We start from the raw sequence: 57671 nt of genomic DNA on the forward strand, positions 1-57671 counted from the left end.
AAGTTGGGTAAAACCATCGGCATAGATTGTTGGTAAACCATCAGCACCTATGCGATAGATTTTTGCTCCGCCTTCTGGGAAAGGAAAACCACTAAATTGGCTGACATAATAAGCACCATCCGGCCCTTTAGCTACGCTTGAGGGTACCGCTTGAATAGGAAACTGCAATTGCGGTGTTTCGTTTACAGATGGTACCTGCGATGGTTCGTTGGATGGAGTACCAGCAGGCGGAAAGATTGGATTAGTCAAGATGTCTTGAGGAAATGTGGTAACAGTCTGCACATTATTCCCATCAGTTTTTACACTGAGCAAGTTATTTGCACCTGCATCAACCACAACCAAGTTATTGCCATCGATTACAAAACCCAAAGGATTGCTACTTACGTCATTTCCATCGGGATTGTTAGCGAGTTCATAGCTAGCTATGTCGGCAATACTTGTCCAAGAGTTGGTATTAAAGTCGGGTGCAATGATTTTACCGAGGTCGGTGTTACCCAAATTGCGATCGCGAAAAACTGGATTAGCCCCATACCCCAGCAGAACATAAGGCTTACCTGTAGCATCAAATTTGATGTCACGCGGCCCGGCGCCTCCAGTACCATCTGGTAGTGCTAAGGAAGGAAGTCCTGTAAGTATACGTTCGGTTTTGCCATTCCCAATCTTGGTAATTGCGCCACTCGTGCCGTAACATAAAGAATCGCCCTGACCACTTGCTGGCGGAACGCAACTTCCACTTCCCCCGATTCCCGCCTCTGTGACATAGAGATTACCATCAGGGCCAAAACTTAAACCTCCTGCGTTATAAAGCCCCTCGGCGATTACCGAAAATGATGCAGCTGCCGCAGATTTGATTCCAGAAAAACCGACAACACAAAAACTCAGTAAAGTAATAGTAACTTGCTTCAGTTTCATATCTTTTATTTGTCCTTTGTCATTTGTCGTTTGTCCTTTGTCCTTTGACCAATGAATAATGACTAATGACCAATGACCAATGACCGATGACTAATGACTAATGACCAATGACCAACGACCAATGACTAATGACCAATGACTAATGACTATTAACTAACTCCTCTTTAATTTTTGGTAAGTAACTCATGCCGCGATCGAATGATTGAAAATTGCCAGCTTTTGCTTCCAGCAAACGTTTAATATTCATGCTTTCAGCCCCAAAATCTTCAATCTGAAGTTTGCCGTGGCTAACGGTTCCATCTGCTTTCCAAAATGTGATTCGATGTAGGATAAAACCAGAAGCTTCGGGATCGGCGAAAGCATAAGCGGTTGGAATCATTAATGCTACAGAGCGCTGATAATATTCGTAGTCTGGATAAAAGTATTCTTGTTCAACTAAGTAGTATTTACTCAAACTATGTACCCGCACATAAACTTTTACTTGCTGGTCATATTCATCTTTAAATTCACCTGAATTCAGTCCAATCTTGCCATTTGGTCGTAGTAGATGCGCCCACTCATCTATATTTCGTAAGTCTTTTAAGTATTCAATTCCAATTTCAATTGGGGCATCAACATAGATGGTATCAGTATCAATAAAGTAGCGCCCTTTAGCTGCTGTGGTATGACCGGCTTTACGCTCTAAATTTCCTTTGAGAGAACGACACTCGGAAGTGTGTACCGTGTGAATTCCCTGCATAATCATCTGAGTTTGCCGTTTTGGATCGACAAAGCTTAACCAGTGAAAATACACACCTTTTTCGTCTATACCAGGCTCGATATAATCTGGAGGAAAGAGCAAGACAGGGTAAACTTGAAAATATTTTTGATACTCTAATCCACAGTGCCACTCAATACCGTAGAAAAGTTTATTCTCTAATTTTTTAACGTGATAGTAGAGATTTTTGTGATAACCAGACGCACTTCCTAACCAAGTATCTTCGTCGATTTGCTCTTTCATCCGGCTATAAAGCGTCCATTCATCCAGGTTCTTTAAACTACAAAGGTAGTTAAAGGCAATTTCTGGTGAAGTTGCGATATAAGCTGATGTTGCAAACGTATTCTTTTCCATTGTTCGCTCCCCACAACTAATTAGTAACAATCAATAATTCAGAATTAAATTCTGTATTCTTATTCACGCTGCGATCGCCTTATTTGTCTTGCTCCTACCCCTTGCAATTCTGTCTTCTGCCAATCGTTTAGCAGCATCGTTAGTAGTAATTCCCTGCTGTTTAGCAATATCAAAAATTGCTAATAATGTGTTATAAATGTTATGGACTTGCTTTAAGGCTTTTTCTTCGTCATAGCCAATCATTTCGTTGTAAACATTAATTAGCCCTCCGGCATTAATTACATAATCAGGGCTGTAAAGAATTCCTTTTTTAACAAGCATTTGGCTGTGTAACTGCTCGTTCTCTAGTTGATTGTTGGCTGCACCAGCAACAATACTAGCTTTGAGAAAAGGAATTGTATGGCTATTAAGAATTGCTCCTAAAGCGCAAGGAGCAAAAACATCTACGTCAACAGAATAAATTTCGGATGGTTCTACAACAGTTGCGCCATAAAGCTGTTTGACTTCTTCTGCTTTTGCTGGGTCTATATCCGTGACAAAAAGCTGAACATCATGTTCGTGTAGGTGACGGCAGAGATTTTTACCTACATTTCCTAAACCTTGAACTGCTACTTTTAAACCATCAAGTCTTTTAGTTTGCCAGCGAAACTCGACAGCGGCTTTAATTCCTAGAAAAACTCCTAAAGATGTTATGGGAGCAGGGCCGCCGGACTTTTCTGATAGTCCAACAACATATTGAGTTTCTTGGCCGATTGTCCGCACATCATCAGGAGTAATATTTACATCTTGTCCAGTAATAAAACGTCCATTGATACTGTTGACAAAACGTCCGTAAGCTCTCAACAAATCATCCGTTTTATTTTCTGGATTAGCAATAATAACTGCTTTTCCTCCACCAGCGGGAATGTTGGCACATGCAGCTTTATATGTCATTCCCCGGCTGAGACGTAGGGCATCTTTTAAAGCAGCTTCTTCACTAACATAAGGAAACAGTCTCGTAGCTCCCATTGCTGGCCCCAAACTCGTGTCATGGATAGCAATAATCGCTTTAATTTCTGGATTTTTACCATGACAAAAAAGAACTTGTTCGTGACCCATTTCTCTAACAGTTTCAAAGAGCAGCATTTTGGTTTCTCAATATTGATTTTGGGTTGATTAGTGTGGGCTTCTAGTTTGATACTCTGAACAACGAAGGTATACCAATTCTCTAAAATTCGCCATTTGAGTTTCTCAATTAAGAATTACGAATTGGTAAATCAAACTAAGGGAAACGAAACTGGTTTAGCTGGAGTTTGAGCGGGATTTGATTTGATTCCTTGCGCTGCCAAACTCTTATTACGTCCGCCGGAGGGTGCTAGACGATCGCCATCAATGACAACATCAATCAGAAAAGGAACATTTGAAGCGATCGCTTGTTCTAATGCTGGTTCAATATCGGACTCTCTGACAACTACGATCGCTTCTGCTCCCATCCCCCGCGCAATCATGGCGAAGTTTGTTGGTGGAAGTGTTGCATCGGCACCTTTTAATCCCAAGATTTTCATCCCTTGATGGCACATGTTGTAACGTGCATCGTTAAGTACTATCCAAATCGCCGGAATTTTGTATTTCACTGCTGTGCTGATTTCGTTATTCATCAGCATTGCACCATCGCCGACAATACCCACGGCTTTGGTATTGTTCGCCAGTGCCGCACCCAACACTCCTGTGACGGCGTGTCCCATTGCTCCCACTCCGGTGCTGACTCGGTAACGATTGGCTTGGGCAAATTCTAATAAATGCGTTGACCAAGTAAATGAGTTCCCACACTCTGCCATAACTATGGCATCGCTACCCTCAACAACAATCTTTTGAATTGCTGCCATCAATACTTCTGGACGCACTGGATAGTCTACTTCTGGTGCAGGTGCGATGGCTTGGCGTTCCGGACGAGGAAAGGACAAATGTGCAAGAGGAGTATTTGGTAAGTGCTGCAACAATTCTTGGAGATAAGTTTTGATGTCAGACCGAACCCCGAAAGTTTCAACGTGTGGATAAGCTACACCCGGCACTTCTGGGTCAATATCTACGTGGATAAAGCCTCTTTGGGGAACTAGCGCCGAACTCCAAAAGGAAGTCGGTTCGCCAAGACGGGTTCCTAATACGAGTGTGTGTAGTGGAGGTTGTTCTTCCATGTAAGTCAAGACGGAAGCGTGACCGCCTAGACCGGTGACACCTACAAATTGCCGATGATCTTCAGGAAAGATGCCTTTACCGCGGGGCGAACACATGACGGCTGCTCCAGTTCTTTCAGCGAGTTGACGGATTTCGTCTGCTGCGTCACGGGCGCCGAAACCCACCCAGATGGCAAAGGGGCCAGATGATAATAACTCTACAGATTTAGCGATCGCTTCACTAGAAGGAGTTACCCCAGAACGAGAAACATCTAACTTGGGAAAGGCTAAACCTTCAACTAAGCTTGTCTGCACGGCGGTGGGAATGCTCAAATGAGCGACAAATCCCCCTGGTTGCGCTAAAGCTAGGGCTAATTTACGAAAAATCTGCGGAAGTTGAGCCGCAGATTCAATGCCGATCGCATAGTTGAATAACGCACCTGGGGTAAAAATTCCCCCACTGGGTAATGTGTAGGTACTGGTTTCTTGAATTGCCCAACGTCCGCGTTGTGGTGCGGAGGTGCAAGCCGACAGCAAAATTACCTTTGCACCTTCGCCACGAGCCGCAAATAAGCCGGTGAGGGCGTTGGTAATACCGGGGCCTGCTGTAGTAAAGACGACGCTGGGGCGATCGCTAGCAAAGTAAGCCTCTGTGGCTGCAAAGGCCGCTCCCGCTTCATGGCGGAAGTTCAACACCTGTATGTTGCTATTTGATAGGGCACCCCAAAGGCTGGCCATCGCACCGCCAGCGACACCAAAGGCGTAGTTTACTCCCAAATCCACCAACATCTGGGCGATCGCATCTGCAACTGAGAGCGTTGGCGGCGTTTCATTGTAGAAAAAAGGCTGAATTTCCCCATTCTTCTCTGATTCATCAACCTGATGGGAAACCTCAGATACAGATTCTCCATATTTGTTTGATGGAAATTCGTTGTATGGCTCACTCGCAATTGGAGAATTTGAAGCTGTATAATTTTGACTCATTGCTTTGGGGTAATTACATTAAATTTACACAAGGGCTGTTTCGTCTACAATCACAGCGCTGGAAATATTCAATACAAAGAAATCTGCATCTTTACACTTATCACCAAGCTTTGTCGATATTAGGAACGGTTGATTGCTGCTGATTGATACTTGTGAGTGGACTACCAAAAATTTTTTGCAAAATCATACAGCAATCAGGCTGTGCTTATACAAATCACAATAGATGAGATAAATACAGATGTGCAATCAAATATCTTTTGATGAGCGTGTCAAATTTTTCGCTTCTATTGCGATCGTTACGGTAGTTATTTCAGATTTAGCAGATGCAAAGATAAATAACTGATGAGATCTAATGTAATCTAGACTAATCTGCAATGAAAAATCTTTCGATTTCCATATCAAATCTTTCGCTTTTGTGGCGATAACTACAATATTTACTTATCTACTTTGGACGATTAATATCTGGCGATCGCTTATTAGTTACATCGCTACATTTACCATGAAAACTCTTTTGATTTACATCAAATCTGTTTTCGCTTATCTATCAGCTAAACCACAACAGCTTGGCGATCGCTAAACAAGTTGGTTGGAAATAAACATCACTATATCAATAAGATTAAAGTCTAAATAGATAAGTTAGAAAGCTTTTCGCGTTTTTCATTACAAAGATTTACATAGTTTAGTTTAATGAAGCTGACTTACTTCTCACTGTTTAATTCATTTATTTAAAGAAAAATCCTAACTTTTACCAGGCAAGGCTTTGAGCTAAAACAAGTTTCTAAGCAGGTAGGCATAATTAAATGTAAAATACAAAACTTTAAAATTGCGATCGACACTGGCTTTTCCTTCTGCCTGGTCACTGAGCGTAGTCGTACCCCTACGGAGAAGCAAGCTAGCAAGAGCGTCTCGTAGAGAAGTGCTACCTTCTGCCTTCTACTCAAGAAGATGTTTCAAAATTCCTCTTGCGGTAGCAAAAGGTTTTAGATCCCGCATTATCTACCCAAGATTATTATGTTGTCACTATATATAGCTTGATTCAATGGTTTGTAACAAGAAAAACATAATTTATTAACTTTTTATATTTCTTTTGAGAGATGACTAAGCGATGAGTACGGAAAATTTGAGTTTGTTTGCGATATTCATTGTTTTAGACAGTAATGACTAACCATGAAGACGGCGGGAGCATCCCATACCTAGAAGGAATGGACTTTCTCACCGCCTTTGTAAATTACTAATGTAATAAAATTAACATTTAGTCCGAGCTGGTTTGATACAAATGTATTTCTTGAGACAGATGACTAAACACATTCTTCTATAGTTAAATCCCTGAGAGGGTAAGTTAAGATAAATTAAGAAAATGAATTCATGAGTAAAAACTTGCTCATTCCAGCCCAGCTAAGCAGGGCAAATTCATTTATGTTGACAATCAAACGACTCTACACTGCTAGCGTATTTCTATAAGGTGCGACGCGTAGATTGCTATTTTGCAGGCTATGTGGAATTCAAAATTCTAAAAGCTTTCTTTATAAGTTTTTTAGCAATTTTGTAGCTTGTTTGAAGTACGATGTGGCTAGCGTATTTATGTCGTTCGGTACTAGTTAAATCTGATATTAGATAGTTTAAATATAAAATATCTTCTTAACTTAGTAGATTAAGAGTTTAGAAGTTTATCGAATAAAGCATTTTGACAAATCTTGATTGGATTTGTCAAAATCTGATGTGCATATCAAAAGCTTTTTAATTCAAACATAAATTCCAACTAGCAAGATTATTTGAGGTATCTATGGTTAAATAGTTCGCTTTTTACAGGTTTTGTTGGTATGATAAGTTTTGTAAAGTTAATTAGTAATTTTATCTAATCTGCAAAGTACTTTGATTGTCAGCAGCCTAAACTGCACTGAGTAAGGATTTAAGGAGATTGGAATTACTAGCTCATTAGCAGCGATGGTGCTGATTAATGAAAAGGAGCAAGTTAAAGATATGAATTCTGGCGATCGTACATTGACTACATCCAATACACAGTGGCCCCAAGAGCCAGAAATACAGATGAACTTTGCTCACCTCCTAATCAATAGCGCTGTAGATGCTGCCTTTTGTTTAGGAGAAAATGCACAGTTTCTTTACGTCAATGATGCTACATGTCTGATAACTGAGTATTCGCGTGAAGAACTACTTTCGATGACACTGGCTGATATAGATGTAGACTTTTTTCTACACAATTGGTCAGATATTAAATCGCAAAACTCGCTTACTTTTAAATCTCGGTATCGGACAAAGGGAGGTCGAATATTTTTAGTAGAAATATCCATTAGCTATGTCAAAGACCAAGATATGCAATTTGGCTGTGCCTTTGTTCGCGAGAAAACTGATGAAATAGTAGAATTAAGCGTGCAAAAATGGACTGACGGATTAAAGGGTACTAAAGATTATTTACAACAGGAAATTTCTGAACTTAAGGCCAAAGAACTAGAATTAGAAGCATCTCTATCTTTACTTCGCTCTACCCTCGAATCTACAGCCATTGGCATTGTTGTAGTTAACTTTGAGGGAGATATTCTGAGCTTGAATCAGAAATTTATAGATATGTGGCAGATCCCAGAGTCTTTAGTATTATCTAAAAAATGTCCTCAAAGCAAAACATTTTTTGAAAATCAACTTAAAGATCCACAAGCTTTTAATCGGCTCATTTGGGAAGTATCTAGCCAATCTGATTTCGAGAGCTATGACATTCTAGAGTTAAAAGATGGCAGAATTTTTGCACACTACTCTAAACCTCACTTGCTTGAAGGCAAAATTATTGGTAGAGTCTGGAGTATTTGGGACATTACTGAATCTAAACGAACAGAAGAAGCATTGAGGCTCAATGCGGCTAGATTTCGGACTCTAGCAGAAACAACAGATGCTAGCACCTTCTTAATTCAAGGTACCCGGCTTTGCTACATAAATCCAGCAGTAGAGCAACTTACTGGCTACACAAAAGAAGAACTATTAACAGGCTTTGATTTGCGCCGACTAATTAAAAGTAAAAAACGCAGACAAATACGTAACCAAGATGAAGCAGGGAAATTTGAATATCAAGAGATGAATATTCTCACAAAAAACGGTACTGAACGCTGGCTAGCTTGTGCAGTTGCAACGCTGGATGGAGTGCTGGATTTTGGTGGGAAACCAGTTGAAATGATTGCAGGTATTGATATTACTGATTACAAGTATGCACAATTAAACCTGAATCAAGCTTTAGAAAAAGCAAAACAATTAAGCGAACTTAGAGCTAGCTTTCTTTCTATGGTCTGCCATCAATTCCGCAATCCATTGAATGTTGTTTCATTTTCTAATAGTTTACTCAAGGAAGAAGTAGACAAACGTACACAGAAGAAAATACAACCGCTACTGGATCACATTCAAAAAGCTACTGAAGAACTTGGCCAAATGTTAGATGATATTCTGTTTTTCTCTAAGGCAGAATCAGCGAAACTAAATTTTGATCCGAAACCGCTCGATCTAGTTCAATTTTGTGATGATTTAGTTGCACAAATGCAGATGAGTGTCAGCCAAGTTCAGATAAATTTCGTTAGTCAAGATAATTCTTTAATAGCTTGTATAGATAAGAAACTATTAGAACCAATTTTGAAGAATTTGCTCGATAATGCAATTAAGTATTCTCGCTCAAATCCAGCAGTTGAATTGAAGCTATCGTGCAATAATGAGAAAGTAATTTTCCATGTAAAAGATACAGGTATTGGGATTTCGCTAGGGGATCGAGAACGGCTATTTGAGCCATTTTTCCGAGGTAGTAATGTCGATAATATACCTGGTACTGGGCTAGGGCTATCGATTCTTAAAACTCTTGTAGACTTACATCAAGGTCAAGTTTTTGTAGAAAGCGAAGTTGGTGTGGGTAGTACTTTTACTGTGATGTTGCCACTAATAAAATCAAAGTCCATCAATTATAGGTTATAAGTGTTGAATAAAAATAATTATTATTCAAAAAGGTAATTAATCTCATTTATTTTTACAGATTCAGGAAAGAGCCTAGCAATTATCGATCGCAAACAGTTTTGGTGAGAGGAAATGATGTACCAATCGTCAAAAAAAATTCTCGTTATTGAAGATGATAACGTTACACGCAATCTTTATTTAAAAGGTCTGAACGCTAAAGGTTTTGATACGATAGGTGCTGATAATGGCTTTGCTGGTATTCAAAAAGCACAAGAATATATACCGGATTTAATTATTTGCGATATAACGATGCCCGATATGGATGGTTATAGCGTTCTCACTGCGCTACACCAAGATCCCGTGACAGCGATTATTCCCTTGATTTTTTTAACTGGTAGTAGCACCAAAGCAGATGTTCGCAAAGCTATGGAATTGGGGGCAGATGATTATCTTACCAAACCTTCTACACTAGATGAATTGCTCAGAGCGATCGCTAGCCGACTGCAAAAGCAAGCTAATCTCCAATACTGGTGTGCAGTTCAATTGGAGAAACCTGCAAAATCAGTATTTGTAGAGGATAATATTACAGCGATCGCTGAAGATGCAAGTATTGGCGTTGCAGAAAACTCTTGTCAAGAAAGCATTATGTTTGGGAAATCAATTTTTCCTAACATTCCCCAATTAAAAGAAGTTTTCGACTTCATCGAAGCCCACTATCATCAAGGAATTACTTTGTGTGATGTAGCTGAGGCGGTTGGTTACTCACCGGCTTACTTAACTAATCGAGTAGCAAGGCAGACAGGAGAAACTGTTAACTCTTGGATTGTTAAACGTCGTATGGCTGGAGCGCGTTTCTTACTCCAAAATAATAATCAGACCATAGAGAAAATTGCCAAAACCTTGGGCTATCAAGATGTATCTCATTTCTCCCGCCAGTTTCGCCAACATCATGGCTTACCTCCCCAGGCTTGGCGCAAAGAACATCAGGGTGTATCAGAAAAAGAGTTGAAGGTCTTTGAAACGGTTACTCATTAAAATTTGGTGAAGTTTCAATCCATCATTATTTAATTATGGGTATGAAACTCTCGCCAGTTCCCTGTTTCCTCTTGGCCATACTTAGGTTAATGGTTTTTCAACATCTTCGTGTGTTTGTGTTGCAGCTTGTTCTAGTCGTGCAGACATCATTTGTTTTTGCTGTTCTTGCAACCAAGCTTCAAACAGTTCATTCAGTAGGCGGGCTTTCATACCTTCATCCAATTGTGCGGGGATAAATTTTTCTAGCCGCAAAATCACAAACCATTCAGCGATGCGGGTAGGGGGTAATATTTGACCTGGTTGACTGCTAGAGAGCATTTGCACCATCACTGGATGCAGTGCATTGAGTTCTACTGGGCCTACTAAACCGCCAGTTTGGGCTTCAGGACCGAGTGAGTATTCCCGTGCCAAGTCAGCAAAAGAGTTTTCTTTTGCTTGAATGCGAAAGTAAAGTTCTTGAGCAATTCCCACATCCTGGGTTCGCAGTAGCGAATAAATTACTTTGTCGAGTTTTGACTTGGACTGAAAAAAGTAAGCCTCCAGTTTATTGCCCCAAGTGGCTTGCTTAAATTTTTCAATTTTCAGCTTTCTAGTAGTAACCGCTTCTAATTGTTCGTAACTCAGACCCTGACGTGCCATCCAAGCTTGGATGTCTTCTTCATTTTTCAACTGTTTTTCAGCGTAAAACTGCTGTTTAGCTTGGGCTACTTCTTCAGGTGTCAGATTTATTGCCACATCGGCTGAGCGCGAGCTTTGCTCAATCGCCTCATCCACAATCAATTCCCGCTGCAATTGTGGCAGCATTTGGTAACTAGCTAGTAAAGAAATCAGTTCGCTAGCTGCAATTTTACGATTACCGATTTGGAGCGCTTCAGTCATTAGCTTTAATTTATTTCAAAGAATATCTTGTTTGTCAAAGAAGCTATGCTGTAGCCGATTCACTGGAAACTTTTGCCTGAGTCCCACTAAGCCAGGTACGCTAACTTCAATTTCAGAATAATTAAATAGTAGTTTGCTAACATACTTTAAAATATACAATTTCTATAAGTTTTTATCAAAGATTGTACGTAAAAACTACCAGATTCTAAACAAGAGGTTAAAATGCATCTGGAAATTTTTAGATTTTGTTAAGACTCAGAACTTACGCACTCAGATCCCCCAACCCCCTTTTCAAGGTGGCTTTAGGCTTTCCCCCCCCTTTTGAAGGGGGGTTAGGGGGGATCGGACTTTCAGGCTTCAGTGCGTAAGTCCTAAAGACTTATTAAAAATTTTCACGAATTAAAAAAGGCAGTATTCGATGTACTGCCTTTTTCAATGAGGAATTTACGCATCTCGCAGCCAAAGAATCGAATGTCTACAACGACTCTAAGTAGCTCAGAAGGTCTGCCATTTCTTGGGCGCTAGGCTGGAACTTTGGCATTGGGGGCGTGTCGCCACTAATGACTTGGTGAATCAGTCCATACCGAGACTTGTGCTTCGATACAGCTTGCAAACTAGGCCCCACTCGCCCATCTGCTTCCAAGCCATGACAACCAGCACAATTAATTTGAAAGATAGCGTGTCCTTGAATTGGGTTTCCTGTTAGGGATAAAACACTCTTGACATAAGGATCGGAGGCTTGAACCAAGTGAACGCCAAAAAAGCCCAAGGGCACTGCTAACAGAATGCCCAGCGCCAATAAAATGATGCGCTGAATCAAAATTTCGGGTTTGGTAATCTGATTATCCAAAAGGTTTGCTGTAAAAGTTTAGGTGTGCTAAAAAGTTTTCATTTCCTACACATAGCTTAAAAGTTCTTGATGGTGTCTGCAAGCACACCAAGACAATTTTAATATGACCAGTCGTCCTAAAAGCCTCTAGGGCAGAGGATTCATACCAAATTTGGTAAAATCAAAAACGGGAAACAAATATTGAACATTTGCAAAGAGGAAACTTACAGTGGTTGAACCCCTACTCTCAGGTATTGTCCTTGGTCTAGTTTTCGTCACCCTCGGCGGACTATTTTACGCTGCCTATAAGCAATACAAACGCCCCAACCAGCTGGGAGGCTGATAAAGTAGGGGCTGGTGACTGGGGCATGGGGCATGGGGCATGGGGCATGGGGCATGGGGAAAGGGAAAAGGGTATGGTTCGACAAGCTCACCAACCGGGGAAAAGGGGAAAGATTAAATTTATTCCTTTTCCCTTTTCCCTTTAACCTTTTCCCCTGCCTCCCCTACCTCCCCTGCTCCCCCTGCTCCCTCATTTCCCCCGTCCGCCTGACTCCGAATTCTGTAAAAAGTAAGTGATGTGTTGCCGTAAACTTTCTGGCGGCAAATTTCCCAAGTGGGAATCTCTGGCGATGTCCAATCTTGTGAAGCGTGTTCAACTGCGATTTCGCCGTTAGGATCTAAAAGTTGATGTTGGGCGATCGCGACTAAAACTGGCTCATACAATCCACTGGCATAAGGTGGATCGAAGTAGATGCGATCGAATTGTTTGCCTGATAACGTTTTTAACTGCCCAATAATATCTCCCCGCAGTACCCGAAATTCTTGTTCGGCACTAGCTACCTGCTGCCAATTTTGACCGATTGTGGCACAGGCTCGGCTCGATTTTTCGATTCCCACTACTAAGGCGGCTCCTCTACACAAAGCCTCTGCGCCCATTGAACCAGTACCAGCACACAAATCTAGCCAGTGGCAACCTGCAATTTTCCCTTGCCAAATATTAAAGACTGCTTCCCTTACTCTAGCACTAGTAGGTCTAGTCTCTTTCCCTGGTAAAGTTTTTAGCTGGCGATTACCGTAAATTCTCAGACTCATTGCTCATTGGGCATTGGGCATCGGGCATTGGACATTATATTGATGGTCAATGGCCATTTTCATTTATTCACAAATGACTAATGACTAATGACTAATGACTAATGACAAAAATTAATTATGCAGGAATTTTTTCCCGTACTTGAGCAACAAAATTAGACAAGATTTGCAATCCAATATTAGAAGATTTTTCGGGGTGAAATTGGACAGCCATCAGGTTTTCGCGGGCGATGGCAGCTGTTACGGTTTGAGTACCGTGGGTAACGGTTGCTGCACGAATTTGCTCTTCTATAGGATCGACATAGTAGGAATGAACAAAATACACCCAAGGATTTGACGGCAAATGCTCCCACAAAAGACTTTTTGGCTGAGTCACTTGCAGTTGATTCCAACCCATATGAGGAATAGTAATATCTGGTTCGGGACGAAACCGCCGTACTTTTCCTTTGATAATTCCCAGTCCTGGTTGGATACCTTCTGCACTTGATTCAAAGAGAATTTGCAGTCCCAAACAGATGCCCAAAAAAGGTTTGCCAGATGCGATCGCATCTTTGATCGGTTGTTCTAAACCACGCGATCTTAAATGTTGTACTGCGGGATCGAATGCTCCCACTCCCGGCAAAACTATTGCATCTGCTTGTTCTAATTCCTTTGGAGAATAAGTAACATTAGGAGTTGCCCCGGCTTTTTCCAAACCTTTGCAGACTGAGTGCAAATTTCCCATCTCGTAGTCTACGACCGCAATCACTGGCATCTACCTGCTCCTTGTAAAATTATTATGGAGGGTTTTTCTATTCTAAATAATATTCCTATTGTAAATAATATTTGTTATGCAGAAAAGAATTCTATTAACTTCTTTTGACACTTGGCTGAGCGATCAACAATCAAATTCATCTGATGATTTATTAATAGAAGTTACGAAACTTCAGTTGATTTCCCATGATTTAACTTTCTTGCGGTCGTTACCCGTAGATGTGCAACAGGCCAGTTCCCTGGTAATTGAAAAAATCAATGCAATCCAACCTGATTACATCATCTGTTGTGGCATGGCTGCCAGTCGCACAAAATTAAGTGTAGAATTAACCGCCACTTCTGGTGAAAGTGTTTTGCACACAGATGTTGATTTAGAAAAATTAGTCGCCGAAGCAGCGGCAATTGACATTAGCCACGACTGCGGTAAATTTGTTTGCGAAGGTCTTTACTATTGCGTCCTAGACTACTTAAAGCAAAATAAACTACCAATGCGTTGTATCTTTGTTCACGTTCCGGTTCTAAATCCAGAAAATTTGAGTGGCATTGTTGCCGATTTCTTATTAATTATTAACAATCTGGCACTTTCATCAAGTTGTTAGTGTCTGTATGTTCAAAGTTTTACCTAAGTATATGTTGCCGTTTTTACTGATTTCTCCCATAGCCCAATCCACACCTGTTACACCACCGCCTCAAGAAGTGGTGCAATCACAGCAAGTGCGTCCTTTACCAGGTAAGTTGGATGCGGTGCCAACTTTTAACAGCAATAGTCCAGAATTGGTATTAAAAGAAGGAATTTTACTTTCAACTTTTCCATCAAAAGACAAAAAATTTCCCACAGCGCATCTGAATTTTCCCTTTCGAGGACGATTTGATATTTTTGCTCACCATGTAGCGAGAGCTGAACCACCAGAAAATTTACGTTCTCTTTATCTGGGGATAATTTTGCATAACCCTACTTCGCAGCCGGTGAAAGTAAATATTTTGCAGGCGGCGAGTTATTTAAGCCAACCCGATGCACCATTTATTGAGTTACCATCCTTTACCCAAAATCCTTTAGGAAAAATTTTTGCCGGCCCTGGCGATCGCGTGATGACTGATATATTAAGAGGACAACGACAAAATATTTTCCCTGCCCAAATTGAAATTCCACCAGGGCAAAGTCGGATGTTACTAAATTTACCAATTCCGGTGCAGGGATTGACGCCGCCTCTCAATGGTCGGTCTACTTTGATACGGTTGCAAAGTAGTAACACCGTTTATGCAGCTAGCCTAGCCATGTTCGCCCCGACAAATCCTGATGGTAGCGAACGTGCCCCTACTTTGGAAGAATGGGAAAATTTACTAAATAATGGTGATTTGTCCACCCCACGGGATAAAATCCCCACTCCTTTAGAAGAAACTGACAAACCAATAATTTACGGGCGCGTTGCTGGAGTGGTTGCTGGTACCCAATGGCGAGCCTTATTAGTAGATAATCCTAAAGCTAGGTATTTAACTATTCCCCAACCCGGTCAAATGTTTTCCTATGCCCTGAGTACCCTGCATCGTGGTACCTTAGGAACTAATCAAATTCAAAGTGCTAAGATGCTGGTGCGCTATCCTGACACTGCATATCGCGCACATGGTAACTATGGAATTCAATATAGTCTGAAGTTGCCGTTATATAACAATACTCAAAGTCCTCAAACTGTGAGTGTATCGATACAAACTCCGCTGAAAGAAGACCGGTTAGTTCAGCCAGGGTTACACTTTTTGAGTACGCCAGCGCGTCAAGTCTTCTTTCGAGGGACAGTAAGGATACGTTATAAAGACGAGCAAAATCAGCCAAAAACAGAGTTTGTCCATTTAGTACAAAAGCGGGGTCAACCAGGAGAACCCTTAGTTTCATTAAATATGAAAGCTGGCGATCGCTCTTTAGTAGAAGTAGACTTCCTCTATCCACCCGATGCTACGCCACCCCAAGTGTTGACAGTTTCAACTCAGGGTGGAAATCGGTAATGATTAAAAGGGAATATAGCGGTTCCCAATCACATGAGGTACAGAAATTTGTAGGGGCGCATAGCTATGCATACGTGTCAACTTAACGTGAAACCCTGATGAAAATGTAATGAGCGAGTTCTACTCACTTCCCATCAAGATCCGCGTTACCCCACCCCGGCTTTGCTGACACAAAACCTCCCCTCCCCTTGCTAAGGGGAAGGGATTGAGGGGTGGGGTAAACGGCTGTGGAACAAAGCTTTGGGCTTAAGTTGACATCAATGATAGCTATGCGCCCCTACCTTGTACCTCACGCTTATCGAGAAAGGCAATAGACAAGATGCCATAAGTTTTTTTGATAGACTTTTTCACCCCAAGTCTGTGTATTTAGGGTGAACACTTATTCGGCTCAATGCGTTGCAATAGAAATAGCAGACTATAGCAGGCAATAATATAAAGCTATGGCAACGGATCGAACAACCAATCAAGAAACTAAGTTAAATTCGCTCCATAACCTTGTTGGAATCTCGATCTTATTGGTAGAAGATGAACCAGAGATTGAAGATTTGCTCACCTTCATTTTGGAAACAGCTGGTGCAGAGGTGATTGCTTTACCCGATGCAGAACAAGCGTTGGCTTTAGTCGAAACCCTTCATCCCGATATTTTGCTGTGCAATATGAGATTGCCTGGCCATGATGGAAATTGGTTAATTGAGCAAATTAGAGTACATCCTTGCCAATTTATAAGAGAGTTGCCTGCGATCGCCGTTACTTCTTATACACGGGAAGTCTCAAAGCATAAGGCTTTGAATGCTGGTTTCGATCGATTTATAGTCAAGTTTGAGAATCCAGAAGAAATTGTAGATCAAATTGTTCAGCTTATATATTCTGAACTTTAAATACATAGTAAGTCGGCAAGAAAAATTCGATGTAGATGAAAAAATATAAATTTGATGTAGGGTGTGTTGTCACGCAGTGCAACGCACCTTGAAATTGTTGCTCCCTGAATTCTGACTCCTAAATTCTGCTTTATGCTAACTTCTTTGAAAACCCTTGCCTGACTTTTGTTGCCCCTTACTCTTAGGCTTAGATTTATTCACTTCTCCTAATGCTTCTTGAAATAAGTTGTGCAGATGTATGGGTACGCTAGCAATTTCTGGTAACTCTGGCTCAATAGGTTTGTTGAATTCTTGCAAAAGAGGGTTTAAGTCACTTTCAAGCCGAAAATCTGGACGTTGCAAAAATGCTTGCAACACACTTTCTAATTGAGTTGGATATTGTTGCGCTAATCGATGCCAAATAAAGGCATTAATACTTTTATCTTCAAGATAGAAACGAATTAGTTTTTCAGCCCCTTCAACACTTTGCCAATCTTGTGCTGATAAAATGGTTTGTACCTTAGTATATGTTGGTAAAAACATTTGCCCCCAACGAGGATGAGAAAGAGCCGTGACGTGTTCTGCTTTCTTGAGTTCAGGCGGTAAATCAACTTTGGGCATTACCATTTTGCTATTGCCCTTTTTGTTGTCAAATATCTGAGAAACTGCGTTGGAATCAGCACCCAATTCTGCTGCTGCTGCTTTGATTTCTTCATCGTCAATACCAGCTTCTTCTGCCACTTCTGCCAGAGATTTAGAAGTATCGATCCCGGCTGCTGCCAAGCTTTTCTCAGTAATTATTTCTTGGAATTCTGCTATTTTTTTATTCAGTTGATAACCGGGTAATGTAATCTCATCAGTACCAAAAAATTCGATAAACTGTTGATGATACTGGGCTACCGATTCCCAAGCTTCCTCTAGCAATTCGGGAGCATCGCTGTAAAGATTACTTTTATAGTTCTCTTTAAAATTGCCAATTGCTACAGCAAGTTTTGGTTTACCCAATTTACCCATGAGTGTGTAAGGGCCAGAAAATATCCAATAGTTATTGGTAACAGGAGAAATCCGAGTTAGTAAAATTTCTCCAACTTTTAAACGAGATATTGCCTGTAATGTTTGAGGATTGTTTGCCTTGACAATGTAGTGTTTATCTGTTAGCCAGTTGGTTAATTCAAAGCCATCAGGTAGGATGTTAGTAATGGCAAATAAGCCAATAAAACTACGATGCCAACTGTCGATCAAGCTGCGATCGCTCTGGTCTAAATCTGGATGACTTTCGAGAAACAACTCTAATGGTGAGCGTTCGCCGACTTTTCCTTCTGTGATAAACCTATCGACGATTAAGTCCTGCTGCGTACTATCGCCACTTCCACGGCGCAACTGCTCGGCTGCGTAAGTTTCCAGTGCTTGTGCGAGTTCGCCTTCTGCGTCAAGGACGAAATCAACTAAGGCTTGTTTTAATTCGTGCGATCGTTCTAATATGGCATCCACAAGTTAATCTCTCGGTGCAACAGATGTAGATTATAGCCTTTAATAAAATTGGAACATCTAGCAATAGCTAGATTTATGAACAAGAATTCAGAAGTCACAAGTCAGAATTCAGGATAAATTGCGGCCGAATTTGGTGAATTTAACTTAAAATTCGATCCTCCCTAACCCTCCTTAAAAAGGAGGGAACTAAGCCCTCCTTTTCCCCGTTTTGCAACTACTTGAGGCGGCTGGTATGTGGTTTTTAACTGCCGATTTTACTTGATGTTTTGATTGACACGGAACAGGTTGGTTGGATCGTACTTTTTCTTGATCGCCAGCAGACGCTCGTAATTGTCGCGGTAAGTAGCTTGGACTCGCTCTTGACCCTCCTCCATCATAAAATTAACGTAGGCTCCGCCACAGGAATAAGGATGCAATGCATTCCAATATTCTTTTGCCCAAGCGGTTATCTTGTCTGCGTTTGCGGGATCTGGATCGATGCCAGCCACGATCGCTGACCACTTGGCGTCACGGTAACTGAAAGCGGTATCATTTTTGCCGACTCGATGTGCTGCGCCATCAATAGGATATAAGTGCATAGTTGAAAGCAATGTTGGGATCTGCGAACCATGTTTGAGATGTAGGGCGATCGCTTCATCGCTCAACTCGTTAACAAAATCGCCCTTCCAATACCACTGCAACCCTGATGGCATCAATCCATCGAACATACTTTGCAAAGCAGGATAGGGTATTGAACCAATGTGTTCAAATGCTGGAGCAAGGTCGCGAATCGGTCGGAATGCTTCTTCTACTTCCTCCGGCGCTCCAGTGTAGCACCAAATAATCCCGCACATTGTCTTAGTATGCAGTTCTTCTGGGAAAGGCGGCCCTGGTGGTACTTTCAGCAAAGCCAAGAAGCCATACATATCTTCCGGCTGATTGATAATGAACTCCCGATACCACTGCATGACCTCGGCAGCTCGATCCAAGTGCCACAACGTCGGCCCAGCATAGACAGTGTTAACTGGATGCGCTTTGAACAAAAATGAAGTGACAACGCCAAAGTTACCTCCACCGCCACGAATCGCCCAAAATAGATCCTCATTCTCTTGGGCACTGGCGGTAACAAAACGACCGTCTGCCAGCACTAAGTCTGCTTCTAGAAGATTGTCAATGGTCAGACCATACTTGCGAGTCAGATAGCCATGTCCGCCACCCAATGTCAACCCAGCAACGCCAGTAGAAGAGATAATCCCACTGGGCACAGCTAGACCAAATGCATGAGTTGTACTATCCACATCTCCCCAGGTACAGCCACCTTCAACCCGCACTGTACGCGCTACAGGATCGACGCGAATGCCTCTCATAGGTGAGAGATCGATAACCAAGCCGCCATCGCAAATTCCCAAACCCGCACCATTGTGGCCGCCGCCTCGAACCGCAAGCAGCAGATTGTGTTCGCGGGCAAAATTTACAGATGCTATGATATCCGCCACATTTACACAACGTGCAATCAGACGGGGGTGTTTGTCAATCATGCCATTGTAGACCTTACGGGCATTGTCATAGCCCGCATCGGCAGGGCCCAACAACTCACCCCGCAAGCTTGCCTTGAATGCTTCTACTGCTTCTTCAAGAACGGTTTCTTCGCGTGCGATCGAGTTAACCATAATTTTCCTCCTGAGCTACATTTCATTAGTTGAATGTTAATTTGGCAAATGTTGAGCAATATACGATTGCAAACATAAAGCTATGCAGTTGAGTTAAGAAAATTTATCTGTTCGGGCAGGGGAAGCAGGGAAAAAAGGCTTAACCTAAGCGTATTGAGATCTGAAGACTAGCTTTTTCAAATATTTACTAGTAGGATTTTAGAGCTATTTGAAGTTGAAAAAGTTTGCAGAATGTTAATAGTTTTGAACTAAAAATACTGCTACTAATTATGAATTAGCCTTACTGACTGCGTTTCCAGATGCGTGGCTTTATTCTTCATCTTTACTTTGGTAAAGTTTAGTTGCACGCTCGATATATTAATATTTGCAAATGGCGATCGCTTATTTAGCGATCGAATTAGCTATGACTATCAATAGGTCAAGATAAAAATATATTTAGAGACTGCAATAATAACTAATCATCCAAACTTGATATAAGTCACACTATAAAAAATTGTCCCTCTGCGAGTCGGAGAGGGACAGATTTGAGCTTTAGTTCAAGATAGGGAGAAGTTCGCCGAATTCAGGTTAATATGCGTTACTAAACCTTATTGATTAAACACCAACAGGAGTAGGTGCAGCGAATTTTGCATATCGCTGGATGTAAAATTCTTTAGGGTTAGCGATCGCTTTTACAGACTCGCGCTCTTTGAGGGCGTGCTTCCATTGTTTCAGACGCGTGAATTCTGCGGGTAAACTAAAACCACGATACTCCTTGAGTGCGCCCCAGCGTTCAAACCAGGGAAAATAGGTCAAATCTACCAAACTGATGGACTCACCAAACCAGTAGGGGCCTTCACCAGATAGTTTTCCTAGACCTTCGTTTTCAATAAATTCCAAGTGTTTGTATAATTGCTGCTTAGCTTCTTCTTGTTTTTGGACATCTGAACTTCGCAGCAGGTCAGAAAAAGCAGAAACAAACCTGGTATTAGCAAAATCAATCCAGATGCGAGCCTGCGCCCTAGCAATAGGATCGCTGGGTAACAGCGGTGGATTAGGAAATACCTCATCTAGATACTCGTTAATGATTGCTGACTCCCAAACTCGCTCATCATTATGAGTAATAGCCGGTACCTTGCCATAGGGCGAAACCTTCGTAAAGCCCTCCGGCCGATTCTGCAAATCAATCTCAATCAAATCGAAATCAATGCCTTTCTCTTGAAGTACCAAGCGGGTACGGTGAGCATAAGGACAAACAACTGCACTGTATAGTTTGATTTCAGCCATTTTAAGTTCCTTCGTAGATAAAATTTTGACGGAGATGAGGGGGATGGGGAGGTGGGGAGGTGGGGAGATGGGGAGGTGGGGAGATGGGGAGGTGGGGAGATGGGGAGGTGGGGAGATGGGGAGATGGGGAGGTGGCCAGATGCGGTTCGCCTTTGCGGAAATTGAGCGAAGCCCAGATTCACCGACCGAGAGAAAGTAATTCTTCTTTCCCCCCATCCCCCCATCTCCCCATCTCCCGACTTCCCCACCTCCCCAGTTCCCAATACCCTTAAAGCCAGGGTATTTCTTCTGGTGCATAACGGAAGGCGCGGAAAACTGTATTTTGTTCTCCACGACTGACAGGCGATTTCTCACCTGGAATATTCCGAGAAGCAAAATGTGGGTTGATGTATTCCCAAACAATTTCTCCTGTAGTTGTCACCTCGAATATCCGGCCATAGGCACCTTCTGTAATTAAGGTATTGCCATTTGCTAAACGTTGCGCTCCTGATATGTAGGAACTAAAGAAATTTTGGGGAGGGCTATCGGTATATTCCCAAACTATCTGTTTCGTTTGACGGTTGACTTCAATCACGCGGGAGAAATTGAGAGCGATGTGACGGCGATGTGCGCCATTATCGAAAATCAAGATATTACCGTTAGCTAATTCGTTGGGAAAATGCTGCTGTGCTAGTACGTCATCTCCTAGCGTCCAGATGATTTTTCCGGTTTGGCGATCGATAATGACAACTGTAGATATATTACGAAAGCTGACAATAATGTTGCCGTCGGCTAGTTCGCCTACAGTATTTCCGTGAGTCCATTCGTGTCGATGATCCTGGGGAGTAATCGTAAATTTATCTGGGTCGAGATGTTCCCAGGCGTGCCAAGTCCAAACAATTTCACCAGCTGGAGTTACTTCATAAAGCACATCAGCATACATATCACCATTCGGTTCTGTACCTGGTACGCCGCCTTTAATCTGGGGAACCAAAGGCTGGGGTATTTTTTCAATAGCTAGGATAATTGTGTTGCCATTAGCTAACCTACGTCCGTCGTGATGGTGGTCTGGATGCTTATATTCCCAGATAATATTCCCCTTGGGATCTGCTTCTAAAACAACGCCGCTTTTGAATGCAGCCCACAAAGCAAAACGTAGTGGTTCCTCTGCTGGAGTCTTACCGTTATAAAACAGATTGCCATTAGGCAAGAGATAACCATATAACCCTGGCGGATATGGCAGATTCCACTGGTGTACTACTTCTCCTTCCAGATTCAACAGATAAACTTCACCTTGACCGGTCAGAGGCGTAAAAAGTGTGTATCCTTTGAAGGCTTTTTCAGGGTTGTAAGCTTTTAAACCTGTACCCCGACGACGAATAGTATTTTGGTCAACCAACGTTGCTGTAAAAGTCATGTCCTACCTGGTAAATGTCTAGTTAAACTATCTTTGCAGAGTAGTCATTGGTCATTGGTCATTTGTCATTAATTTTTCTCCGCGTCCCCGCGTCCCCCCATCTCCCTATCTCCGCACCCTTACGGCGCTGGGTTGGGAGACTGTGCGTGAACTTTATCTAACTCTTCCAAAATGTTTTTGTCCAGAACTACATGAACGCTTTCGAGATTTTCTTTGAGTTGTTCGAGTGTTGTGGCACCAATAATTGTGCTAGCTACAAACCAACGACTCCGCACAAATGCTAAAGCTAGATGTGCTGGACTCAGTTGATAGCGCTTGGCAATGTCCACATAAGCTTTTACTGTTTCGCTTACTTTTGGTTTCAGATACCGCTGACCAAAGTTTTCAAACAAAGTTACTCTTGCTTTCTCTGGTTTGCCGTTTAAATATTTGCCAGTGAGGAAGCCAAACGCCAAAGGACTATAAGCAAGTAACCCAATTTCTTCGTAGTAAACTGCTTCTGCTAAGTGTCCGTCAAATACTCGATTGAGTAAATTGTAAGCATTTTGAATCGAAACAACTTTGGGCAATCCTAACTGTTTGGCAATGTTACTAAACTGGGTGACTCCCCAAGGAGTTTCATTACTCAAACCGATATAGCGAATTTTACCTGCTTTAATGACATCGCGGAAAACTTCTAGCTGTTCGGCGATGGGAACTGTTTCGCCTACTTGAGTAGGATCGAAAACTGTTTGTCCGAATCGTGGCACGTAGCGATCAGGCCAGTGAATTTGGTACAAATCTATATAGTCTGTTTGTAATCTTTTGAGGCTATCATCTACAGCTTGTTTGATATTATCGCGGTCAATTGCTTTGGCTCCTCCGCGTACCCATTTAAAGCCTCTACCAGGCCCGGCAATTTTAGTAGCGACAATAATTTTATCTCTTTGTTGATGCTTTAACCATTCGCCGATGTAAGTTTCAGTTAATCCATAAGTTTCACCACTTGTAGGTACTGGATACATCTCAGCCGCATCAATAAAATTGATTCCTTCACCAATAGAATAATCTAGCTGTTGGTGGGCTTCTTCAATAGTATTTTGCTGTCCATAGGTCATAGTGCCCAGACAAATTTCAGAAACTTTTAAATCACTATTGCCAAGTTGGTTGTACTTCATATCCTTGTATCAATTTTCAATTCAACGCAAGAGTTTTTTGATATTTTATCTTAAAAAGATTATTCCATAATTATGGTGTTTTTAATAGATGTTTGACGCAATAATTTTTCTAGTTTTGGTAGTTTTATATAAAAAACAATCGAGCCAAAAATACAGCATATTGCTCCAAATATTAAAGCAAATTTCGCATTGGATATACTTGCTAATCCACCTATGAATAAATTCCCAAAAGGTATTACTCCCATGACAAACATATTATAGAGGCTCATAATTCGACCTCTTTTTTCATCTTCTGATATTGTTTGTAAAACAGCATTGCTTGATGAGTATTCTAAGATATAACCACAACCAACTATTGTAATGGTCATTAAAGAAAACCAAAAATTATTTGAGAGCGAAAAAGTAATTAGTGCTATGCCAAATATAACAGGTGCGATCGCAGTAATTTTTTCAAGTCCTATTGCACTTGTTCGATAACTCAAATAAATACCACCACATAATGCTCCAAATCCCGATGCTCCTGTCAACCAACCGAGGGTGCTAGAATCTCCATGCAGAATTTCAACAGCAAAAACAGGCATAATTCTGAGATACGGCATTCCCATAAAACTGAACAATGCTATCAATAGCAAAATGTACCGAATAGGCAAAAATTCATAAGCATAAGTAAAGCCTTCTTTTAAATCCTGCCAGATATTATGCTGATGATTTTTTTGCAAAATTAGTGGCTTGTCAAACCGAATTGCTAGCAAAGCAAAAATCACGGCAATATAACTAATACTATCAATTAAAAAACAGTGACCAGGGGAAAGATTCGCAATTATTATACCTGCGATCGCTGGCGCTACAATCCTTGAACCACTAAGTAAAGAAGAATGTAAAGCCGTTGCATTGGCGATATCTTCTTTTTTTTTAATTATGTCCACTATGAAGGCGTAGCGAGTAGGTGTTTCAATACTAGCAATTAAACCTTGTAATATACTTGCACCGATAATATGCCATATATTAATTACTCCTGTTAAGGCGAGTACTGCTAAAATTAGCGAAACAATCATCATTGTAAATTGAGCAGTAATTAAAATAGTACGTCGATTAGACCTTTCTATCCAAACACCCGCTAAAGGACTAACTATCAAATGAGGAAATTGGCTGATAAAGCCAAGCAATCCTAACAAAGCTACTGAGTTTGTTAGAGAGTAAACTAACCATGCGGTAGTAGTTTCTGCCATAAAACTACCAATCATAGATGTCATTTGCCCGCTAAAAAATAGACGGAAATTTCTGGATTCAAAAGACTGTAAAGTTTGCATTATGCTAATTTTGAGTAGATGTCGATCGCAAAATTTTTCTCATACAGATCTTTTGTCTAAAAATAACGCTATTCTGCCAATCAGCCAATATAAAAAACTCCGCAAAATCTTTATCCGTTAAACTCCGCTAAAGCAATGCACAGTAAGTATTAAAACAATATACCTGTTCATTCTTACGTAGATAGATCGGATAAGTAAGCCAAATTGGAGCAATAAAAAGTCCAAAAATGTAATACAAAATACTTGCTTTTATCAAGTTTTCGTAGATATGGACTTTTTTAGCCTCAGTGCATACTACGATAAATCAGTCCAATTACAGTAGTATATCAGAAAGTCTTAAGATTCTTCTAAATTAAGCCTTAATAAATGTTTATGTTTATAGATGCTACTGCGGCATTAGCACAGCAAGCTAGTGGTCTATCGGATTAATTCTGCTGGGTTGTGGATGTTCAGATCCCCGACTTCTTAAATAAGTCGAGGATATTTTATAGGAATTGCTATAAAATATACTAAGAATAAATACAGAGAAAAGCCAAGTAATTCTCTGTCAGCACTCATTTTTTGATATACAGGAGCGCATTATGGAATATCTTGCTTATTCCCACATGTTTATTGCTCAAGAAGAAGCATCTAGAAACATTGAATATAAACTTCCTCAACCTGAATTTAGTTGGCAAAAACCTCTGAAATCTTCTGTGGTTATTACTAAAAAAAAGGTATCCACAAACAGCAAATACAATTATTTTAAGTCTAAATTCAATTGGAAAAAACTTCTTAAATCTTCCGCTTGGTTAGCTTTAGCTGGTGTTGGTGTATTACTTATTGCTGTCAGCCAAATTCAAATAGCTTCGGCAGCATATGTCAGAACTAACGGCAGTTGTCTACGTATTCGGACAGGCCCAAGCGTTAACTATTCTTATGTAGACTGTGTAAAAAATGGAGCGCCACTTCCAGCAATTGAAGGATATGAAAACGGTTTTGCTAGGCTTTCTACAGGTAGATATGTTTTTGCCCGATGGGTTGGCGATAAACCTAATAGTCCCACTACCAGTAGACCTGGTGGGGTTGGTGGTTCATTTATTCTCACCCCTGGTTCCAGAGGTCAGCTTGTCAGAGACGTTCAAACAGCTTTAGGTAACCTGAGAATTGATGGAATTTACGGCCCAGAAACTGTTCGTCAAGTACGAAACTTTCAAGCAAGTAAAGGTTTACTTGTAGATGGTGTCGTAGGCCCCGAAACGAGATTAGCCTTGGGTATTTAATGAACTATTCCACGTCTAGCTCACATATCTAAATCTCATAAAATTCTTGTGGGGTGGGCCGAAAAGCCCGCCTTAATTATGCAATTAATATGTCAAGGAGCTTAATGTTTGGGGAACTAGAAATCTCTGCCATGAATTCAAAATTTAAAATTCACCCATTCAGAAAGCTAAATTCGATCTGGGTTTCTAGGCTTATAAGTAAATAGACATAATTAAATGTAAAATACAAAATTTTAAAGCCGCGATCGAAACTAGCTTTTCCCTTCTGCCTCCTGCCTTCTGCCTCTCGGTATATTATCCTCGCATAAATTAGCATTCTCATATAGCACATTATGGAGGTAACGCACTATACAAGAGTGCTTTAGTTGCTTGACAGCATTGAAGAATGCACCCTAATAAATTAAAAACTGAGAATTTTATTTAATTTAGGCTACTAAATTGATATTGATAATCAAAGACCCAAATAATTTTGGACAATCTGCAAGATGCGTTCTGCTGCATGACCGTCGCCAAAAGGATTAATAGCATTTGCCATTGCTTGATATGCAGCTCGATCGCTGAGTAATTCGCTAGCAGCTGCAAAAATATTTGCACTCTCAGTTCCCACAAGTTTGGCGGTACCGGCTGTAACAGCCTCTGGTCTTTCTGTGGTGTCTCTTAAAACCAGTACTGGTTTTCCTAAGCTGGGGGCTTCTTCCTGCAATCCACCAGAATCAGTCAGTAAAAGGTGCGATCGCCCAATTGCTCCCACCAGTTCACCATAATCGAGAGGTTCTGTCAAGAAAATTCGCGGATGATTTCCTAAAAGTTGTTGTAATGGTACTCGCACCGTTGGATTGCGGTGTAATGGTAACAGCAATGCTGTATCGGGAAACTTGTCTAAAATTTGTAAAAATCCAGCAGCGATCGCTTCTAGTGGTTCTCCCCAATTCTCCCGACGATGCACCGTTGCTAACAAAACACGATATGAATTCCAATCTAAGCCTGGTACATTACAGCTAACTTGGGTTGCTGCAACATTCAACAAAGCATCAATTACAGTGTTCCCAGTCAAGTGAATTTCACCTAAAACACCAGAACGCTGCAAATTTTCTACAGCCCAAGGAGTGGGTGCAAAGTGCAGCTGAGTAATTTGAGAAATTAACCGCCGATTAGCTTCTTCTGGATAAGGATTGAATATATCATCAGTTCTCAACCCTGCTTCTACGTGACCAACAGGAATTTTTTGATAAAAAGCTGCTAAAGCTGCGGCAAAAGCCGTGGTAGTATCTCCCTGCACCACCACTAAATCGGGTTTTTTCTGCTGGAATAATGCTTCTAAACCTTGTAAACTGCGACAAGTAATATCATTTAAAGATTGCCGAGCTTGCATAATTTCCAAGTCATAATCTGCTTTGATATTAAACAGTTCCATGACCTGCTCAACCATTTCCCGATGTTGTCCAGTTAAAATTACTTGGGACTCAAAATCTGAACATTTTTGGAAAACTTGAATCACCGGAGCTAGTTTAATCGCTTCCGGACGAGTACCCAAAATAATGCAAACTTGCTTTCGATTAGTCATTTGTCCGTTGTAACTTGTCAAAGGCTATGGTCAACGGTCTAGGCTTATTAGTCAATAGTTAAGTGCCAATCATCACAAAAATCATATATATCAAAGTACAAATTATAAAAAACCTCAAAAAACTTGGTTTAACCAGGGAAATGCAATAAACAACATGAGACAGACAAGGGAGACAAGCGTCAATAATTTTTATTAAAAATGAAAAAACCCGGCTTAACCGGGCAGACGCACTGTTTGTCGAATTCAATTCTAATGACTAGAAATGACTAGATTTTAATCTCACAGGTTAAAGGGCAAGATGCGTAAACAGTAGTCTGCGCTTGGTCTGCCTCTCCATGCAGCCAGCTTAACCATTTAACATCGCTAGGATGAACTCCTTTAGCAGTTAGCACACCCGCAGCAAATACAACAGCCATAACATTGAACATCACTAAAGCGCCTGCAACCAGCAAAACAGCACTAACAGGCATTACAGATTGCAAAACAATCGACAACAGACATCCGACCGTAGCCATCAAAACAACTAATGGAAAGCCGACAACCAGCAAACATACTGCCAATGTGAAAGTCCATATTAAAAAGCTTTTAACCATCATCAAGGAGTAGGTCTTTCCTAGATTAGAGCTCTGAGCCGAAACCATGACTTTTCCTCCCAAAAATACACAGCAAGTTTTAATTTTCAGTTTTTTTACGCTTTTTGCGAATAAACTGAATCATTTAGTGAAGTTCAGTATATAAAACCTAATCAGGAAAATGAGCATTTTTTTACTAAACTTTACAGTTAATTTTTTGTAATTATGAATGTAAAGTCAAGTTGTTTTTTATTCAAAAAGCTTGCTTACTGCATCTGTCTTCAGGAGTAGAAGGTAAAAGGCATCAGCTTTCAAGTTCGATCCCCAGAGCATCATTCCGACTCAGCTTAACATTTCTTATAATAACAAGCACTTCTTCTCATAATTGGAAGATTCGCTGAATTCACGAACTGCTAATGTTTGTGTTGTTAACTGCTAGCAATTAAACTCGATACTTGCGATGGATTTCTCATTTAATAGCAATACAATATTTACTTTCTAGCTTTTGAGTGCTGTATAGAACTTTTTTACTTTAGAGTATTTACTGAGGTAGTGTGTAGCCTTGCATGTGTTAAACCAGTTTAGATAGGCTAAATAGTTTTTATAAAACTTCTGAGTAGTCAAATTGCCGATAAAAAAGATACAAGTCGAGGTGGATGAAATGTATTGACCGTGGTTCTAGAGTTTCAATCGCCTTGCATTGCCTTTAGGGCTTGTACGCCAGCGTGTTTGAGAACTCATCTCAGAAAGTTACTTGACTTCTCACTAATTCAACTTCTGAACTGCCAAATGTGAAGATATATGACAGAATCACAGTCTCCATTAAATTCTAACTCTGCTGCTGGTCGTAACATGCCACCAGCGCCACCAGCACCACCACCACCACCACCGGGTATGAGTACGCAGCGCCAAATGACACAAACATTGGATATGAGTGCTAACTCTCCTGCTGCTAACTCTGCGCCAGTATCAGGCCATCGTCCGGGTACACCACCACCAATACCTAGTTCAGCTCGCCCTAAAAGTAGCCCTCCCGGACTGACTTTAGCACAGATCATCAGGGAAGCTTACGATCAGGGGTATTCCGATATTCACCTGGGTGTAGGCGAAGTACCCCGTTTCCGCAACCGAGGAGAAATTCAATCAACAGAATATCCAGAAACGGATAAAGAGGCTTTGATGAGTTGGTTGAGGGAGGTAATGACGGAGGCAGAGATTCAACGCTTTGAAGAACATCTAGAATTTGACGGAGCAACTCAGTACGAATTTGCACGCGTGCGGATTAACGTCTTTGGTTCCCTCAAAGGCCCTGCAATGGTGTTGCGGTTGATTCCGTTGAAAATCTTAACTATGGAACAGTTGAGATTACCTCCAGTTTTTCGGGATATTTGTCATCATCACAAAGGCTTAATTTTGGTAACCGGGCCGACTGGTTCTGGTAAGTCCACAACAATGGCAGCGATGATTGACTACATCAATAAAGAGATGGCTAAGCATATCATCACTATTGAAGACCCCATAGAATTTGTCCACCAAAGCCGCAAATCCTTAGTCAAACAGCGGGAAGTCGGAATGCACACCCGGAAATTTGACAACGCTTTGAAAGCAGCCTTACGGGAAGACCCAGATTTGATTCTGGTGGGGGAAATGCGGGATAAAGAAACAGTCAACACTGCCCTCAAAGCTGCTCAAACTGGTCACTTGGTAATGGGAACGTTGCACACCAATAGTGCTGTAAAAACTATTGAGCGGATACTCAACCTCTACTCCGGTGAAGAACAGGATGCAATGCGCGTGGCAATTTCTGAGTCTTTAGTGGCTGTAATTGCTCAAGGTTTGTGCCGTACAACAGACGGGAAGCGGGCTGCTTTCCACGATATCTTGATTAACACTGAGGCAATCAAGGAATGGATCAAAGATGGTAAGTATGATGAAATTACCGAATTGATGAAACAAGCCAGCTTTGACGGCATGATCACAATGAATCAGTCCTTGCTCAATCTTTATCAAGACGGTCGCATTACCGAAGAAATTGCCTTAGAAATGTCACCAACTCCTAACGAAATGGCTCAATTTCTCCGAGGTCGGGTTTAGTGGGGAGGTAAGGGGGCAGGGAGCAGGGGGCAGGGGAGACAAGGAAGTGTGGGGAGTGTGGGGAGAGAGGGGGGAAAGATTTCTTCCCCATTCTCCCACACCTCCCACATTTCCCACACCTCCCACATTTCCCACACTTCCCACACCTCCCACACCTCCCACACCTCCCACACCCCCTGCTTCCCTCGTTCCCAAATATCTTTGTCTTCCTGGTTGCGGTTATCGCTAAGGTAAAAGGTAAAAGAGTAAGTTTTTTAGTTTTTACTTTTTAGTTCCTTAGCCTCCTGTGAATAACTTGAAGACAAACAAACTATCTATACCCCAGTTGTTCAAAGGCATTGCGCTATTTACACCTGGAGGAGATTTAATTTACTGCATCGACCCTAGCAAGCAAGGTCGATGGCATTTGCATTTGTGTTCTGCTTTGCAAGAAATTCTAGATTTACCAGAGCCACCGCACTTTTTAGTGCCTTGTTATACTGCCACTATTGACCATTGGTTAGATCCGCGTACTCAACAAGTGCGGACTTTTGCCGAGGCTTATCCGGCTGTGATGAAATATCAACCTTTGCTGAATGCCATTTTTGGTACAGAGGAGTTAGTATGGCAAGCAGCTCCTTGGCAAGAAGGGTTGTGCGATCGCATGGTACTATCAACTTATCGTTCCTCATTCCCGCAGCTTTGGGAAGATCGCGATCTAATTGTACGTTTAGATCTTTCTGAACCTGTGCCAAAATACCACCAGCCAGTAATAGCACAAAAAGAGCAATTAACGACACAAGGCTATGTCCTGCGCTTATTTGTTGCAGGGCATAGCGGAACTACCGAACGCATCCTTCAAAATCTACACGAATTGTTAGAGCGATCGCTCGGACACCCTTATACTTTAAAAGTGATTGACGTTTTAACTCATCCAGAACAAGCAGAAATTAATCAGGTTTCTGCTACTCCTACTCTCGTTAAGGTTTGGCCTCACCCAATTCGCCGAATCGTTGGAGACTTGGATCGTGTAGACAAAATTTTACAGATGTTAGCTACTAAATAAAAAGTTTAAGTTTTATTAACAATTTTAACGTCTTAGATGAAAGTGTTGAGTCTTGAGCTAGGAATGTGCCCTTTCTTTTATCCCTCATCTGGTTAGCTTCCTTATTTCCTAGCCCCCACTCCTGTCTTTTTGAAAGTAAGCAGCTTCACAATTAGACTAATTTTTTTGCTGAGTGCGCGGATGGGTAGGTGTTTATAAACAGGCAGCAGCAAAAATGCCTTAATTGCTTTGTGTGTAAGGACTTGGCGTCAGTAGCACCTTAAACTCATTCGCGCACCTTACTGGGCTTAGCTTTCAGCGATTTACATCTACTAAAATTACAACTTCTTGTGTTATGATTACCCCATCCGCGCGACAGAACCTTGAAAACCAAATATCACAGTGCTTTCAGCCAACAGCAATTGCAATTAATCAAAATCCCTATTAGGGATTGAAACCTTCAGCCGCAGCAGCTTCAGGAGTTAACACAAAATTGCAATTAATCAAAATCCCTATTAGGGATTGAAACGAAAATAGCGGATAAATCCTGCTTCAACCAAGATTGCAATTAATCAAAATCCCTATTAGGGATTGAAACTTTTTAATGGTATTTCTGAGGGACAGCTTTGCCAATTTAAAATTGCAATTAATCAAAATCCCTATTAGGGATTGAAACGTTGGCGCCGACCAGTGCTATTCCCTCAATGACAATGTGATTGCAATTAATCAAAATCCCTATTAGGGATTGAAACTTCAAAGTCTGGCGATTGCCACACCAACATTACCATTGCAATTAATCAAAATCCCTATTAGGGATTGAAACGCTTTACCTATTTCTCCTCCTGCTCCCCTTGCTGATTGCAATTAATCAAAATCCCTATTAGGGATTGAAACGATTATTTAAATGTTCCTGAATGCATTTATCACGATTATTGCAATTAATCAAAATCCCTATTAGGGATTGAAACAACAGCCATTGTTCTTTGAGTGGTGGCATTAGCAAATTGCAATTAATCAAAATCCCTATTAGGGATTGAAACTCTTTTCAAGTCTGCTTAAGGTGGGGTATAGGCTACCAAAATTGCAATTAATCAAAATCCCTATTAGGGATTGAAACAAGCCGATTGTTGAGGAGTTAACCGCTAACTACAGAGATTGCAATTAATCAAAATCCCTATTAGGGATTGAAACGAGAGCCATTAAGCCAGCCTTGAATCGCGCCTTGCTTAACGCCATTGCAATTAATCAAAATCCCTATTAGGGATTGAAACCAATTTTATATCTGTCCGTGCCTACCGCATGAATATTGCAATTAATCAAAATCCCTATTAGGGATTGAAACCTTACAAGCCTGTTACCAAGCTTAAAAGTGCGATATTGCAATTAATCAAAATCCCTATTAGGGATTGAAACAGCCAGACGTATTCAAGACGAAAGCTACCGCATTATTGAAGATTGCAATTAATCAAAATCCCTATTAGGGATTGAAACAGATCCACAAGGATTAATGAATCAGGTGATTTGTAAATTGCAATTAATCAAAATCCCTATTAGGGATTGAAACGATTTTCTACTTCCAGTGTCTGCAAAGATTGTAGATTGCAATTAATCAAAATCCCTATTAGGGATTGAAACCCAAGTACCGAAACTATCAAAAATAGTCGGCATTATTGCAATTAATCAAAATCCCTATTAGGGATTGAAACACTTTTAGATGTCACTCTAGATGACATATTTTGATGATTGCAATTAATCAAAATCCCTATTAGGGATTGAAACATAAATATCTTCGCCTCTCCAGTCCCCGCGTCACTCTAATTGCAATTAATCAAAATCCCTATTAGGGATTGAAACAAGTAATGACGAATCTGACTTGTACCCGCGAAATTACAATTAATCAAAATACCTATTAATAATTGAAACGGAAGCGATCGCCAGATATTGATATTAGTTAGCAATAGGTGGAGCCAGTGCTACACGCGGAATACCGCCACCACCAACGCTATTTGCACTATTGTTCTCAACAATATAAAGTGATTGAAATAATCTCATCAATTCCTCATAAAACTTACCATTTTTATCCTTTAAATCATAGCCATATATTTGATGAAACTCTTCGTTAACTCCTTGCTCAACTGCAATATCATGAGAGTTCCATCCTGAATCATCAACTACATAAGCACCATAATCTTGTAGTGCATGAAAGATTTTTTTAGCTGCGGGTGTTTGCAAGTTGAGAGTATATGTCCTTACTTTTGGCGGAATGGCTAATAAAGTTCCTTGCACAAGAGCAGGGTTTTTACCACCATAAACTTGAGCTGCATAATTGTCAGCGCGATTTGCTGGCCAACGATACCCAGGAATAGAATTTGTGTAGTAAAGATATTTTTTAGCCCACAGCAGAACTTTTAAAGCATGGCGAATCGGTTGATTATTAGTAAGTTCACCTTTGCGAATAGAACCACCAATAGAAGAAAGTCCAGAACCAAAATGTGCGCCGCCTATTCCATCTCCATAAATATTTATATCAGGATAGTAACGCCAACCATAGACTGAACCTCCTTTTTGACAACGAGTCAAAGGTTCAAGCTGCACTAAAGTTTTACCATCTGGCATCAAAAAGGCTGAAACATTGTTAGGTGTATGGTATGGATATGTTGTGGCATCTGCAATAATTAAAGTATCTGGTATTGGTAAATGAATATTCATTGATTGAGTGCCTGTACAGCGTCCTTGACCCCAAGTACCAGGAGCATAAACTGGACGTAATGGATGGTTAGGATTAATCTTGTAAAAGTACTCGCGATCGATGCCGATATTCTCTGCCTTTTCAATATTTGCGCTAATGTAACGCGCATTTGAACCAATAGGCATATTCCAAGGCGATTTAGATGAAAAAGGCCACAAAAACTTGTCTCGCGTTACGATTTGACTGGAAGTAGGTGAATAGTGAAGGCTGAGAATAACTACAATACTTATGACAATAACAAGTAAACGTAGTTGCTGCTTGCGGTTGACCAGAATTACAAAAATGCTCATCCAATACCTTCGCTAAAAACAGAGTATTAAAAGATAGGGACTCCGTAGTAATATTTCATTAATCCAAATTTTTGCCAAGCCTATTGCTAACGATGGTATTCATCCTGTTTCTATAAGTCTTGAATCCTAGTAAATTATATATTTAGCAGTATTTTGTTACATCTTCACCACATTCATCTGCTAAAAACGTCAAACATTTGAAACGAAGACCAACTATTTCTTCATAAAGAGGATTTAACTTGCACAAAGGTGGAATGCGAAAAAGTATCCGTCCTAAAAATGTCACAGTTCTCTCAAATGGACAATGAGAAGGAATGATTTTACATAACAGTCTGGCAAGTTTATCATTATGTATTTCTAGAATTTCAAGCTGATATCGTAGCTGGTTGAATAATTTGTTATTCGATTGAGTTTTTGCTGATAAGTTCATCATAGAAATTTCCTTCAATCAATCTGTTACCCCTATCAAATTACTACTATTTTTCAGGAAAAACATAGTAGAATTACGAGATTATTTTTTTAATTTTTCAACCTCAATTATGAATACAGTAAAATTGCTGAGGAAGCAAAACAGCTAATCAGTTCTGGCTAATAGCGGCATAAACATAAGTCAGTACATGTACGGTGTGTAATTGTCGTGTTTTAAAACTGCATTCAGTTCGATCACATAACCATAAACTCACAATTAGCTTATTAATCATGAGTATTAGCTATATCGGCTTTGCTGACTACTGATAAAATTTTCATGAAATTCTGATACAAATACTTTCTTAGAGAACATTCCCCTGCCTCTAATAGCCCTCAATACGATTCGGTTAAGTTCTGTTCTAATCTTTTGAAGATCCCCCCAGTCCCCTTAAAAAAGAGGATTCTAATTTCGTGAACGTGTCTGCAATTGGCTTTTAATGAAGATTCCCCCAACCCCCCTTAAAAAGGCTTGCTCGTAACCCTCTTTTACCCCTATTAAAAGATGCAAGCACTAACATTTACTGAATCTGCCTTAAAAAGGCTTGCTCGTAACCCTCTTTTACCCCCTTTTTAAGGGGGTCGCCGCAGGCGGGGGATCTTAACCGAACCCTATTGTCATAGCCCTTTGAAGTGTGAACCAAGCAAAACTAAACGCAACTAGCCATTTTGCTAGGTAGAATTCTCTCCATTTTTCCGATGCTATCTGTAAATCTAAAACGGCACGATAGAAGCATCACAAAATATTGCTGGAGAGTTTTATGTCTTCATTGCTGGCACTGTCTAACAGTTTAGCCGACACAGTAGAACAAGCGGGGAGTGCTGTGGTTGCTGTCAACGCGGGTAAACGCATTTCTCCTAGTGGGATTCATTGGCGCAACGGTATTATTATTACTTCGGATGAGTCACTTGGGCGTTATGAAGAAATTTCCATCACTCTATCAGATGGAATGACTCGACCAGTTTCTTTCCTCGGCCATGACCCTAGCACTGATATAGCTGTATTTCAACTCGAAAATCATCAACTTCCTGTGGTACAAATTGGCGATGCGACAAATCTCAAAGTAGGGCATTTGGTACTGGGACTGGCAAGGGGTAGCCAAGGTGACTTACGGGCAGCAATGGGAGCAGTAAGTGTAGTTACTGGTGCGTGGCGGAGTATGAGCGGTGGTAATATTGACCAATTCATCCGCCCGGATATCACTTTTTATCCTGGTTTTGCAGGGGGGCCCCTGGTAGATGCGGCTGGTTATATAGTTGGGATGAATACATCGGGGCGACGCGGTACAGTTTTAACTATCCCTGCGGTTACAATCGATCGCGTGGTTAATCAATTACTGACTAAAGGGCATATTTCACGAGGCTATTTGGGTGTGGGAATGCAGCCTGTACGCTTGCCTAGCAACCTGAAAACTGCCTTAAATTTACCTACAGCAACGGGGGTAATTGTTGTTAATGTCGAACCCTCTGGCCCTGCTGATAATGCTGGTTTGTTGCTAGGGGATGTGTTAGTCAAATTTGATGGTATTGCCGTGAGCGATACAGATGATGTACTAGCACTACTAAATAATAGCGATCGCATTGGTAAACTCATCAACGTGCAGTTTGTTCGAGGTGGCGCATTAGTTGATTTAGACATCCTGATTGGCGAACGCCCTGTTGATTAGGGACTTCCAAATGTTGAGGGCAGGGGAGCATACTTCTCTACGAGAGGCTGCGCCAACGGCTGCGCGGAAATCGAGCGAAGTCGAGATTCAGTAACCAGGGAGCAAGGGGAAGAAAAGTCGTGTTGAATCCAAAAATTTGGATTATTTATTTTTGGAGTTCCCTTAAGTAATTACCGCAAAATACAGGCAATTATGATTACGCAATTCAATGATGAACTGTCAGCAGTAGCCACTAAACTCCGTCAAAGCACAGTCAAAGTTAAAACCAGTGCTACAGCAGTGGGCTCTGGTGTTATCTGGCAAGCTGACGGGCTGATTATTACTAATGCCCATGTAGCAACTAGCAACCGGGCAACTGTGGAATTATCCGATGGTAGGGTATTTGCAGCAGTGCGATCGCACTTTGACCCCCAGCAAGATTTAGCAGCACTGAAAATTAACGCCACGGATTTAAATACTGCAACTATCGGCGATTCAGATAAGTTACGGGTTGGAGAACTAGTCTTGGGGGTGGGAAATCCTTTAGCTGATACTGGTGCAGTCACAATGGGGATTGTTCACGGTAATCATCCACGCACTGTAATGGCAGATTTACAGTTGTACCCTGGGAATTCTGGCGGCCCGTTGGCTGACTGTCTCGGCCGAGTGGTTGGGATTAACACGATGATTGTCAACAATTTGGCTGTGGCGATTCCTAGCAATACTGTCAACCGCCTTTTACAGGGCAGTCATCGTCTGCAATTAGGAGTGACGCTGCAACCAGTGGTTTTAGGCAGACGCACTCTAGGTTTGCTAGTGTTATCAATACTTCCTGACAGTGTAGCGAAAAATGTGGGGTTACAAATTGGTGATGTATTAGTTGGAGTTTCTGGACGGACTTTTACTCGACCTGATGACTTGGCTAAATATCTACATCAAAGTGACAAGTCTATCGCATTACAACTCCTGCGAAATGGTCAGCAATTGGTAGTTTACATCACCAGACAAACTGCTGTGGAGGCTACATGATTCGGGTGATGGTGGTTGCTGCTTCTTCCGTGATGCGGGCAGGTTTATCAGCGGTAGTAAGTAGCAATCCGCAACTGACAGTGGTGGCCAGTGCATCTGACTTGGATGTGGTGTCTAAAGAAATTGAGCAATTACAACCGGATGTAGTTTTGCTCGATTTAGGCAGCAATCCAGAATCAATTTGGTCAAAATTGCAGTTAATTCAAGAACAACAAATTATAGCGATCGCTGAGGATATTGATGGTATTGACCTAGAGGCAGCATTTCGTTTGGGTATTCAAGGTATATTATCTAGTACCAGCACAGAGGCGGAAATTATTGCAGGTGTTGAGGCAGTCGCTTCTGGTTTGGTAGTGCTGCACCCTGATGTTTTGCAATTGCTACCGATGCGCGAAAAAACAGTACCTAACCCCGTGCAAACTTTGACGCATCGGGAAATGGAGGTTTTAGGGATGCTGGGTTATGGGTTGGGGAATAAAGCGATCGCCAAACGCCTACAAATTTCCGAACATACGGTGAAATTTCATGTTTCATCAATTTTTCAAAAGCTTGGTGTTTCTACCCGCGTTGAGGCTGTGACGGCTGGCGTGCGTTTAGGTTTGATTATGTTGTAAAACTTGCATTGCGAATGTTTAGTCAACAATCAACGTGAAATCACATCACTAATAGCTAACTATAGGTAGAAGAAAATATCAAGACTTTTTTTTATTATCAGCGATGCCGATAATTAAGCAAATATCATGAATGCAGGTATATCCGCACTATGGGACAAAATCCAGGAAATGATTAACGGATTCATTGTCTTATTGCCGAATATCGTGCTGGCATTGATTGTCTTTACAATCTTCTTTTTTATTGCTAGGGCAATTAAGAAACTGGTGAAACGCTTAACACGCGATCGCCATCAAGCTCGGAATTTAGGACTAGTTCTAGGACGCTTGGCGCAAGGTACAATCCTATTATTAGGACTATTTATTGGTTTATCAATTATCATTCCGACATTCCGAGCAGGGGATTTGGTACAACTACTAGGAATTAGCGGGGTAGCAATCGGTTTTGCTTTTCGAGATATCTTGCAAAATTTCTTAGCTGGCATTCTTATCCTTTTGACAGAGCCGTTCCGAATTAACGATCAAATAGTTTTTAAAGACTTTGAGGGGACTGTAGAAAATATTGAAACACGAGCGACAACAATTAAAACTTACGATGGCCGCCGCATTGTAATTCCTAACTCAGAATTGTTCGCCAACTCAGTGACAGTTAACACTGCCTTTGAAAGTCGCCGACTACAGTATGATGTCGGTATCGGCTACGGTGATGATATCGACCGAGCCAAAGAGTTAATGCTCCAAGCAATACAAAGCTTACCAGAAGTACTTAAAGACCCTGCCCCTGATGCGCTGGTCATGGAACTCGCTGAAAGTAACGTCAACATCCGCGTTCGCTGGTGGATTAAACCGCCACGACGTGCTGATGACCTCGCCTCACGGGACAAAGTGCTGTCTGCAATTAAGAAAACATTAGTCGAAAACGGTATCGATTTACCCTTCCCCACACAGCAAATTTTGTTTCACGACCAAACAGAAGAAACAGATGGAAACCGCTCCCGACAGCGTGAAGGTTGGCCCTCTGGCAGAGGTGAAGTACCAAAACCCCGCAGTGTCAGCAATTCTTATCGGTTACTTACCCAAGCACAAAAGCAAAGAGATGATAGAGCAGATGGCAATAAATAATTGTAGTTGGGCTAAGGCAGGGGGAAAAAGGCTTTTGGGATTTTTACACAGATGCGGCAATCATAAGTGATTAGCTGGACTGATATCAGTAGACCTCTTGCAAAAGTAACTTTTGCAAGAGGGGGGAAAGGGAAAAGGTTAAAGGGAAAAGGGTTTTTATGAGCCGCTTTCCCCTGGTTGGTGAGCTTGTCGAACCATACCCCTTACCCTTTTCCCCACTTCTGCGAGAAGTCTAGTCTATGTTTTTAGTGTTTCTAATTATAGGACTGGAGAAATTAGTTGAACAGCCGATGCACCAAGATTTAGATTGCTGACAACTAATCTACGGTTTCAATCAAATAATTCGTTGCTCCAGAGATTAGCTCTAGCCCCTCTGGGAGATGCGCTTCTGGAAGATTACCACCAAAAGTAGAAAGGCTCCGCGGAGTACGAGTTGCCACCAAGGAGTGATGGTTCCCTCAAGATTCAAAAGATTGTACATCATTCCTAGTAAAAGTACGCCGACCAGCGTCGGGAAAACGCTTCCCTGACCTCCTGCGAGAAACGTTCCTCCCATCACGGTCGCGGCGATCGCATCTGTTTCCCAGCCAAAGGCAGCTACAGGCTGACCCGCCCCTAGACGACCTGCGAGAATAACACCAGCCAGCCCTGACAACAAACCGCTAAACGTGTAAACTGCTAGCTTTACTCGGTTTGGGTTGACGCCCATCAGCCGGGATGCCTCCTCGTTATTGCCAATAGCGAATATGTGCAACCCTAATTGGCTTCTGTGCAGCATAAACCAAGCTGCAAAATATAACAGTGCGACTATCAGCACGGGGACAGGAATAAAACCGATGAACCCCCTACCCAACCAAACAAACCCCGATGCTGCTGATGATACGGCGATCGACCTCTCTTGGGTGATGCTCAATGCCAGTCCGCGGGCGGCGCTGGCAGTGAATAACGTCACAACGAATGGCTGGAGCCGCGCACGAGACACGAGAAGACCATTGACCATACCTAGTAAGGTGGTGCTGGCAATGCCGCTGGCGATCGCCGCGAAGCTTCCTTGTCCGGCCAGCATTGCTGCCACAACACCGCCGAGAGCAACCAAGGAACCCACCGACAAATCGATTCCTCCACTGATGATTACGACAGTCATGCCCAGCGCCACGATGGCAAGCATACTATTCTGTCGCATGATGTTCATCAGATTAATAGGTGTCAGGAAGGTTTGATAGCGAAACGATGCGAAAATAACCAAACTCAGGAGTATGAGCAGCAGGCCTTGGGAGGTGACGAACTTGGCGAGATGCTTCAACAGCCGCAGACTTGTAAGCGCAAAAGACCTTGTGACAGCCATGATGCGTTACACCTCCTGAGGACGCTGCAAAAAAATCGCGAACAGAATGATTACGGATTTCAAAACTAATGACCAGGTGAAGGGAATCAGGAGCATATTGAAACTTGTGGAAATCACCTGCATGAGCAACGCTCCGACAACAGTGCCCAGGACATTTGCACGGCCGCCGGAAAAGGGCGTACCGCCAACAACAACAGCGGCGATCGCATCAAATTCCGCGTTGACGCCAACCTTGCTCGGATCGCCCATGCCAAGCCTCGCTGTCTCCACGAGTCCGGCAAATCCAGCAAGCAAGGCGCTAATCAGATAAACTATATATTTCACACGCTCTGCACGGATACCCGCCAGCCGCGCGGCCTCTTCGTTGCCACCCACAGCAACGAGCTGATGCCCGAACAGCGTAGAGCGGATACAGAAGAAAGCTCCTACAATGACAACTGCGGCGATCGCCACCTGAATTGGTATAAAACCGAGATAGCCCTTTCCCAGCGCCTCAAATGTTGGATGGACGAAGGGAACGAGCTTGCCGTCACCGACAACCTGAGCGATGCCGCGCCACATAATCAAAGCCGCCAAGGTGACGATCAAAGCATCAAGCTTCAGACGTGAAATTAGAAAGCCATTGACAAAACCAACCAACAGAGCAGCACTCAGGGCAAAGGAAACGGCAATAGCCATGCCATACTTAATCAGCAATGCCACAATCACTGAAACCAATGCCATAGTCGAGCCGACCGTGAGGTCGATGCCACGGGAGGCGATGACAAAGGTCATCCCTACGGCAACTAACATTGTTGTCGATACTTGCAGCAACATATTTAATGTGTTGCTCACTGTTGCGAAACGCTCAGTGAAGATGGCGTTCGCAACATAAACAATTAAGAGTGCTGCAAATGCACCGAAGTTAGGGTTCCATAGAGTTCCCCAACGCAGATGGAGCTTCTTGATATTCATTGTTGATTCTGCTCTGTTTTTAACTATCTACCGACAGCTTCCTGAGGATCTGCATTTTCCGCCATTGCGTGCAAAATTGCCTTTATGGTCTTGTGTTCGCCACTAAGTTCCGCAATCGATCGCCCTTCACGCAGAACTACTACACGCTGCGAGCCTTCAACTAGCTCTTCGAGTTCCGATGAAATCATCAGAATCCCCAGTCCTTGCTTTGCTAGTTCGGCGATCGCCTGCTGGATCTCGCGCTTTGCACCAACGTCGATTCCGCGAGTCGGCTCATCGAGGAGAAGAAGTTTTGTATTTTTGCACAGCCATCGTGCCAAAAGTACTTTCTGCTGATTGCCGCCCGATAGTTCGTGGATTTTCTGCTCGGCGCTGGCTGCCTTGATGCCAAGACGCTGCATGAAACGGTTGACAAGCTCGCTCTGTCGTTTCTTGGAAACGATACCCCATTGGGTAAGGGACGGTAGCGCGGCAAGTGTGAGGTTTTCCCGCACCGAAAGCTCCGGGATGATGCCATCTGCCTTACGATCCTCTGAAAGGAAAGCTATCCCGGTGTCAATAGCATCATGAGGATCGCACACAGACAAAAGATTACCTTCGAGTTTTACAGTTCCACCATCAAGTGGTTCGGCTCCAAACAGGACGCGTGCCGTTTCGCTGCGCCCAGAACCGAGCAAACCTGCAAGCCCGACGATTTCGCCATGCCGCATTTCAATGGAAACACCATTGAGCCGTTTTTTATATTTGAGAGCTTCCGCCTGGAGCAGCACTGGCTGAGGCAAGGTGTTTTGAGATTGTTCTGCAAATGCCGTGACTCCTTTGCTCACTTCTTCAGGCTGGCGGCCTAACATGTGGCAAACAAGTTCCAGACGATTGAGCGCAGTCAGCGATCGCGTGATGATATTGCGCCCATCCCGCAGTACCGTCACGCGATCGCACACAGCGTAAAGTTCTTCAAAACGGTGGCTGATGTAGACAATGGATGTCCCTTGGGACTTGAGCCAACGCATGACATCAAAAAGCACGCAGACCTCAGTTTCTGTCAGGGAACTTGTGGGTTCATCGAGGATCAGTACCCGCGCACCAAAAGATATAGCGCGGGCGATCGCCACCATCTGGCGATGGGCAATATTGAGGGAACCAACCGCTGAGTGGGGGTCGATATCCAACCCCAGGCGCTCTAGGATTTCGGCTGCTCCAGCATTCATCGCTCGTCTATCGATAATGCCGAAGCGATGCGGCTCTCTGCCCAGAAAAATATTCTCAGCAACGGTTCGGAAACCCACCAGTTGGATCTCCTGGTAAACGGCTACGATACCTGCCGCCTGGGCTTCGGTGGGATTCTGGAAGGCAACACTTTTCTGGTCATACTCCATAACACCGGAGTCCCGTCGATAAGCCCCAGTCATAATCTTAATCAGCGTCGATTTCCCAGCACCATTTTCTCCCACCAGTGCATGGATCTCGCCTGCCTTCAGTTCAAAATCTACCCCCCACAGCGCTGGCACACCAGAAAAACTTTTTTTTATACCCGTCATGTACAGGATAGTTCGAGTCGCCTGATTCATCGGCTTTACCTAATTTCTGTCTTCATTGCCGATAGTGGAGATCCTTCACTTCGCACCACAGTAATCTTGTCTATCGTGCAGGCTCAGGATAGTTCCAGGTTATCTTTTCTTTATTTTAGGGCGGGAATTATCCTAATTCGTAATTCGTAATTAACCTGTGTAATTACAAATTAAAAATTACGAATTGCTATTAGTATGCTTCATCTACGAAATCCTTGGCATTGGTCGCATCGAAGAGTCTGTCCTTGAGAATGATTCTAGGAGGGATTTTTTTGCCAGCAAAATACTCCTCCATTGTGAGGAAAACAAGCGGGCCAAAACGGGGGTTTGATTCGACACTCACACCAAGCTCACCACGGATAATTGCTTGGAGTGCGGTTTTCTGACCGTCAATTGAACCGACCATTACATCCTTACCAGGCTTCATACCTGCGGATTTGAGAGCCTGGATAGCACCTAAAGCCATTTCGTCGTTGTGAGCGTACACGGCGGTAATTTCGGAACCCTTGGCTTGGATGATGTTTTCCATGACACGCTGGGCGGCAGCCCGCGAAAAATCTGCTGTCTGTGTAGCAACGATCTTCATGTTGGGATAAGTGGCGATCGCGTCACGAAACCCCTTAGCGCGATCGATTGCCACCGATGAACCCGCTGTTCCGGTGAGTTCCACGATGGACGCTTTGCCATCGGTTGCTTGGGCCAGCCATTCACCAACGCGACGACCTTGGGCGATAAAGTCCGACCCAAGAAAGCTGACGAAATGTTCGCCTGGTTTTCCCGCCGCTTCACGGTCGATTAGAAAAACCGGTATTTTTGCCGCTCTCGCTGCTTCCAAGGCGGGGGTAAGACCTTCATACTCACGTGGTGCAAGAAATATAACATCAACTTGTCGTGCAATTAGATCCTCAATGTCGGAAAATTGCTTGGATGTTTGCCCCTGAGCATCTGTCATCAGAAAATCATAAGTTTTCTTACGCTTGGCGGCCTCTTCCTTAATGCTGTTTGTTTCGGCAATGCGCCACGGGCCAATGTTCTCAGTCTGCGAAAATCCGACAATTTCTTTGGTTTTCTCCCGCGTACAGCTAGACACCGAGAAAGCCGCAACAGTAATCATCACATAGGCGGTAAATACCACCAACTTTGGCATATAAGCTCGGATACTTGAGCATCCAAAACAGGTTTTATTGTTCATAACCCCATCGTGTCTGAACGCTACATCGAGCTTATCTCGAAATAAAGACTATTTCGAGGAGTAGAAATAGTTCATAAGCTATTAGACTTCTTGCAGAAGTCGGGAAAAGGGGGAAAGGTTTGGTATTTTCGCTTTTCCCACAAATGTGCTTTTTGCGAGTTATACGACATCGGAGTCAGAAAATAAATATTTTATTAAATCTTCCTTAACTGTCTTAACTGTCTTAACTGTCCTTGTGTTTTTATTGTGATTCATGAAATATTACTAAAAACCAATTAAGGTGTAAAAAATGAAACTATTTACCTCTTTGAAAAATCTTGTTGCATACTCCCTAGTATTGCTAATTACAGTTTGCAGTTTATTGTTAGCACCACCTAGCGTTGCTGCTTCTGTAGATGTTGCAGCTACACAGTATCTTGCCGATGCCACCACGCAAACCCAAACAATTACACCCGAAATAATTGATGATGCAATCGCTGATTACAGAAGCTTGAAGGGAAAAATTTCCAAAAATCAAGACCTAGAAATAGATGATATCAAAGATATTTTAGAAGTTATTAACGTAGAAATTAATGCTCTGGTACAAGGCAAGAAAGATTTGTTAGCAGTTGATTCAGCTGCACCAACTCAAGATATTGATGACTCAATCGCTGATTACAGAAGCTTAAAGGGAAAAATTTCCAAAAATCAAGACCTAGAAATAGATGAAATTAAGGGAATTTTAAAACTTCTTAACACAAGAATTAATGGTCTAGTGGAACTCAAGAAAGCTTAGTGAATAACTAAGTAATTGAGGCGGCATAGATACCTATCTAGGTCTGAGTTTATAGGGTGCGTTAAGAGCAGGTAAATTTGGTTGAATTAATATCAGCAATACACGCTCTTAACTCACTTAACTTGATGGAATTCACTTGACTCAATTTTATTGATTGACACTTTAAATATATCCTGAAAATACTTTCACTCTCACCAAAACCACTGCTAACAATTAGCTTTTTTCTATTTTATAAACATTCCAAATATTCTATGGCCAAATTTTCATAGGTTAAAATTATATAGGCTAAATTTTTCATTACTCTGGCGATCGCTCAAAGATTTATCCACCAGCTAGTTGAATTTTACTAATTTTGCCTGTAGGCTTTGGGTGTCATACCTGTGATTTGGCGAAACTGTTTACTCAAATGGCTGTGGCTGTTGAAGCCGCACACTAAAGCAATTTCGATAATCGAGCGATCGCTTTTTTTCAACAACTGTTTTGCGCGTTCGATTCGTTGCCCAAGCAAATATTGGTAGGGAGCAATGCCCATAGCTTGTTTGAACAGATGGCTGAAATGAAACTGACTCATGTTTAGCAATTGGGCTAAATCTGCAAGCTTAATGTCTCGCTCCAGATGTGCGTCAATGTACTCTAAGACTTGAAGCAGTTGGCGATCGGGTAAACCACCGTTGTAAACAGCAAGCCGGGGTTTGATAGCAGAATATTGTCTGAGCAAATGCACAGCCAAGACATTTGTTAGCGATTCAATGTAAAGCCTTTCGCCTAAATTTTCTTGTTTGAGCTCAGACAAGAGCATCATAGCGATGGATTCAATGTGGCGATCGCGAGTCCGAAATTCCCTGACTAATTCTAGCCGTTCGGGATTTGTATCGATGGTTTCTCTAGCAACACTCTCGATGAAACCAGATGCAATGCGAATCTGCAAGTAATGGTCTTCTAGATCCCAACGGGCAAAAAATGGCGTTTTTGCAGGGGTTATGGAAATGTCGCCTTTACCGTACAACCCTGTATAAGTTTTGCCTCCTTGAATTTGCAGCGAAGGTACTGGACGGGGTGCAAGAGACAGACAAATTGCATGTTCATCGCTGTAATAACTTCTTCCCTCGCCTGCGGGGTGTTGGAATTCCTCCACCAAAATATTTTCCCAACCCTGGTTTTGGCTAGACAGGATAGGCAAGCAGGTTGTTTGAGTCTGACAGCCCGTTGGAATTTTCATAATAAAAACAAAGAATTTATCTTTATAATTTTCTTAGCTAAACCTATTGCATTAATTTAGCCATTTTACTATTTTATGTTTAACTGGATCGAACATTATTAGTCTTAATTGTTATTATTGATAATTAGTTTATATAAATGTAGGTTTTATAAATACATTATAATTTTTCAATTTTATTATAATTTGGTCAAATATTATAATTTTCCACTAGATAATTAATTTTATTCTACAGCAAATCCTGATAATTTACGCATCTTTGGTGTATGAAAACCAATCACAATATCTTGTTTGGGCACACCCATTTCCATCAATTCTAAAGCAATATCAACTTCAGTTGTATTTTGCTGAATCCAGATTTTCTCATTTTTGATATCAAGATGCATTATTGGCCCATAAATTCGCTTTTGATTATTCCATCCGAGACTAATAATTTGGTAATGGTCATGTTCGGTATCAAAAATCTGTTCCACTTCAACATCACCATAGCTCGGTTTATACTGGAGATATTTACTTAATATTTGTTTAACTTTTTTTCGATATTCATTTAATTTATCCATTGCTCTATTTCCTCAGTCTCTACGTTATAAATAATCAATTTCAGAAAGTTTTCAGTGACTACAGTTTGAATAAAACGTAAGTTAAAGAATTGATTATAAATTGCTAATGGCACTGTTAAGTATAAAATTCTATTTGGCTCTTCAACACGTAAGGCAGTACGATAATTAATGAACTGTCCTAGTGCCATATGAAATTCTGAAATTTTTGATGCGCTGACAAAATTTTTGATTTCAACTGGTATTTTTTCTCCGGCTTTCTCAGCAGCTATAAGTTTCTCTGTGCCTAAATCAATCTGAATATCAACTCCACCACACCGAATATTTAGCGGATCGTCTGTAATTACCCAACCATCTTTTTATAATGCAGACTTCACAATATTGTGGAATAAATCACGAGCCATAGTTTCACAGTGAAGGCACTATAACCTGAAAAGTTGTCAATATTACAGTAGTGTAAAAACTAGTAAATCGCTTAAACACAGATTTCCAGTTGCTATTGACTCCTGCTTACATTATGTATTTAAGTACATTATAAAAGACTTCCAGCGATTAGCCTAAAAATCGACAGCAAGATTTTGATAATTGCACAAAAATCAGATAGTTGGGTATGGGTGATTTATCTAAGCTGGAATTGTCACTGAGTAAAAAGAACTATGGCACATCTATTGCATATTGATTCTAGTCCTCGTGGTGAGCGTTCCCACTCTCGCAAACTTACACAAGAATTCGTTGTAGCTTGGAAACAGTCTCATCCAACTGATACCATAACTTACCGAGATATTGGACGAAACCCAGTTCCCCATATAGATGAACCTTGGATTGCTGCTGCTTTTACACCACCAGAACAACACACTCCTCAATTAAAAGAGGCGATTCGCATCAGTGATTTGCTAGTGGATGAATTTTTAGCTGCCGATTTCTACGTCATTGGCGTTCCCATGTACAATTTCACCATTCCCAGCACCCTCAAGGCGTATATCGATCAAATTGTGCGGATAGGACGAACTGTTGCTTATGAACCAGAAGATACTGAGAATCCTTATAAACCTTTGGTATTGAATAAGAAAATGTGGATTATTACCGCACGTGGCGCTTCTGGCTTTGAACCTGGCGAACGCTACGGAACGATGAATCATCAAGACCCTTATTTAAGAACAGTTTTTGGTTTTATAGGCATCACTGATATCAGCTTTATCCATGTTGAAAATGACGAGTTAGGCGGTACAAGTTTGGCGGAGTCCATCGCAAAAGCTCGTGCGAAAATTACAGAACTAGTTGCAGCATAGTTTCATTGTGAGGGAAGTGGAGAGATAGGTGAGATTGTAAAAAAGCTTCCTAACCTTCCTACACTCCCTGAATTTTTAAACAGCAACCAGATTGTTTAGCTGCAATTCGCACTGTTGAAATAGATAATTGACAGCACCAAATAATTTATCTAACTCTTGAATAGAGTAAAATGTGATATTTCTAGTAAATACTTGAGCGTTGAGCTTGGCAAATTGCCAGCGATCGCCATTAGAAACAATACCAAAGATAGTGATTGTCAATTCATCATTTAATATCTGTGCAGCAATCATTTCTGCCAGACATTGTGCCCAGCCAGCTTCAAAATTATCTTGCTTTGCCTCGACTAAAATCAAGTATGGCTTGTCAAATACGACTTTACCTAAAGGAGAACGTTGAGCCAAAATATATTCAGGAAATCCTGATAAATGTTCATCATAATTTAATGAATGATGACTCCATAAAGTAAACTTGCTACTGTATTTCTTCCAAACTTCCTTCAAAACTGGATAAATCAAATTTTCGCAAATAGCAAACTCTGAATTATCCACTACTCCTTCACTCATTACTATTTCTAAGTCTTCTCGAAAGTAATCAGGAATCCTAAATTCAGCTTCTTTGATAAAATTTGATTCAGTATAAGTAATTAAAAACTTTTTGAGAACTTCACTGATAGTTTTGTAACTACTAAAAGCCATATTTCCATCCTGAAGAAGATTTATACGATCGCTCAAATTACAGTTTAACGATAATTAAATACCCAGATGCATCGCTGATTACCGTTATACACCACTTATAAGTAGGTCAACTTAATTAAACATAAAACAATAGTAGGGTGCGTTGTCGCAAAGCGCAACGCACCTTAGTTGATATAGTAGAGTCTATCGCATTAGCCTACGTAGCAACGCTTAATGCACCGAAATACATGATGCCCTGCGGCTAATCTTTACTCTCTCAAAGTCCCAAACCCTTGCCCCCAGCGTAACATACCCTACCTTAATACTTACTTTAAAAATAGGCTTTAAAAAACCCGGTTTCGATATGAAAACCGGGTTTTTAGATAATTGTTAATTTATCTTTGGGCAGTACAACAGGGCAATAGAGGCTTATTTACAACATCTTTAATGTCTACAGAATTTAACAAATCTTCCCAGTATTTCTGGACTTCGGGATCGTTAGGACGCTGGCGGCGTAAATTAGCTAAAGTTCTTAGAGAATCTTCCCAAAATCCAGCTGTGGCAAATAAAACTGCACGATCCAAATCTGTGTTTGGTTCTTTGAGTTGCAGGGCTAGATTTTCATCTTGCGATCGCACTATTGTACCTTCTGTATATGAATCTTTATCGCGGTTAGCAAGATCGCAAATCATTGAGAAAGTCCAACTATATTCTTTGCCGATTTGTAGAGATGATTTATTAGCAGGTACAGTTACACTCACAATACCGTTTTGTCCAGCAGGCTTGAACGTTTCTTTATACAACGGGTCACTGCTGTTATCATCCTGCAAAACAAATTCTAGTGCTTCTGGTTTTGTAGAAGTTTGAGGAATATAGAAATAGAACGTAGGATGTTCTGCTGTAGTTCGTTGAGCTTCTTTATCTGTTGGTGTCAAAGGAATGATAGATTGTCCAATTTCAACGCAACTCCCCCGCGTTCCTGCTGACCTGACTCTACCGGGTTTGCCTGGAACAAAGGCAATACGATTTCTAGCACTGCCGCGTTGAATATAACTGGTAACATTTCTAATTGCCGCAGTAGCATATTTATCTCCAGGACGTAGGCGTTCTGCTTGCTGAAAATATCCTAAAGCTTTTCGATAATTTCTTCGTTTGGTTTCGCTATAACCAAGTTGCATATATTGGGTATAAGCAGCTCTGTTTTGTGCCAGTTGATAAACCGACTCTGTTGCTAAAACCTGAGTCATGCTGAGAGGTTCTAGGGGTAAAAATGCTAAAGCGGCAAGCACATAACTTGCCCAAAATTTATGTTTCATTATGTCTATATCCACTTGTAGTACATTTCTGGGATTTATATAATACAATAGCGTAAGTATGACAGTGGCAAGGCTTTATATGTGCTACTTTGTGGTCAGGTTAAAGTAGCTTTGTTAAGGAATTTTAAATTGCGAAGAATTTAGAATTCAGAATTAATAAGATTTAAAATCCAAAATTGTTTGACTTGTGAATTATTACGTTAATGTTGCAAAATCAGCAGTTTAGATTATTGCAAAGCTTCAAATGCTGCCTGCCAGCTTTTAGTAGTTTTACCGCTATTACTGTAATTATTCAGAGTTACAAAGTATAAAATTGCAAACTTGGTAGTAAATTTAACCATTCTTTCAGCATCATCAAAAAAGCCATTCTCAATATTCATTTTTACTTATAAGGTGACTTGGCGATAGGGCGCAGGAAAGAAACCTCGTCGGCTGCACTGAATTTTCGCCTCTGTAATTATGGTATCTAAAAGTGCGTAGAAGCTCTGGTTATTGTCCCCAGACATCGCCTCATCGATATTGTTTGCTAGCATTTGCCCGATAATTATTGCCAAGTATATGTATAATTTTTGATTTTAAATCACTGATATCCAATACTGTTCGATAAGCGATCGCCAAAATTGTAAACAAAAATTCAGCGAAGTTTGAGATTTGCAAAAATAAAACGAAAATTGCAATCTTTAGCAAAACTTCAACTGTTAAGTGTAAAAAATTATTAAGAAAAATTCCGAACTCAGGATTCACAATTCAGTATGAATTGAAGTCCAAATGCATGATGAATATTGGTTTAAAACCTTGCTCCTAGCGGACAAAAGCAATATTAAATATTTTTTCGTGATTAAAACTTTATCCCTTTATAGATAGAGTATTCTGAATTCTGAATTCTGAATTCTGTATTCTGAATTCTGGCTCCTGTTTTATTTTTTGTTGACACCAAGTTGTGAAAGTGACGATCGCGATGGTAAACTTCCAAACGAAATCTCATCTCTTTGGGCGGGAAAGAACACTGATAGATTTGTTACACCAACGGGTGGAAAACCAGCCGCATCAGGAAGCTTACATTTTTCTTCAAGATGGTGAAATAGAAACTCAGCGTCTAAGTTACCAGGAATTGGAAGATCGAGTAAAGGCGATCGCAGCTCATCTGGTATCTCTCTGCTCCCCAGGAGATCGAGCCTTGCTACTTTATCCCCCTGGATTAGACTTTATCGCAGGCTTTTTCGCCTGTCTCTATGCTGGAATTATTGCTGTACCCGCCTATCCACCCAAACGCAATCAAAAACTATCAAGATTGCAAGGGATTATTCGAGATGCTGAAGCTACTTTGTTATTAACCACCGCAGATATGTTCCAATCGATCGAGCAATATGGAACAAACGAACCGACATTTAAAAACTTGCATTGGGTTTTAACTGACAAAATAGTAACCTCTACGGATGACTTCAGACCTGTAGCGGTGGAATCCAATACTTTAGCATTGCTACAATACACCTCCGGTTCAACTGGTAGTCCTAAGGGAGTCATGGTTTCTCACGGCAATTTGCTCCACAACTGCACTGCCATCCTGCAATTCTTAGAAAAAAGCCCTGATGTTCCCGATGTTGGATTTTCTTGGTTACCGCCATACCACGATATGGGATTAATCGGATGCATACTGCAACCTGTGTCTGGCGGATTTCCTTTAATTATCATGCCACCGATGGCATTTTTACAAAAGCCAATACGTTGGCTAAAAGCAATCTCAAAATATAAGGTAACTGTGAGTGCAGGGCCTAACTTTGCCTACGATCTCTGCGTGCAGAATATGAGACCAGAGGAATTAGAAAATCTGGATTTGAGCAGTTGGCAACTTGCCCTCAATGGTGCCGAACCAATTCGCGCCGAAACTCTAGAGTCTTTTACCAAGCAATTTTCGCCCTACGGTTTTCGCCTTAATAGTTTCCAACCTTGCTATGGTATGGCAGAGACAACGTTGTTAGTTACTGGAGTCAAGAAAGCCGAAGTACCAAAGATTAAGGTTTGCGACGCCAAGGCTTTAGAGCAAAACCAAGTAGTTACCGACAACACCAGCAAAAATGACAGGAAATTAGTTAGTTGCGGTCATCCTTGGTTTAATCAAACAGTAGCCATTGTCAATCCAGTTTCCTTAACTGAGTGCGAATCAGGACAAATAGGAGAAATCTGGGTTGCTGGCGAGAGTGTAGCTCAAGGGTATTGGAACCAAGCCAAGGAAACTGAGAAAACATTTCATGCCTATCTAGCCGATACAGGAGAGGGGCCGTTTTTGCGAACCGGAGATTTAGGATTTTGGGAGAATGAAGCAGGGTTATTTGTTACGGGTCGTCTGAAAGATTTATTAGTGATTCGAGGACGAAATCATTATCCCCAAGACATTGAACAAACAGTAGAAACTAGTCACCCAGCGTTAGCTTATCACAGTAGTGCCGCCTTTACTGTTGAGATGGATGGAGGCGATGTCTGCCTTGAAAAGTTTGAAGCGGAGGTTTCCTCAGATCCACGCCAGTTGCTTTCCGACGCAGAGCGACAGGAACGCACTGGCTCAACTTTTCGCTACGACGGGCTACGCCTACGCTTAATTGTTGTTTGTGAAGTGAAGCGAACTTTTTTGCGAAATTTGGATACTCAGGAAGTTGTCAAAAAGATTCGCCAATTTGTGTTACAAGAACATGATTTACAAGTTTATCGAGTTTTATTAATCAAACCCGGAACCCTGCCGAAAACCTCCAGTGGCAAGATTCAACGCTTCGCTTGTCGTGAGAATTTTTTGTCGGGTAATTTGTCAATTGTCAACTCAGAATCGACAGATATTCCCCAACGTATTCATTTAAACAAATATGCCCAGCAGTATAATGTCGAGTCAATTCAAAATTGGATATCTCAATGGTTAGCTGCAAAATTGAATATTCCCGTAGAATCTATTGAGCAAAAAGAATCTTTTGAAACATTAGGTTTAGATTCTCTGCAAGTAGCGAAGTTTATCCAAGATCTAGAGGCTTGGTCTGGGTATTTACTCAACATTTCTACATTGCAAACATTTGGGGCGATCGCCACTTTAGCAGAATATTTAGCGAAAGAACTTACCAAACAAAACCAACAGACTTTAACTCAAATTCCACCAGAATACTATCAATTTGAATCCTTTCCCGAATACACACAATTCCAGCAAAGATTAACCCACATTCAAGCTTTAGAAATTCCCAATCCTTATTTTCAAACCCAGGAATCTCTAACTAGAGATTGCACTCAAATTCAGGGACGTACACTGATTAATTTTTCAACTTACAATTATTTGGGCTTATCAGGAGATCCGGTAGTTTCCGCAGCAGCTAAAGACGCCATCGATCGCTACGGTACATCGGTCGGTGCCAGCCGTTTGGCATCCGGCGAACGTCTTCTGCATCGAGAATTAGAACAAGAAATTGCAGATTTAATTGGCACAGAAGACTGCATTGTTTATGTCAGCGGTCATGCAACTAATGTTACTACCATTGGACATTTGTTTCATCCCCAGGATTTAATTTTTTACGATGCCCTCAGCCACAATAGTATTTTGCAAGGGTGCGCTTTATCTGGTGCAAAAGCCATACCTTTTCCTCATAACGATTGGCAAGCTTTAGATGAAATGCTGCAAGACCAGCGTCAACATTATCGCCGAGTTTTGATTGTGATTGAAGGCATTTACAGCATGGATGGCGATATCCCAGATTTACCCCGATTTATCGAACTCAAGCAACGGCACAAAGCTTTACTCATGGTAGACGAAGCCCATTCCATTGGCGTACTGGGCGAACAAGGACGCGGTATTGCTGAGTTTTTTGGCATACAACCAACCGATGTAGACTTGTGGATGGGAACCCTCAGTAAAGCTTTTGCCAGTTGTGGGGGATATATTGCCGGGTCTGTTGCCTTGGTGAGTTATTTAAAATACACTGCGCCTGGTTTTGTTTACAGTGTGGGATTATCCCCAGCAAATACCGCCGCGGCCTTAGCAGCTTTGCGTTTACTCAAGGCTGAACCGACAAGAGTCAAAACATTACAACAGCGATCGCAGTACTTTTTAAAACTTGCTCAAGCTCAGGGTTGGAATACAGCCACAAGCCAAAATTCTCCAATAATTCCCATTGTGGTGGGAAATTCCTTAACCTGCATTCAGCTTTCGCATTTGCTGTTTCAAGCAGGGATCAACGTTCAACCGATGATTTATCCAGCCGTGGCTAATCATGCTGCACGCTTGCGATTTTTTATTAGTTGTCTGCACACAGAAGAACAGATTAACACAGCGATCGCAGCCTTAGCGATGGCATTTAACCAAGTACCCCACACAATAGAGGGTACTGAAGATGTATGAAGATGCGATTATTACTGATGGCTAATGTAAAGACTATGCAAAGATGTGTCTTGTAAACAAAGATATCTCAGTAAATACATTAATATATGGTTATTGCTCGGTTATTTAGGTATTCTGTCTGTTCTGTCTTTTGAAGATAGACATTTATGGTTAATTACCCACAAAAAGGGTATAAAAATCTTTTTCATGCTCAAAAGTCAAGTCTTCTTATTTTCAATGTATTGGGATTTAGGCGCTGGCAAAACAAAATATCAAGGGTGGTTTTTAGACATTATTAAACCTTGTTTTTTGATGTTTGTTCGTGATTTCTACCGAACAAAAATGATTCAAAAGCTTGAAATAATCCGTTGTCTTAAATCCACACGTTGATTAATTTGTACAGTGCTTAAGACCTAGATAATCTCAGATTCTTGGATAAATGCTGCATAAAACCCAATACAGTTGAGATAAGCCTGTTTTTTCTTCACCCTGTTCCCTGTCAAGAGTTCCCTGTTCCTTTGCCTCGACAGAAGAAGTTTCTGTATTGACATAAAACCCAACTAAAAGGTGAATATTTCATAAATATTCTGTTTCTCAACATTGACCTAAATATGCTGAAAACGTCAAATTGAGGCTAATTTTTGTGCGCGAAAGCAAAAACAGCAACTTGAAAACTGAAGTTCCTGAAAAAATCCATCAAGATAGGTAAAAGTTATGGCAAATATCATTGGAACCATAGGTGATGATACGTTAGTAGGCACCTTGAACGACGACACGATTAACGGTCTAGGGGGGAACGATATCATTACAGGCAAAGGGGGCTACGACCTCTTAACTGGTGGCGGTGGCAAAGATATATTTGTTTTCAACAAAGGTGACGGCATAGATACAATCACTGATTTCGGTGGAGTAGGTAAAGGCACAAATCCTTCAGCAGCTGTGGTTGCCAAAGTTGATACCATCAAATTCGTTGGCGCTGGGTTGACTGCCAAAAATATGCTCCTGACTCAAAATGGCACAAATTTGCAAATTGGGTTTGAAGGGTACTCTTTTTCCACAACAGCAATTATCCTGAACAACTTTGCCTTGGAAAACCTAGATAACCTCAGCAAATCTACCGGAGCTACCGTAAACGTCGGAAATATCCTGTTTGATGGGCAAAATAACATTACTGACAGCTTTGATGTCTTCGATGCCAACTCTACCCGAACCACCATCTTCAACAAGAATACAGTTACCTTCCTCAATGACCTAAACAACAATGTCAACGGCTTTGACAACTCAGATGATGTCATCAATGGTCAAGGGGGTAATGACATTATTGACGGTAAGAGTGGCGATGACTTTTTGAGGGGTGGTGAAGGCAATGATACTCTCATTGGTGGCGCTGGAAATGACACCCTCGCTTATGACTATAATTACTACACGACATTTGATGTTTCCACAACAACTAAGAACTTACTCTTGGGAGGCGATGGCAATGATGTTCTCATTGGCGATGCGGGAGACACCTTGAACGGTGGCAACGGGGATGACACATTCTATGCTTATTTTGGTCGTTATGGTCAAGCGGAAGATGTATTGATAACTGGTGGCAGCGGCAAGGATAAATTTGTTTTGGAGTTTGGTTATGTTGGCTATACTGCGATTACTATCGCCAATTTTGGTGGCATTGGTAAAGGCTCAAAGCCATCAACTGCGACCCTCGCCTCTTTGGATACCTTGCAATTTCCAGACGATTCAGATTCTATATTCACTGCCAAAAATCTCTTATTGACTCAAAATGGTCAAAACTTAGAAATAAGTTTTGAAAAAGCGTTGAATTCCAAAATCATCCTGCAAAACTTTGCCCTGGAAAACCTAGACAATTTAGCCCAAGTCGGCAATATTCTGTTTAGCGGGCAAACTAGTATTACGGACAGCTTTGATGTCTTCGATGCTAACTCTACTCAAAGCACGGTCTTTAAAAAAAACACAGTCACCTTCCTCAACGACCTAAACAACAATGTCAAAGGTTTTGACAACTCAGATGATGTTATTAATGGTCAGGGAGGTAATGACATCATTGACGGCAAGAGTGGCAACGACACTTTGAGAGGGGGTGCGGGGAATGATACTCTCATTGGTGGTACTGGTGCCGATGTTTTATCCGATTCAATAGGCAATAACCTACTCTCCGGGGGCAATGGGAATGATTCCCTCTCTACCTCTGGTCAATTGCAATCCTTCGGCTTCTTTGGATATTATTTCGGTGGCTTGGCGTCTGGCAATAACACTCTCAACGGTGGCCTTGGTAATGATGTCGTGCGGGCTGACTATTCATCAGGTAATAATTTGCTTGATGGTGGCGATGGGAATGATACTCTTAGTGCCTCTGGCTACTTTGAATATGAGAACTTCTCAGTTGCCGCCTCTGGTAACAATACCCTCAACGGTGGTGTTGGTAACGATTCCTTGCTTGCTGACTTTTCATCAGGCGATAATCTGCTCAATGGTGGTAATGGCAATGATACTCTGTCTGCCTCATCTGACGGATTACCTTTTGAGTACGACTTTTCTGTCTTAGGAAATAACACCCTCAATGGAGGCGCTGGCGACGACACCATAAAGATTGACTATTCAAAAGGTGATAATCTACTTGATGGTGGCGATGGCAATGATACTCTTAGTGCCTTTTTTGCTTCAGGAAATAACACCCTCGATGGTGGCGATGGCAATGATACTCTTAGTGCCTTTTTTGCCTCAGGAAATAACACTCTCAAAGGTGGTAATGGCAATGACATTCTCACAGGTGGCAGCAGTGACGACACCCTTTATGGAGGGAATGGGAAAGATACCTTTGCTTTCAATAGTGTCAATGATGGCGTTGATACTATTTATGACTTCAACGTGACTAATGATGTGATTCAGGTTTCGGCTGTTAATTTTAGTGGCGGATTGTCAATACCTTCACTCCAAGCTAATCAGTTTACCATCGGAACATCTGCAACTACTACCACTGAGCGATTTATCTACAACGATATTACCGGTGCATTGTTCTTCGACCAAGACGGTAGTGCATCTGGGTTTACTCAGATACAATTTGCTTTAGTTACTGCTGGATTGTCGCTAACCAACAATAATTTTGTAGTTGTTTAATCGAAATTAGCGTGCCATCACTAAGCAATCCAATAGATTGTAAAGGAGTAAAGTACAGA

46 protein-coding genes, 2 pseudogenes and 1 CRISPR repeat array (1 of these 49 running past the window's edge) are annotated in these 57671 nt (G+C 41.5%); of the genes and pseudogenes, 19 read left to right on the forward strand and 29 right to left on the reverse strand.

From position 1 onward, the window contains the following. The 4 genes from NSTC745_RS17815 to scyA all read right to left on the reverse strand — a co-directional run. A protein-coding gene (locus NSTC745_RS17815; protein WP_445638331.1) for a ScyD/ScyE family protein crosses the window boundary here: on the reverse strand, window positions 1-912 show its 5' portion. The gene continues 387 nt to the left of window position 1, outside the view; the window shows 912 of its 1299 coding nt (coding positions 1-912); its start codon is at window positions 910-912; its stop codon lies beyond the left edge, outside the window. A gap of 139 nt (window positions 913-1051) precedes the next feature. Then, window positions 1052-2023 (reverse strand): scytonemin biosynthesis cyclase/decarboxylase ScyC, encoded by a 972-nt coding sequence (gene scyC / locus NSTC745_RS17820; protein WP_445638332.1) that lies wholly within the window; start codon window positions 2021-2023, stop codon window positions 1052-1054. Between the two features lie 63 nt (window positions 2024-2086). Further along, complete coding sequence (gene scyB, locus NSTC745_RS17825; protein ID WP_445638333.1) at window positions 2087-3148, reverse strand: tryptophan dehydrogenase ScyB; 1062 nt, start codon at window positions 3146-3148, stop codon at window positions 2087-2089. A 131-nt stretch (window positions 3149-3279) separates the two neighbouring features. Then, on the reverse strand, window positions 3280-5160 hold the full coding sequence (gene scyA / locus NSTC745_RS17830; protein ID WP_445638334.1) for a scytonemin biosynthesis protein ScyA: 1881 nt from the start codon (window positions 5158-5160) through the stop codon (window positions 3280-3282). 415 nt (window positions 5161-5575) lie between these two features. On the opposite strand from scyA, the gene NSTC745_RS17835 reads away from it, so the two are divergent. From NSTC745_RS17835 to NSTC745_RS17845, 3 genes are all read left to right on the forward strand, one after another. Further along, window positions 5576-5737 carry a hypothetical protein gene (locus NSTC745_RS17835; RefSeq protein WP_445638335.1) on the forward strand — a complete coding sequence of 54 codons (162 nt, stop codon included), beginning with the start codon at window positions 5576-5578 and terminating at the stop codon, window positions 5735-5737. 1367 nt (window positions 5738-7104) lie between these two features. Next, entirely contained in the window at window positions 7105-9120 is a 2016-nt protein-coding gene (locus NSTC745_RS17840; protein WP_445638336.1) for a scytonemin biosynthesis sensor histidine kinase, read from the forward strand. A 111-nt stretch (window positions 9121-9231) separates the two neighbouring features. After that, on the forward strand, window positions 9232-10134 hold the full coding sequence (locus NSTC745_RS17845) for a response regulator transcription factor (protein ID WP_445638337.1): 903 nt from the start codon (window positions 9232-9234) through the stop codon (window positions 10132-10134). Window positions 10135-10215: 81 nt separating this feature from the next. Here NSTC745_RS17845 and NSTC745_RS17850 read toward each other — a convergent pair whose 3' ends face one another. Further along, the gene (locus NSTC745_RS17850) at window positions 10216-11013 is read right to left on the reverse strand and encodes a peptidylprolyl isomerase (protein WP_445638338.1); all 798 of its coding nucleotides are present in this window, start codon (window positions 11011-11013) and stop codon (window positions 10216-10218) included. A gap of 475 nt (window positions 11014-11488) precedes the next feature. Further along, complete coding sequence (locus NSTC745_RS17855) at window positions 11489-11863, reverse strand: c-type cytochrome (RefSeq protein WP_445638339.1); 375 nt, start codon at window positions 11861-11863, stop codon at window positions 11489-11491. Window positions 11864-12071: 208 nt separating this feature from the next. Here NSTC745_RS17855 and petG point away from each other — a divergent pair, with 208 nt between their 5' ends. Next, window positions 12072-12185: a cytochrome b6-f complex subunit V gene (gene petG, locus NSTC745_RS17860; RefSeq protein WP_073643994.1), complete on the forward strand. Its 114-nt coding sequence runs from the start codon at window positions 12072-12074 to the stop codon at window positions 12183-12185. 119 nt (window positions 12186-12304) lie between these two features. Here petG and rsmD read toward each other — a convergent pair whose 3' ends face one another. Then, a complete protein-coding gene (gene rsmD, locus NSTC745_RS17865) occupies window positions 12305-12937 on the reverse strand; it encodes a 16S rRNA (guanine(966)-N(2))-methyltransferase RsmD (protein ID WP_445638340.1) in 633 nt (210 codons plus the stop codon). A 115-nt stretch (window positions 12938-13052) separates the two neighbouring features. Next, window positions 13053-13688 (reverse strand): imidazole glycerol phosphate synthase subunit HisH, encoded by a 636-nt coding sequence (gene hisH, locus NSTC745_RS17870; protein WP_096538548.1) that lies wholly within the window; start codon window positions 13686-13688, stop codon window positions 13053-13055. Window positions 13689-13764: 76 nt separating this feature from the next. On the opposite strand from hisH, the gene NSTC745_RS17875 reads away from it, so the two are divergent. The 3 genes from NSTC745_RS17875 (at window position 13765) to NSTC745_RS17885 (ending at window position 16563) form a co-directional block, all read left to right on the forward strand. Continuing rightward, window positions 13765-14286 (forward strand): pyroglutamyl-peptidase I family protein, encoded by a 522-nt coding sequence (locus NSTC745_RS17875; protein ID WP_445638341.1) that lies wholly within the window; start codon window positions 13765-13767, stop codon window positions 14284-14286. Window positions 14287-14317: 31 nt separating this feature from the next. Further along, window positions 14318-15685, forward strand: coding sequence for a DUF3370 domain-containing protein (locus NSTC745_RS17880; protein WP_445638635.1), 1368 nt, complete (start codon window positions 14318-14320; stop codon window positions 15683-15685). A gap of 440 nt (window positions 15686-16125) precedes the next feature. Next, window positions 16126-16563: a response regulator gene (locus NSTC745_RS17885; RefSeq protein ID WP_445638342.1), complete on the forward strand. Its 438-nt coding sequence runs from the start codon at window positions 16126-16128 to the stop codon at window positions 16561-16563. A 135-nt stretch (window positions 16564-16698) separates the two neighbouring features. On the opposite strand, the gene NSTC745_RS17890 is transcribed toward NSTC745_RS17885, so the two are convergent. The 6 genes from NSTC745_RS17890 to NSTC745_RS17915 form a co-directional block, all read right to left on the reverse strand. Further along, window positions 16699-18033, reverse strand: coding sequence for a hypothetical protein (locus NSTC745_RS17890; protein WP_445638343.1), 1335 nt, complete (start codon window positions 18031-18033; stop codon window positions 16699-16701). A 254-nt stretch (window positions 18034-18287) separates the two neighbouring features. Then, a complete protein-coding gene (locus NSTC745_RS17895) occupies window positions 18288-19682 on the reverse strand; it encodes an FAD-binding oxidoreductase (protein ID WP_445638344.1) in 1395 nt (464 codons plus the stop codon). Between the two features lie 594 nt (window positions 19683-20276). After that, the gene (locus NSTC745_RS17900; protein WP_445638345.1) at window positions 20277-20948 is read right to left on the reverse strand and encodes a glutathione S-transferase family protein; all 672 of its coding nucleotides are present in this window, start codon (window positions 20946-20948) and stop codon (window positions 20277-20279) included. A gap of 268 nt (window positions 20949-21216) precedes the next feature. Further along, a complete protein-coding gene (locus NSTC745_RS17905; protein ID WP_445638346.1) occupies window positions 21217-22344 on the reverse strand; it encodes an aryl-sulfate sulfotransferase in 1128 nt (375 codons plus the stop codon). A gap of 119 nt (window positions 22345-22463) precedes the next feature. Then, window positions 22464-23501 (reverse strand): NADP(H)-dependent aldo-keto reductase, encoded by a 1038-nt coding sequence (locus NSTC745_RS17910; protein ID WP_445638347.1) that lies wholly within the window; start codon window positions 23499-23501, stop codon window positions 22464-22466. Window positions 23502-23560: 59 nt separating this feature from the next. After that, window positions 23561-24811: an MFS transporter gene (locus tag NSTC745_RS17915; RefSeq protein WP_445638348.1), complete on the reverse strand. Its 1251-nt coding sequence runs from the start codon at window positions 24809-24811 to the stop codon at window positions 23561-23563. Between the two features lie 581 nt (window positions 24812-25392). Here NSTC745_RS17915 and NSTC745_RS17920 point away from each other — a divergent pair. Next, the gene (locus NSTC745_RS17920; RefSeq protein WP_445638349.1) at window positions 25393-26073 is read left to right on the forward strand and encodes a peptidoglycan-binding protein; all 681 of its coding nucleotides are present in this window, start codon (window positions 25393-25395) and stop codon (window positions 26071-26073) included. Window positions 26074-26524: 451 nt separating this feature from the next. Here NSTC745_RS17920 and wecB read toward each other — a convergent pair whose 3' ends face one another. Both wecB and NSTC745_RS17930 read right to left on the reverse strand, forming a co-directional pair. Further along, window positions 26525-27637 (reverse strand): non-hydrolyzing UDP-N-acetylglucosamine 2-epimerase, encoded by a 1113-nt coding sequence (gene wecB / locus NSTC745_RS17925; RefSeq protein ID WP_445638350.1) that lies wholly within the window; start codon window positions 27635-27637, stop codon window positions 26525-26527. Between the two features lie 266 nt (window positions 27638-27903). After that, entirely contained in the window at window positions 27904-28278 is a 375-nt protein-coding gene (locus tag NSTC745_RS17930) for a hypothetical protein (RefSeq protein WP_096541869.1), read from the reverse strand. Window positions 28279-29010: 732 nt separating this feature from the next. On the opposite strand from NSTC745_RS17930, the gene NSTC745_RS17935 reads away from it, so the two are divergent. The 3 genes from NSTC745_RS17935 to NSTC745_RS17945 all read left to right on the forward strand — a co-directional run bounded on the left by NSTC745_RS17935 (window position 29011) and on the right by NSTC745_RS17945 (window position 31348). Further along, on the forward strand, window positions 29011-30303 hold the full coding sequence (locus NSTC745_RS17935) for a type IV pilus twitching motility protein PilT (RefSeq protein ID WP_445638351.1): 1293 nt from the start codon (window positions 29011-29013) through the stop codon (window positions 30301-30303). A gap of 46 nt (window positions 30304-30349) precedes the next feature. After that, complete coding sequence (locus NSTC745_RS17940) at window positions 30350-30532, forward strand: hypothetical protein (RefSeq protein WP_445638352.1); 183 nt, start codon at window positions 30350-30352, stop codon at window positions 30530-30532. Between the two features lie 66 nt (window positions 30533-30598). Next, window positions 30599-31348, forward strand: coding sequence for a circadian clock KaiB family protein (locus tag NSTC745_RS17945; protein ID WP_445638636.1), 750 nt, complete (start codon window positions 30599-30601; stop codon window positions 31346-31348). A gap of 400 nt (window positions 31349-31748) precedes the next feature. Continuing rightward, a CRISPR array of direct repeats spans window positions 31749-33250; the repeat unit is 37 nt; unit sequence ATTGCAATTAATCAAAATCCCTATTAGGGATTGAAAC. 24 nt (window positions 33251-33274) lie between these two features. On the opposite strand, the gene NSTC745_RS17950 is transcribed toward NSTC745_RS17945, so the two are convergent. Further along, window positions 33275-34366: a hypothetical protein gene (locus NSTC745_RS17950; protein ID WP_445638353.1), complete on the reverse strand. Its 1092-nt coding sequence runs from the start codon at window positions 34364-34366 to the stop codon at window positions 33275-33277. A gap of 142 nt (window positions 34367-34508) precedes the next feature. Continuing rightward, on the reverse strand, window positions 34509-34796 hold the full coding sequence (locus NSTC745_RS17955; protein WP_096542518.1) for a Mo-dependent nitrogenase C-terminal domain-containing protein: 288 nt from the start codon (window positions 34794-34796) through the stop codon (window positions 34509-34511). A gap of 796 nt (window positions 34797-35592) precedes the next feature. On the opposite strand from NSTC745_RS17955, the gene NSTC745_RS17960 reads away from it, so the two are divergent. The 4 genes from NSTC745_RS17960 to NSTC745_RS17975 all read left to right on the forward strand — a co-directional run bounded on the left by NSTC745_RS17960 (window position 35593) and on the right by NSTC745_RS17975 (window position 39239). After that, window positions 35593-36498: a S1C family serine protease gene (locus NSTC745_RS17960; protein ID WP_445638354.1), complete on the forward strand. Its 906-nt coding sequence runs from the start codon at window positions 35593-35595 to the stop codon at window positions 36496-36498. 192 nt (window positions 36499-36690) lie between these two features. Next, window positions 36691-37506, forward strand: coding sequence for a S1C family serine protease (locus tag NSTC745_RS17965; protein ID WP_445638355.1), 816 nt, complete (start codon window positions 36691-36693; stop codon window positions 37504-37506). After that, window positions 37503-38120, forward strand: a complete 618-nt coding sequence (locus tag NSTC745_RS17970) for a response regulator transcription factor (protein WP_445638356.1) — start codon at window positions 37503-37505, stop codon at window positions 38118-38120. Before NSTC745_RS17965 ends, NSTC745_RS17970 begins: the two co-directional genes overlap by 4 nt. A gap of 126 nt (window positions 38121-38246) precedes the next feature. Continuing rightward, entirely contained in the window at window positions 38247-39239 is a 993-nt protein-coding gene (locus NSTC745_RS17975) for a mechanosensitive ion channel family protein (protein ID WP_445638357.1), read from the forward strand. A 364-nt stretch (window positions 39240-39603) separates the two neighbouring features. On the opposite strand, the gene NSTC745_RS17980 is transcribed toward NSTC745_RS17975, so the two are convergent. The 4 genes from NSTC745_RS17980 to NSTC745_RS17995 all read right to left on the reverse strand — a co-directional run bounded on the left by NSTC745_RS17980 (window position 39604) and on the right by NSTC745_RS17995 (window position 44298). Continuing rightward, window positions 39604-40584 carry an ABC transporter permease gene (locus NSTC745_RS17980; RefSeq protein WP_445638358.1) on the reverse strand — a complete coding sequence of 327 codons (981 nt, stop codon included), beginning with the start codon at window positions 40582-40584 and terminating at the stop codon, window positions 39604-39606. 6 nt (window positions 40585-40590) lie between these two features. Continuing rightward, entirely contained in the window at window positions 40591-41538 is a 948-nt protein-coding gene (locus NSTC745_RS17985; RefSeq protein ID WP_445638359.1) for an ABC transporter permease, read from the reverse strand. Between the two features lie 23 nt (window positions 41539-41561). Beyond that, window positions 41562-43106, reverse strand: a complete 1545-nt coding sequence (locus NSTC745_RS17990; protein WP_445638360.1) for a sugar ABC transporter ATP-binding protein — start codon at window positions 43104-43106, stop codon at window positions 41562-41564. Window positions 43107-43296: 190 nt separating this feature from the next. Next, complete coding sequence (locus NSTC745_RS17995) at window positions 43297-44298, reverse strand: ABC transporter substrate-binding protein (RefSeq protein ID WP_445638361.1); 1002 nt, start codon at window positions 44296-44298, stop codon at window positions 43297-43299. Window positions 44299-44587: 289 nt separating this feature from the next. Here NSTC745_RS17995 and NSTC745_RS18000 point away from each other — a divergent pair, with 289 nt between their 5' ends. Continuing rightward, a complete protein-coding gene (locus NSTC745_RS18000) occupies window positions 44588-45073 on the forward strand; it encodes an NAD(P)H-quinone oxidoreductase subunit 4 (RefSeq protein ID WP_445638362.1) in 486 nt (161 codons plus the stop codon). Between the two features lie 346 nt (window positions 45074-45419). Here NSTC745_RS18000 and NSTC745_RS18005 read toward each other — a convergent pair whose 3' ends face one another. The 3 genes and pseudogenes from NSTC745_RS18005 to NSTC745_RS18015 all read right to left on the reverse strand — a co-directional run bounded on the left by NSTC745_RS18005 (window position 45420) and on the right by NSTC745_RS18015 (window position 47250). Beyond that, the gene (locus NSTC745_RS18005) at window positions 45420-46292 is read right to left on the reverse strand and encodes a helix-turn-helix domain-containing protein (protein WP_445638363.1); all 873 of its coding nucleotides are present in this window, start codon (window positions 46290-46292) and stop codon (window positions 45420-45422) included. 221 nt (window positions 46293-46513) lie between these two features. Beyond that, window positions 46514-46849, reverse strand: coding sequence for a XisI protein (locus NSTC745_RS18010; RefSeq protein WP_445638364.1), 336 nt, complete (start codon window positions 46847-46849; stop codon window positions 46514-46516). After that, a pseudogene (locus NSTC745_RS18015) lies at window positions 46837-47250 on the reverse strand (element excision factor XisH family protein). The gene NSTC745_RS18010 and the pseudogene NSTC745_RS18015 overlap by 13 nt, the downstream one beginning before the upstream one ends. 252 nt (window positions 47251-47502) lie before the next feature. Between NSTC745_RS18015 and NSTC745_RS18020 the strand changes: the two are divergent. Beyond that, window positions 47503-48135, forward strand: coding sequence for an FMN-dependent NADH-azoreductase (locus tag NSTC745_RS18020; protein ID WP_445638365.1), 633 nt, complete (start codon window positions 47503-47505; stop codon window positions 48133-48135). A 75-nt stretch (window positions 48136-48210) separates the two neighbouring features. On the opposite strand, the gene NSTC745_RS18025 is transcribed toward NSTC745_RS18020, so the two are convergent. From NSTC745_RS18025 to NSTC745_RS18040, 4 genes are all read right to left on the reverse strand, one after another. Next, window positions 48211-48831, reverse strand: coding sequence for a hypothetical protein (locus NSTC745_RS18025; RefSeq protein ID WP_445638366.1), 621 nt, complete (start codon window positions 48829-48831; stop codon window positions 48211-48213). A 374-nt stretch (window positions 48832-49205) separates the two neighbouring features. Continuing rightward, the gene (locus tag NSTC745_RS18030; protein ID WP_445638367.1) at window positions 49206-50126 is read right to left on the reverse strand and encodes a DUF928 domain-containing protein; all 921 of its coding nucleotides are present in this window, start codon (window positions 50124-50126) and stop codon (window positions 49206-49208) included. A 227-nt stretch (window positions 50127-50353) separates the two neighbouring features. Then, window positions 50354-50506 carry a DUF5995 family protein gene (locus tag NSTC745_RS18035; protein ID WP_445638368.1) on the reverse strand — a complete coding sequence of 51 codons (153 nt, stop codon included), beginning with the start codon at window positions 50504-50506 and terminating at the stop codon, window positions 50354-50356. A 6-nt stretch (window positions 50507-50512) separates the two neighbouring features. After that, a complete protein-coding gene (locus NSTC745_RS18040; protein ID WP_445638369.1) occupies window positions 50513-50659 on the reverse strand; it encodes a hypothetical protein in 147 nt (48 codons plus the stop codon). A 425-nt stretch (window positions 50660-51084) separates the two neighbouring features. Here NSTC745_RS18040 and NSTC745_RS18045 point away from each other — a divergent pair, with 425 nt between their 5' ends. Together NSTC745_RS18045 and NSTC745_RS18050 are read left to right on the forward strand one after the other, a co-directional pair. After that, on the forward strand, window positions 51085-54495 hold the full coding sequence (locus NSTC745_RS18045) for an aminotransferase class I/II-fold pyridoxal phosphate-dependent enzyme (RefSeq protein ID WP_445638370.1): 3411 nt from the start codon (window positions 51085-51087) through the stop codon (window positions 54493-54495). 693 nt (window positions 54496-55188) lie between these two features. Then, window positions 55189-57612 (forward strand): annotated as a pseudogene (locus NSTC745_RS18050) (beta strand repeat-containing protein); the annotation flags it as partial. Between the last annotated feature and the right edge of the window lie 59 nt (window positions 57613-57671).

Source organism: Nostoc sp. DSM 114161 (genome assembly GCF_052692665.1).

Excerpts from the sequence above, each read along its gene's own strand:
- scyC (WP_445638332.1), bottom strand. The coding sequence starts at position 2,023 with ATGGAAAAGAATACGTTTGCAACATCAGCTTATATCGCAACTTCACCA.
- scyB (WP_445638333.1), bottom strand. The coding sequence starts at position 3,148 with ATGCTGCTCTTTGAAACTGTTAGAGAAATGGGTCACGAACAAGTTCTT.
- scyA (WP_445638334.1), bottom strand. The coding sequence starts at position 5,160 with ATGAGTCAAAATTATACAGCTTCAAATTCTCCAATTGCGAGTGAGCCA.
- NSTC745_RS17840 (WP_445638336.1), top strand. The coding sequence starts at position 7,105 with ATGGTGCTGATTAATGAAAAGGAGCAAGTTAAAGATATGAATTCTGGC.
- NSTC745_RS17845 (WP_445638337.1), top strand. The coding sequence starts at position 9,232 with ATGATGTACCAATCGTCAAAAAAAATTCTCGTTATTGAAGATGATAAC.
- NSTC745_RS17850 (WP_445638338.1), bottom strand. The coding sequence starts at position 11,013 with ATGACTGAAGCGCTCCAAATCGGTAATCGTAAAATTGCAGCTAGCGAA.
- rsmD (WP_445638340.1), bottom strand. The coding sequence starts at position 12,937 with ATGAGTCTGAGAATTTACGGTAATCGCCAGCTAAAAACTTTACCAGGG.
- hisH (WP_096538548.1), bottom strand. The coding sequence starts at position 13,688 with ATGCCAGTGATTGCGGTCGTAGACTACGAGATGGGAAATTTGCACTCA.
- NSTC745_RS17875 (WP_445638341.1), top strand. The coding sequence starts at position 13,765 with ATGCAGAAAAGAATTCTATTAACTTCTTTTGACACTTGGCTGAGCGAT.
- NSTC745_RS17880 (WP_445638635.1), top strand. The coding sequence starts at position 14,318 with ATGTTGCCGTTTTTACTGATTTCTCCCATAGCCCAATCCACACCTGTT.
- NSTC745_RS17885 (WP_445638342.1), top strand. The coding sequence starts at position 16,126 with ATGGCAACGGATCGAACAACCAATCAAGAAACTAAGTTAAATTCGCTC.
- NSTC745_RS17895 (WP_445638344.1), bottom strand. The coding sequence starts at position 19,682 with ATGGTTAACTCGATCGCACGCGAAGAAACCGTTCTTGAAGAAGCAGTA.
- NSTC745_RS17900 (WP_445638345.1), bottom strand. The coding sequence starts at position 20,948 with ATGGCTGAAATCAAACTATACAGTGCAGTTGTTTGTCCTTATGCTCAC.
- NSTC745_RS17905 (WP_445638346.1), bottom strand. The coding sequence starts at position 22,344 with ATGACTTTTACAGCAACGTTGGTTGACCAAAATACTATTCGTCGTCGG.
- NSTC745_RS17910 (WP_445638347.1), bottom strand. The coding sequence starts at position 23,501 with ATGAAGTACAACCAACTTGGCAATAGTGATTTAAAAGTTTCTGAAATT.
- NSTC745_RS17915 (WP_445638348.1), bottom strand. The coding sequence starts at position 24,811 with ATGCAAACTTTACAGTCTTTTGAATCCAGAAATTTCCGTCTATTTTTT.
- NSTC745_RS17920 (WP_445638349.1), top strand. The coding sequence starts at position 25,393 with ATGGAATATCTTGCTTATTCCCACATGTTTATTGCTCAAGAAGAAGCA.
- wecB (WP_445638350.1), bottom strand. The coding sequence starts at position 27,637 with ATGACTAATCGAAAGCAAGTTTGCATTATTTTGGGTACTCGTCCGGAA.
- NSTC745_RS17930 (WP_096541869.1), bottom strand. The coding sequence starts at position 28,278 with ATGGTTTCGGCTCAGAGCTCTAATCTAGGAAAGACCTACTCCTTGATG.
- NSTC745_RS17935 (WP_445638351.1), top strand. The coding sequence starts at position 29,011 with ATGACAGAATCACAGTCTCCATTAAATTCTAACTCTGCTGCTGGTCGT.
- NSTC745_RS17950 (WP_445638353.1), bottom strand. The coding sequence starts at position 34,366 with ATGAGCATTTTTGTAATTCTGGTCAACCGCAAGCAGCAACTACGTTTA.
- NSTC745_RS17955 (WP_096542518.1), bottom strand. The coding sequence starts at position 34,796 with ATGAACTTATCAGCAAAAACTCAATCGAATAACAAATTATTCAACCAG.
- NSTC745_RS17960 (WP_445638354.1), top strand. The coding sequence starts at position 35,593 with ATGTCTTCATTGCTGGCACTGTCTAACAGTTTAGCCGACACAGTAGAA.
- NSTC745_RS17965 (WP_445638355.1), top strand. The coding sequence starts at position 36,691 with ATGATTACGCAATTCAATGATGAACTGTCAGCAGTAGCCACTAAACTC.
- NSTC745_RS17970 (WP_445638356.1), top strand. The coding sequence starts at position 37,503 with ATGATTCGGGTGATGGTGGTTGCTGCTTCTTCCGTGATGCGGGCAGGT.
- NSTC745_RS17975 (WP_445638357.1), top strand. The coding sequence starts at position 38,247 with ATGAATGCAGGTATATCCGCACTATGGGACAAAATCCAGGAAATGATT.
- NSTC745_RS17980 (WP_445638358.1), bottom strand. The coding sequence starts at position 40,584 with ATGGCTGTCACAAGGTCTTTTGCGCTTACAAGTCTGCGGCTGTTGAAG.
- NSTC745_RS17985 (WP_445638359.1), bottom strand. The coding sequence starts at position 41,538 with ATGAATATCAAGAAGCTCCATCTGCGTTGGGGAACTCTATGGAACCCT.
- NSTC745_RS17990 (WP_445638360.1), bottom strand. The coding sequence starts at position 43,106 with ATGAATCAGGCGACTCGAACTATCCTGTACATGACGGGTATAAAAAAA.
- NSTC745_RS17995 (WP_445638361.1), bottom strand. The coding sequence starts at position 44,298 with ATGAACAATAAAACCTGTTTTGGATGCTCAAGTATCCGAGCTTATATG.
- NSTC745_RS18000 (WP_445638362.1), top strand. The coding sequence starts at position 44,588 with ATGAAACTATTTACCTCTTTGAAAAATCTTGTTGCATACTCCCTAGTA.
- NSTC745_RS18005 (WP_445638363.1), bottom strand. The coding sequence starts at position 46,292 with ATGAAAATTCCAACGGGCTGTCAGACTCAAACAACCTGCTTGCCTATC.
- NSTC745_RS18010 (WP_445638364.1), bottom strand. The coding sequence starts at position 46,849 with ATGGATAAATTAAATGAATATCGAAAAAAAGTTAAACAAATATTAAGT.
- NSTC745_RS18020 (WP_445638365.1), top strand. The coding sequence starts at position 47,503 with ATGGCACATCTATTGCATATTGATTCTAGTCCTCGTGGTGAGCGTTCC.
- NSTC745_RS18025 (WP_445638366.1), bottom strand. The coding sequence starts at position 48,831 with ATGGCTTTTAGTAGTTACAAAACTATCAGTGAAGTTCTCAAAAAGTTT.
- NSTC745_RS18030 (WP_445638367.1), bottom strand. The coding sequence starts at position 50,126 with ATGAAACATAAATTTTGGGCAAGTTATGTGCTTGCCGCTTTAGCATTT.
- NSTC745_RS18035 (WP_445638368.1), bottom strand. The coding sequence starts at position 50,506 with ATGAATATTGAGAATGGCTTTTTTGATGATGCTGAAAGAATGGTTAAA.
- NSTC745_RS18040 (WP_445638369.1), bottom strand. The coding sequence starts at position 50,659 with ATGCTAGCAAACAATATCGATGAGGCGATGTCTGGGGACAATAACCAG.
- NSTC745_RS18045 (WP_445638370.1), top strand. The coding sequence starts at position 51,085 with ATGGTAAACTTCCAAACGAAATCTCATCTCTTTGGGCGGGAAAGAACA.